The following is a 57,671-nucleotide window of genomic DNA, read 5'->3' on the forward strand; positions in this document are numbered from 1 at the left end:
ACTTTAAAGGAAGAGGCTGTAAATCTCGGACTTTTAACGGCTGAACAGTTTGATGAGTGGGTAAAACTGGAAGATATGGTAGGAAGTTTAAAATAGAAATGATTTTTTATTAATAGATTAAATGTTAGAAAGCCTCAGAAATTCTGGGGTTTTCTAATTTATTTAAATCACTGAATTACAATTTTTAATTAAAATTATTTTTCATAACTTGGTGATTAATTACAAACTAAAACAAAATATCATGAAAAATCTAAAGAAAATCAACAGAGAAAATTTAAAGCAGGTACTGGGAGGACACACGTGTCCGGCAAACACTTATCATGTTACTTATAACGGTTATCATGCCTGTTGTCTCCAAATTCCAAGCGAAAATCCGTGTACTTCCACAAAATGTCTGGTTCCTATAGAAATGTGTGATCCTGATGTTAATTAAATTCCTAAATAAATAGTTGATAAAATCACAAAAGGCCGGAAGTATTTTCCGGCCTTTTATACAATTTATATATGAAGGTTACATGTTTTTTACCACCAAAGTCCCACTCCGAAAACTAAAGCCTTGTCATTTTCAAAGTTTCCGTCTTTAAAGAAATTTCCGAAATCTTTTTTCACGAAAACGCTGAAATCATCATAGGAAACTGTGAACTGTCCGCCATAAATAAAAGGGCTTACCTGATAATTTCCTCTGTCTCTCTGGCTGATTCCGTCACCTTTTATGATATTATTCGTTGACATTTTCACACCGCCATAAACATTGGCTTCTACTTTAAATCCTTTGTTGTAATCTCTGTACTGGATATCCATTCCGACATTTTTTATTCTGGAAAAATTGTACTGCAGGCCCAAAGGAACCACGATGTATCCTGTTCTCAGCTTACTTTTACTTAAATGCTTGTCAAAATTGGCCAGATAAACGTCTGAATTTGCATCTTTTGCAACAAACATATTATTATCAATATTCAGGGTTCGCCAGGAAAAACCGATTCCGGAAATCAATCCCCATGGACTCGTTCTGCTGAATTGATAATTGAATTTAAGTCCAAATTCAAAATTTCCGGCATACCCTAAGTTTTTATCCAGGCTATTATCAGCTTTACTGTTTGTAAGATTCATGATTCCGTATGAAATATATCCGTCAAGGCTTTTAGTGGGTCTGAATTTCTTAAGAAGCTTTTCTTTTAATTCTTCGTTGGAAGTCACATCTGAACTAAGAAGCGAATATCTTACCTGTTTTTGAATCACTGTATCAAGATCAAATCCCAAGGCTTCAATTCTCTGATCAATTTTTTCAGAAAAACGGTCGGCAACGATTGATTTTTGCTTGTCAAATTCTGTTTTATCAAGGTTTTTAGCCTGAAGGGTGAGCAATTCCGCTTCCATCAGCTTTTTTTCTTCCTGAATAATCGCATCAATTTTACGTGCATATTCATCTACTTTTTCCTTTACAATAGGGCTTACCTCAGTATCTTCTTTTGACTGCAGGTTCAATCCCAGTGATTTTCTTTGTGAATAAGCTGATGTGGATAAAAGGCACACCAATCCCAGCATGATAATTTTCTTGATCATATTATTAATTTTTTATTGTTAAAAGTTTAATTATTTTTCGTTCAGATCTATCGTTGCAACGTTGCTTTCTTTCGTTTTTTCAATAACATCTTTATGCTCTACTGAAAAAAGCAGTGTGGAAGGATCTACATATTTTTTCTTCTTTACCGGAATCTTTGAAGAATCCGACTGAGCAATGATTTTTTCGGCAGGAATTTGAGGAATATCCGGAACAATCACCGATGCGGTTTCCTTTTTTGAAAGCTTCTGACCTTGTTCTGCCAGGATTTTTTCAGTGGAAACTTTATTTATAATTTTAGCCGGAGCTTCTGTATTTTCCTGAATGATCTCCTGCTTTTGATCTGCATAAACAGGTTTGGATTCTTTATCTGAACTTTCCGGAATATCTTTTTGAGGGACTTTAATATAGGTTTCCGCCACTTTAGGTTCCTGGATATTTTCTTTTTCAGAATTAAAAAACAAGGCAAACCCTAAAGAAAAGGCAAGTACAATACATGCTGCAGCCAAAACCCAGCTCATACGGAATTTTGATCGGGTATTCCCGGTATGCAGTTCAATCTCAGACCAGAGATCTCTTGAAGGAGCAATCTCTCTTTCTTCAATCTGTCTTTTTATCTGATGTTCTAAATTATCTTTGAATGTGCTCATTTCTCATTGTTTTTTGTTGTTGAAGATAAAGTACTCTTAGCTTCTCTTTTGCCCGAAACAGCTGGGTCTTACTCACCGAAGTTGAAATCTGCAGGGCTTCGGAAATTTCCTGATGAGAATAGCCTTCCAAAACATACAGGTTAAAAACCATCCTGTACGCATCCGGAAGCTGGTCCAGTAGTTCCTGGGCATTGAAATCAAAAACGGCTTCTTCTTCCTGAACCTCAATTATAAAAGCGGGATTGATATCATCTATATAAAAAACGGTTTTATGGCTTTTTATAAAATTGAGGCATTCATTAACAACAATTCTTCTTGCCCAGCCTTCAAGATTTCCTTCACCACGAAAGCTTTCAATGTGTTTAAAGATTTTGCAGAAAGCTTTGATCACACAATCTTCCGCCTGATACAAATCACTGATATAGCTTTTCCCTACGCTCAGAAATTTCTTAACGTTCTGCTCATAGAAAACCTTCTGAGCAACCGGATCTTGTTTTTTAAGACGGCTCAGTAGATCTTCTTTTTTATTTCCGAACAAAAGTTTCATTCTCAATCTGTTTCTATTGTAAAGACAACAAAAGTTTAAAAAGGTTACACAAAAAAATATTTTTTTTATTAAAAAGATAATTTTATACTAAAAAAGACAGAAATATATTCTGCCTTTATATTTATCCTGAAAATTCATCAAGCATATTGCGGGTAGGAACAAAGAAAAGCGTTCCCGTCATCGCCGTGCTGAAATCTAAAATGCGGTCATAATTTCCGGGCGGATCTCCAATAAACATATTGGTCAGCATCTTTTTTACCGTTGTAAATGTACTTGCATAGGCAATGAAATAGGTTCCGAATTCATTGGTTGAAGGATTTCCGAAAGGCATGTTATCCCTTACAATTTTTAATTCTTCTCCGTTTTCACCTTCAATATTAGCTAAAGCAATATGTGAATTGGAAGGCTTCACCTCATCAGACATTTCAATATCATTTTCTTTTGACCTTCCGATCACTTTCTCCTGCTCATCGGTTGAAAGCCCTTTCCACGCATCCATATTGTGAAGGTATTTCTGAACAAAAAGATAGCTTCCGCCTGTATATTCTTTATCTTCATCCCCGATCTTTGCAAAATAATCCCTGTCGCTTCCGTGAGGATTTTCAGTACCGTCTACAAATCCTAAAATAGAGCGGGCATCCCAGTATTTAAATCCGTGAACTTCTAAAATACTTTCGGCTACGGAACTGATCAGCTTTGAGATTTCAATTGCCATATCAAAAATCAGGCTTTTATTATCTGCTCTCAAATGAAAATGCAGATCTCCGGGTGTCGCTATGGCTGTATGTTTTATTCCTTTGATCTCTTCAAATTCAGCCAGTTCTTTTGGTAACGGCTTTGGAAGCTCCAGTTTTTTCCAGGCTTCATATCCGATTCCCATCACACAACTGACCCTGCTGTCCGGAAACCGGTTAAAAGCAGAATTATTAAGGTTCAAAACCAAGGCACAAAGTTGTTGGAAAATAAATTTCACCTGAGGATCATCTTTAAATTTCCACACCATAAAAATGGTATTGGTATTCGGATAATCTGTAACGTTTTGAGATTCTATGCTCATGAATTAGTTTTTAACCTGATTTAATCCGCTAAAGAAACCTGATCCGCAAAATACTGTTCCAGATCTTTCAATGTTTCAGGGTTGGTCTGAATATCTTTGACCATTGTTCCTTTATTCACCAACACGATTCTGTTGCATACTTCTGTTGTATGGGAAAGGTCATGGCTCGAAATAAGAAATGTCACGCCATCCTGTTTTGATAATTCCTTGATTAAATTTTTCAGTTTAATCTGGGTTGACGGGTCAAGGTTGGCAAAAGGCTCATCCAGAATAATAATATCAGGATTTCCGATCATTGCTCCTACGATTCCTACTTTCTTCTGATTTCCTTTTGACAGGTCACGAACATATTTTCCCGCATTCAGGATTTCACCGTTAAACAAATCATGGAAAGGTTTCAGAAACTCATCTACGGAAGCTTTATTCTGGCCTCTCAGCTCACCGATAAAATAGAAATATTCTTCCGGTGTGAGATAGCCGATCAGAAATGTATCGTCCACAAAAGCGGAAACTTTGCTTTTCCAGGCTTCAGATTCATTGACTTTAATCCCATCAATGCTCACATATCCCGTGGTAGCCTGAATCAGATCAAGCATCAGGCTGAAAAGAGTGGTCTTCCCGGCTCCATTATTTCCTACCAGCCCGAAGGTTTCCCCTTTCGGGATTTCAAGGCTTTCGATATTAAGAACTGTAGCTTTTCCGTATGTTTTGGATAAATTATGTATCGTAATCATTGTATTAATCTTTTGATTTGAATGCATCTAATGTGCTGTATTTTTCTCTTTTATATTGCTTCACAATAGTGTCGAAGATCTTTTCTCTGATCAAAAAGCCTATTAAGCCCAGAATGGCAATACTTACCACACCTGCCGTCATTCCGAAAAAATATTTTGTCAGCCCGAAAACTACCATAGGTAAAAACATTTTCGGAATCAGCAACAACAAAGCTTTAAAATTAAAACTGGTTTTCTGTCCTATTCTTTTTTCTTTGGAATTCAAATCGATCTGCATTTTATTAAAAGCCCCTGACCACAGCGTAAACTGAGAATTTACCCCGATATTATACAATCCTGCAGCAAAGAAAGTAATATACATTTCCCAACCGAAATAGACATAAAATAAAGCAATAATCATAGAAACCGCCGTAACGATATTCATCAGCCACCATTTTGCTTTAAGATATTCTTTATACGGAACATTCAGGGTCATCATTAAAGGGTAATAAGAGCTATCGAATGCGGGAACCCGCTGCCCAAACATAAACTGAAAACCACCCGTCACAAACAATCCCATAAACATCATCATCGTCGGTGTTTTATAAATCGGTGACGTAAACATCAGTAATCCATAGAAAAGAAACATAAAGCTTCCGAGCAAAATACCTTTTGTCACTTTGTTTCTGCGCAACAATTTTATATCATTGTTGATGAAGCTTCCAATCGCTCCGTATTTATTTAAGAAAGCAATATTTTCAGTCTTTCCAACTTCTTTTTTGGCTTCCAGACCCTGATCAAGATAGAATTCTTTACGGATATATTTGAAACAGATCCACCATAATCCTGCAAACAGAATAACCGGCAGCACCACCAGATAGGGTTTACTGTAAAAAGCATAAAAAAACGATTCCGAATAAGATAATAGCGGTATAATTTTATAATACGTCAGAGCTCCCAATACGGTAATAACACAGCCTATAGCAATAACAACCGCTTCTTTGCCATTAAAAAGTATATTGATGAAATTATTGAGATAGAACAGCAATGAAATGCCGATCAGCCATGATAAAATTCCCACAAAACCATATCCGTTAAACATACAGATAATGGAAAATGTAATCAAAAAGAAGGAATTCAGCCAACTGAAAGCCGATAAAAAGGTTTTCGACAGCATGTAGTTGATCAGCGTTTTCTTAGGAATATTCAGCGTAAGGAAGGGCTTGATATTCTGTGTAGGCATTTCCTGCCAGATATATTTGCAGATCAGGTCTACAGCCCAGGCAGCAAGAATAAATCTTGAAACAAGTTTTAACGGATCTTCTCCGGGCATTTCTTCTCTTACATAGAAAAAAGCCAGAAACGCACCGCCGACCAAACACCCTGTAAAATAAAGAATTCCCATAAAACGGAAAATCTTCATGGCAAGATTGATTCCTACAGAAGAACCACGGAAAAAACTTTTGATTTCCAGTCTCAGGAATTTTAAAAACATAATCTATTTTTTTACATTAGTAAATATAATGCAAAATATGTTACAAAATTTTAACCGATAAGCTCTTTTGCTTGTGCCAAAGCCGCTTCGGTGATTTTACTTCCGGAAAGCAACTGGGCAATTTCATTGAGCTTTTCTTCAGCGTTTAATGTGATGATTGTGGATTGGGTTTTACCTGAAACGTCTTCTTTTACCACCTTATAATTGTTATTTCCTTTTGCCGCTACCTGAGCAAGATGAGAGATCACAATAAGCTGCATATCTTCTGACATTTCACGCATCAGGTTTCCGATTTCTTCGGCGACTTTTCCTGAAACCCCGGTATCGATTTCGTCTAAAATAAGGGTAGGAAGCTCATCGCTTTCAGCAATGATTTTCTTTACAGCCAGCATTACTCTTGACCTTTCTCCTCCGGAAATGGCTGTCTGGATCGGTTTTAAAGGAAAACCTGAATTGGCCTGGAATAAAAGCTGTATATTTTCTTTCCCGAATGGGTTAAATTCCGGAGTTGTTTGTAGCTCAATATCTACTTTCGCTTTTTCAAGGCCCAGTTTTTTAAGCAATCCTTCTGCTTTTTTTATGAAAACAGGAATGCTTTTTCCCCTGTTCGTAGAAAGCTTTTCAGAGAGTGACTGAAGTGTTTTTTCTTTTTGGGAAATATTTTCTGTGATCTCGGCAATATTAGATTCAAGCTCTGAAGCGTCTTTCTGCTCTCCGGCCAGCTGATCCCTGATTTCTTTTAATTCCGTAATATCTGAAACATTATGCTTTAGCAAAAGAGCATTGATCCGGTTGTTCAGCTCAGATAATAGCTCTAAGTTTTCAGGATTAATTTCAATTTTTTCCGCTTCATTTTCAAGCTCGGAAATAATATCTTTCAGCTCAACGAAAGATTCTTCCAGTCTCTGATCAAGCTCTGAAAAGCTGCCTGAAACCTCTGAAATTTTTGAAAGCTTATTTTTAGCTTCGTTAAAGAAAGACAGAATTCCGATTTCCTCCTGATGAAACCTTGACAAAATCTGGCTCAGGTTTTCAGAGATCATTCCTGCATTTTCCTGAATAGAAAGCTGGTTCTGCAGTTCTTCATAGTCTACATCATCCAGGTGCAGTTCTTCCAGCTCACTCAATAAAAATAATTTATAATCACTTTCTTTATTGTTTTCGGAAAGCTGGATCTGAAGTTTTTTAAGCTGGGTTTTCAGGCTCTGAAATTCTGAAAACTCGTATTGGTATTCTTCTATGATCTGTTTGTTTTCAGAAAGTCCGTCAATAATTTTAAACTGGTATTCTGACGTAAAGAGATTTGAAGTTTCAAACTGGGAATGGATATCGATAAGCTGGGAAGACAGTTCTTTTAAAACATCCAGTGTTACCGGAACATCGTTTATAAAAGCTCTTGATTTTCCTGATGGCAGGATTTCTCTTCGGATAATTGTCTGATGCTCATAATCCAGGTCATTTTCAATAAAGAATTTTTTGAACCGGTTATTTAAAGCAAATTCTGTTTCTACAATACTTTTTTCTTCGGCATTTGAGATCGATTTTGCATCTGCCCTTTCGCCTAAAATAAGCCTGAGAGCTCCTAAAATAATAGACTTTCCCGCTCCGGTCTCACCGGTAATTACCTGCAGACCATTATGAAGCGATACATCAAGCGTATCAATTAAGGCGAAATTTTTAATGTAGATTCTCGAGAGCATGGATCAATAGCTGATTACTTTAGTACTGCAAATATAGAACTTTAGAAGTCAGAATTCAATAGCAGGAAAATTAAGCTTTTTCTATTTCCATTTGCTCCATTTGGACTCACTGTTTTTCGGGGACAAAACCATTAGAAGCTGTCTGAGGTCATTCATGACAAGCCCCCCGTTATTATTTGAATCGAAAATACTGAAAATTTCACTGCTTTTATTATCCATAAAAAGGTTGAAGTAATAATTCTGCTGGAATGAGTTTTCATACATTTTCAGCTGCATCAGAGCGTCAAAAATAATTTTCTTTCCGGCAGACTGATCCTGATTAAATAAATTATCCAATCCCGCTCTGTGATATGTATAAAATGTAGAACGCAATTGCGCCATATTTGGATTTAAAATCTCCCCGATTAAGATCATTCTGCTTCTCGGCTCATTGAGCGGAGCCCAACCTTCATATCCTCTGTTTTGTGAATTCTGGGCAATCTGCTGTGCTTTTGAAAACCACTGTGTTCCTCCCATAGACTGGAAGCTGTCGGCATCATATCCCAATATCAGATAAACATAGTAGCTGATTACATCAATTAAATTTTTTCCTGAAAACTGTCGCTCATTAAAGATCAGGTTTTCATTTTCAACATATTCAAATCCGAATCTCTGATCCTGAAGATTGATCAAAGGAGATTCATAAGTGGTATTATAGACAGGACGAACAGCCTGAACAACGATGGTTCCTTTGTATTTATTTCCGTCTTTTTCAGAGATCACAATTGCAAAATTCGATTTGATCTTTTCAAAATTCTGAAGTTTTTTCCCTGTCCAGCTTGTATTATTGATGAAATCTTTAAGACTTTTTTCCAAAGCTTTGTAGGCCTGCTGATTGCTTCCGCCCAGCTGTTGTGAGTTGACCTGAACCGTTGCCAACAATTCCTGTGAAAAGCTAAGGGTATATATAAAAAGCAGTAAGAATAAGCTTATCGTTTTTTTCATTATCTATTAAAAATTGAGAACGGAAATTTATTAAATTTATTTTAAAAGCTGGTGCTCAACAAAATCGAGAATATCTTTTGCCACTTCATCTTTAGATTTCAGGTTAAATTCTTTTTTCCCGGTTTTGGTGAATATCCTGATTTTATTGGTGTCATTTTTAAATCCTGCACCTTCATCGCGGAGAGAATTCAGAACGATCATATCCAGGTTTTTCTTTTCGAGCTTGGCTTTTGCATTTTCTTCTTCATTTTGTGTTTCCAGGGCAAATCCTACTAAAAACTGATGTGTTTTTTTCTCACCCATTGTTTTAAGGATATCCGGATTTTTAACAAGTTCTATTGTCAGCTGATCATCATTTTTTTTGATTTTCTCCTTCGCAATTTCTTTGGGAGCATAATCTGCAACGGCAGCACTCGCGATGCCTATATCTATTTTATCATAAAACTGAAATACTTTCGCCAACATTTCTTTTGCAGAAGTAATTCTATGTAAATCAATATTTTCACCATGAACGGTTTGGGAGCTCGGCCCGGAAATCAGGATCACTTTCGCGCCTCTTTTTGCTGCTTCTTCGGCTAATGAGAAGCCCATTTTACCGGAAGAATGATTTCCTATAAACCTCACCGGATCAAGGGCTTCATAGGTAGGACCGGCTGTAATTAAAACGGTTTTCCCTTTCAGGGTTTTCTTCTGATCCTGATTTGTGAAAAAAGTTTCAACCGATTTTAAAATGGTTTCGGGTTCTGCCATTCTTCCCTGTCCGATCAGTCCGCTTGCAAGCTCCCCGTTTTCAGCAGGAATAATAAAGTGGCCGAAATCTTCAGCCAGCTCCAGGTTTTGTTTTGTAGTCGGATGCTGATACATATCCAGATCCATCGCAGGAGCAATAAAAACAGGGCATTTTGCTGACATATAGGTTGCCAGTACAAGATTATCACACATGCCATGCGTCATTTTAGCTAATGTATTGGCCGTGCATGGAGCAACAATCATTACATCGGCCCATAATGCTAATTCTACATGACTGTTCCAGGTTCCGTTATCACCATAAAAATCTGTATAGACAGGATTTTTGGATAAGGTGGAAATGCTTAGCTTCGTTACAAAATGCTCTGCATCGGGAGTCATTATTATCTGTACTTCCGCACCTTTTTTCACAAAATCCCTGATCAGAAAATGAATTTTATAGGCAGCAATTCCTCCAGAAATCGCAATGAGAATTTTTTTCCCGGAAAGGCTCATCTAGTTTTAATTTTTTAAAATACTAAATTACTTATTTTTTCTCACAAAAGAGGAGATGAAACAACAAAGGTCATAAAGAATTGATTCCTTTATGACCCTTGTCTATATAAAAAACACAAATGATTTTTATTTTCTTTCTTCAGTTTTTCTGAAGTAAATATCTTCATTCAACCATTCTTCGATCGCAATAGAAGTTGGTTTCGGAAGTTTTTCGTAATGTTTAGAGATTTCTATCTGCTCTCTGTTTTCGAAAACTTCTTCTAAGGTAGAATTGTGAACGGCAAACTCGTCTAATTTGTTGTGCAATTCAGTACGAATTTCTGCGTTGATCTGCTCTGCTCTCTTTCCCATGATAACAATAGCTTCATAGATTGAGGCTACTTTATCTTCAATCTTATCTTTATCGTAAGTAATGGTATTTACTTCTGCTTTTGTATCTTTTACGCTCATTTTGAGAAAATTATTTATTTATAAGATGGCAAATTTACGAATTATCTTTGAATTTTGAAAGTCGCTGCCGGAGGAGGTGTCTGTAACGCAGCACTATCCCTCTGGATCTGCATTGCTTTCTTTTCTACATCTACCTGATCTTTGATCTGCTGCTCGGTTTTATTTTTTTCTGCCAGCTTATCGGCTTCTTTCTTTTGTCTTGCTGTGAAAACAGCCATTCTTGCTTCTGTCTGTTTTTTAACGACTGCAAAATCTTTCTTTTCTTTCTCCAGCTTCTCTCTTATGTCTACTGCAGTTTTAGAATATTCGGTATTAGGAAGTTCTTTTTCTACCTGTCTGGTAAATGCCAAAGCACTTTCTATACGTTCTTCTTTAAGATCATAAACGGAATTCTGTGCCAATAAATGACGAGATTTCATGATATAATCATAGATTTTCGGACGAAGCTTGGTACTTGGAAAATCATCCAATACATTTTCTAACGCCACATTAGCCGATTTATAATTACCCATTTTGAAATACTGCCTTGCATTTTCATAAGCTTTAAATTCTAGCTTATAAGACAATTCATCAATAAGCTGGCTGATGTTCTTAGATCTTTCGGAATTAGGGTAGTTATTCAGGAAATCCTGTAATTCGTTAACGGCAAGCTCTGTACTCGACTGATCCAGGTTATAATCCATAGATCCTTCGTAGTAACATAAGGCAGACATATAAGCCGCTTCTTCCGCTCTCGGATCTTTTGGAAAGCTTACTGCAAAGTTTTTAAACTGATGTCCTGCCAATTTATAGTTTTTATCATAATAGTTGGCATAGGCAGTATTGAACCCTACATTCGGGAAATCATCTGTACCTGCAACCAAATTGGCAAGCCTGTCATAAAGAGCTAACGCATTTTTCCATTTTTTCTTAGCAAAATTTTCGTTGGCTGCTTTTAGGATAAAGTTTTTATCAGCACTCTTCATTGCTTTTTCCTGCTGGCTCACACATGATGAAAGTACAGCTAGCGCAAAAAGACCTAAAATATATTTTTTCATATAAAAATTCAACAGTTCCCGGGAAATCCCCATCTATTAATTTGCAAAAATATAACTTTTTTGCCAATACATTTTTTTTTATGATTATTTAACGTAATTTTAGTCTGCAGCGTATCCCAAAATTGCAAAAACACTGAGTAAGAGATTCATTCTTACTTTTTTTTCGGCTTCTTTGGTATACGTTTCCTCATTTTTACTCGGAACATATAATTCATAAAAGTTTTTATTACGGATTACAAATAAGGTAGAGCCAATAATGGTTGTAAGGATGTCTTCAGGTTTTGGGGTAAAGGTAAAGACTCCGGAAGCCACGCCTTTTTTAATCACATCATCAAGTTTCTTCACAAACAGCTGGTAAAAATCCAGAAGCTCACCTTTTAAATTATCGGTATGTCTGAGTTCCTGAGTAACAAACCCATGAAAGTAATTGTATTTAAACAGCTGGGAAACAATATATTTAATGATTTCTTTCAACTGCATTTCAGGTTTCCCGTCTTTAATCGTATCTGCAAATTCAGAAAAGTTCTCTCTCGTTTTCAATACTCTGTACTGATAAAGATAAGACATCATTTTTTCTTTAGATCCGAAATAATAGGAGATCATGGCTACATTGATATTGGCTTTGGAACAGATGTCTCTTACCGAAGTTCCTTCGTATCCTTTTTTTGCAATCAATTCTTCCGCAATATCCAGAATATGGATCTGCTTTTCTGTAAATTTTTTTCTCATGGAGTGTCGCTTTCAGTAAAGTTAAGAAATTTTTAACACAATTATAAACGTTTGTTTAAGAATTTTACATTAATTCTAATTAATAGTATTTTTGACAATGGATTATTTTGATTTTCACCACCATAAAAAAAATATCTCCTACGGAATCTATAATGTAGATACAGAAGATATCCCGCCAAATTTCCTATACTCTGTTGGCATCCACCCAAAGGATATCCGGACAGATCATATTGATAATCAATTAAATTGGTTAAAATCCAATATCTCTGAAGATTGTTTTGCAATCGGAGAATGCGGCCTGGATTCATTAGTTTCCACTGATCAAAAAATACAGGAAGATGTTTTTTTAAGACAGATTGAAATTTCCAATGAAGTGAAAAAGCCTTTAATTATTCATTGTGTAAGAAAATTCTATGAGGTAATTTCTTTCAGGAAAAAAGCGGAACAAGCTATGATTATTCATGGTTTTAACAAGAAGCAAAATATTGCTGAAGACCTGCTGAGAAATAATTTTTATCTGAGTTTTGGGAAAGCTGTTTTGTATAATTTATCTTTGCAGAATATTTTAAAAACAGTTCCTTCAGATAAATTCTTTTTAGAGACTGATAATGATGATTTTACGATTAAAGAATTGTATCAGAAAGTCTCGGAAATAAAAGGAATTTCTTTGGAACAGCTTAATAAACAAATTTTAGAAAATTTAGAGACGATAAAAAATGGATAAATACTGGTTGGAAAGAACGGAGCTCCTGATTAAGGAAGATGGAATTGACAGATTGAATAAAGCTTCTGTTCTGGTTGTCGGTTTAGGTGGTGTAGGTTCTTTTGCGGCAGAGTTTCTGGCCAGAGCCGGAGTAGGAAATATGACGATTGTAGATGGCGACACGGTAGATATTACGAATATTAACAGACAGCTTCCTGCATTACATTCCACGGTAGGAAAACATAAGGTAGAAGTCGTAGCTGAAAGGCTTTTAGATATAAATCCCAATCTTAATTTAATCAAAATCAATGAGTTTTTAAATCCGGAGCGCATGAATAAGGTTCTGGATGAGGGGAAATTTGATTATATCCTTGACTGCATCGATAGCGTAACTCCAAAACTTAAATTATTAATTGCTGCAAAAAGGAAAAAAATAAAAGTGGTAAGCTCAATGGGCGCCGGAGGAAAATCTGACCCAAGTAAGGTGATGGTAAGGGATATCAGTAAATCTCAAAACTGCTTTTTAGCAAAACAGGTAAGAAAAAGACTTAAAAAAGAGAAGATCAATAAAGGCATCAGATGTGTATTTTCTAATGAGCTGCAAAGTGAAGACAGCCTGAAAATGACTGACGGAACCAATTACAAGAGATCATTCTACGGAACGATAAGTTATATTCCTGCTATTTTCGGTCTTTATGCTGCTGCTGAAGTGATTAATTATTTAGTGAAAAAAGATTCAAAAAGTATTTCAACTCTGTAAAAATTAGGATGATCATATTAAATGGAGTCAAAAGATTGATAAAAATATAAACTATATTTACGTTCTGTAAATGAATAATTTCAAATATTCCAAAGAAGAAAAACTCAAAAAAAACAATGAGATAACTTTACTTTTTGAAAAGGGTAAATGGCGGACCTGCGGACATTTGAGAATTATCATCCTTAAAAATAAACCGACTCTTCCTGTAGAAAGTACCAAGTTTGGAGTTTCAGTATCTAAACGGTATTTTAAAAAGGCTGTACACAGAAACAGGATCAAAAGATTATTACGGGAGTGTTTCCGGCTTAATAAGGATTTATTTAGAGAGGCTTTTGGGGATAAAACGATCGCGATGTTGTTTTGGGTTTCTCCTGAAATGCCTGCGAAATTTCAGGATGTGGAGACTGAGTTTATTAAGCTTTGCCAGGCTCAGAAGAAACCTTAGGACTTTAAAACTGAAGATCATTGACCATAAATTTCTCAGATTAACACAAATGATTTTAAGAGTATTCTCTTTCGGTGAGTTTTTTTAACTTAATTAAAATTAAATCAAAGAAAGTTAAAAACATTAGTGTTTTGATATTGCTCGCAGATTTTGCGGATTTGGCAGATGATGTGATTACTTTTTCTCTTTCTACCACAGTTTTTAATTCTATTAAAATTATTTTTGTTTGGGAATTGCTGTAACTGACACAAACTTCGGGAGAAGAAATTTCAGAAAAATCTTTGTCTATTTTTTGTAACTTTAAGGAAACAATAAATCTGAAAATTAATATGTTAGACCATGTTCCTTATCTTCCCTATATTCTGAGTGCATTTATCGGCATTGGCCTGGCTGCTGCATCGGGTTTCAGGGTATTCCTTCCGATGTTTGCCGTAAGTTTAGCTTCTTATCTTCACTGGATTCCTATGAATGAGCAGTTTGAATGGCTTGCAGGACTTCCGACTCTTATTACAACAGGTATTGCAACAATCGCTGAAATTTTAGCCTATTATATTCCTTTTATCGATCATCTTCTGGATACTCTTTGTGTGCCGATGGCTACTGTTGCCGGATCGATACTATTTGCCAGTCAGTTTGCTGATTTAGGAACTTTTCCACAGTGGGCATTGGCTTTAATTGCCGGTGGAGGTACTGCTGCAACCATAAGCTCAGGATTTGCAGGAATACGGGCCGCTTCCACAGCAACAACAGGCGGGCTTGGGAATTCTGTTGTAGGAACTACTGAAACTGCCGGAGCAGGAATCATGTCGGTTTTAGCCATGGCTCTACCTGTAGTGGCAGCAATCTGTGCGATTGTCTTAGTAATACTCGTTTGGGTTTTGGGGCGAAAAGCATGGAGAAAACTGAGACGAAGTAAAGATGTTGTCTCATAATTGAAATTTTACTCTTTAGCTTTTAAAAACTATATTATAAAAACCTGGGCGGCTGAAAATATATTTTCAGCCGCCCAGATTTTTATTTTACCTTCTTCATATAATTTCCAAAAACAATTCCCAGAGGCCCTAATATTGGAAACAGAATAAGCACAAGATAAGATAGAATGCCTGATTTATTTTTAAACAATGTCGAAATCGCTACAATATACAGCACAGCAACTGCCATGACCATAAATAAAATTTCAAACGGAGTAATTACAAGTAGGTTCATACAAAAGTCTAGTTTTTACCGCGAACATCTTTAATTTCCTGAACTTTCTTTTCAAAATAGTCTTTCTTTTCAGGATGTTTATTGATTAATATTTCGAAAGCTTTTATCGCTTTGGTATATAATTTTTGTTCAAAATACAGATTGGCAAGCGTTTCAGTCATCAGATGTGAAATATCATCTGTTTTCTCTTTTACTACAAAACTGCTTTCTTCTTTCAACTGGGAAATCTTTGGATTGTTCTCGATGAAAGAATCAATAACTTTAGTTTTGTTCTCCGTTTTTGGTTTTTCATTTTCTTCCGTACGGTCGATCTTCAGCCAGTTCTGCCATGTATTGATAAATCCTGGTACATTGCTGTCGGCAGGCTGGGTGACATTTGTTTCCGTTGGAATTTGAGGCTCTTCTATTTCTTCTTCACCAAGTTCTTCTTCTGTTTTATTCTCTTTAAGATTCCATTTTGAAATATCGGATCCAAAGAAGGAAACATTCAATATCGGAGCTTGTTCGTCACTTTTTTTATCAGTGGTATCCGGTTCACGATGATCTTCTGCAGGTTCTTTGTCAGCTGTTTCAATTACTTCTGACTGAACCTCAGTCGGTATTTTTCCTGCTTCCGGTAAAATTTCTTCTTTTGGAGTCTGTTCGGGAGTAATCTCTGTTTTCAACTGAGGAGTTTCGGCAGGTTTATTAATCAATGAATCCGGAACGTGGGACTCAAAACTCATCGGTTTCCATGAAGATTTAATTTCGGTAACAGGTTCTGGTTTGGGTTCTTCAGAAGCTTCTGTCTCAGGTAATTCCGGTTGTGTTATTTCCTCTTCTTTTATGTCGGCCTTAGAATTTTCTTCTTCTATTTTCTCATCAGCCGGTGCAGCATGGAAATGTTGGGTTTCAGCAAAATTGATGTCATGGCCTACAACTTCAGGTTCTTCTTTTGTTTTTTCAACAGACTGCTCCTTAGCAGCCTTCATTTTTTTCTCAACTTCTTCAATCAGGCGGCGCATTTCATCTTCATGCTTGTTGAAATTAGGCTGAACTTCGGGTTGAGCCTGCTCTTCAATATTTCCTGATTGAATTTTAACATCCGGCATAAATGAATCCATCCCATGAAAACTCAGCTCAGCACTGTCATCAACCAAATCTTTTTCTTCAGTCGAAGAAATCTCATTTTTATCAATGATCTCTTCAGGAGTAAATTCTGTAGCAGCCTGATCTTCATCTGCTTTAATATCTTCAGCAACCTCTTCTATTTCTTTCGTTCCTTCAACCGGATCAAGAGACTGAATATTTACTTCAGGCACAAAAGATTCCGTTTCATGAAAACTCACATTTTCCGAAGCTTTTATTTCTTCTTTTTCCTCTTTTGCTGAATTTTCTTCTTCATTTACAATAATTTCAGGGGTAAAATCAGATCCGTCATTTACTTCCTCCACATTTGAAAATATTTCCGCTTGATTGTTTTCTTCCTCTTTAACAGGTTCTTTCACCTCTGTTTTTTGAGTAACCAGGGTTCCTGATTCCAACGTAGATTCAAGGTCTATTTTCTCTGTATTTTCTTCATCAAGGAAATTTTCTTCACCTTCAAACAGAATTCTGTTTCTTTCTCCTTTTACATAAACAGGCTTGGTTTCCGGAGGAGGAGTTGGTAAAGGAAATGAAAATACTATTTTATTTTCTGTCCCGTTCTCCCGCTTATCTTCTCTTTTTAAAGGAAAGCTTTGGGTCTGATAAACGTATTTGGTTGCCCTTTCCGTGCTCTCAGCCGGTTTTTCACTACTGATTTCAGGTTTTGGCTTTTGTTGAATTTTACCGTTAATCAGCTGATAAAGAATTTTTTTATCGGTAGTATAAGCTGCCGTAATAGAAAGCTCTTTCTGATAGTTTTCTTTATCAAAAAGATGAATTCCATACAGATGCAGCGCTCTGATATTTTGAATATAGGGAAAAGAATTAATTTCCTCTTTCAAAAGACTTAAGTCTTCTGACTGAATATTTTTCGGATTTTTTAATAATTCTAAAACTCTAGTATTCATCATCTTACCAATTCGCTACAATATCGTTAAATATCTTATTAATAATTCTCTCGTTTACAATCTTCACCTGGGAAGCTTCTATATCACTTTGTGACAGGCTGCTGTTGAATACAGCCTCATCAGAATAAGTTCTGTCAAAACTAATATCAGGATGGATTTTGTTCTCATAATGCACTTTAACCGTGATGGTTAATTTATTCTGGGATTCCTGTACTACTCCACCTGTTGTGGTCGTTTGTGTATTGGAACTGATGGTAGTAGGTGTAATGGAGTAGTCTGTAATTTCACCTTCTATCAGAATATCCGGATTTTCTTTAGTTCCTTTCAAAGTTGTTCTCTGTAAGAAACGGTTCTGAATATCCGTTGAAAACTGCTGGGACAAGGTAGGATTTACCAAAGCCGCATTGTTCGGGAACTCGTTGATCTGTACTGTTTTTTCATCTTTCAGGGATGAACCTGTAAAACTGTAGCAGGAGTTGAGCATTCCTAAACAAAGGAATAATAAACCGATCAGCGCCGATTTTTTAATGGTGATATTTTTGATTTTAAAATTCATTTTTTATTCCGATTTCTTTTATTTCGTCGTATTCGATCTGCTGAATGGCATCTTCAAAAGCAAAATAATGGGTTGTATAAAAATAAGGCATTGTGATCAGAATTCCAATACCGCAAAGAAGTATTCCAAGCTGGGAAAGAAAACTTACCACAATGGCAAATAAGAAAATAGACAGCAAATTGTTTTTTGTCATTATCCTGGACATTTTCCAAAGAACTTTCAGGTCATAAATCTTTTTCAGTGAGATCAGTCCCGGAATATAAAAACCTATTAAAGCGACAATTAAAAAAGCAATCACAATAATAAATATATAAGGTACGAAAAATATCATAAAGGCCGGTGAAGGATTATCTCCACCCGCTATTGCTGCAAAAGGGATAACAAAAATCATAGGAATGTAAATCGCAAATACAGCCGCAAAAATGATTAATTGGATGACAAAATAGGGTACAAAATCATCAAAATTAAAAATATCCCCTACACTGGCAGGCTCCCCCTTATTTACTTTTCTGCAGTATTTATAAAAGTTTCCCATTGCTAAAAAGCCACAGAAAGGGATGATCGACATGATCATGCAAAAGAGGTAAGCTATTAAAAAATTACCGAAGTCTTTTTTTAATAGCTCTAATCCTTTAGTAAGATATTCATTGAGTTTAAAATCGATTGATTTTGCTTTAATATTCATAAATTTTAGTCTTCCAGGTTATATTGTTTTATTTTTCTGTATAAAGTTCTTTGTGAAATTCCCAGCTCATCGGCAGCTTTGTTCCTGCGTCCTCTATGCTTCTCCAATGCTTTGATAATCAAATCTTTTTCGTTGTTTTGAAGTGATAAAGATTCCGGTCTGTCCTCTTCTATTTCAATATCCTCGATATCTTCATAGCTTTCATCCGGGTTGGAAATGATGGTTGGCGTCTGAACCTGGTTATTATTGTCCTCAAAATACAATAAAGAGTTCGGAGCTGCATTCTGCTGTGGTTCCTGAGTATATATCCTGTTGATCAGATTTTTCTCCTGATTGCTTAATTCTGCAGTTCCACGGTTTTTTATGAGTTCTGATGTTAACGATTTTAAATCATTGATATCATTTCTCATATCGAAGAGAATTTTATACATGATTTCTCTTTCATTCCCGAAATCGCTTTGTTTCTGAGCATTCGGAGTGTTGACTACCATTGGTAAATGGGTCTCCATAGGAATGTATTCTGCAAGCTTTTCAACGGTGACGTTTCTGTTTCTTTCAACAACGGTCATCTGCTCCACCAGATTTCTCAGCTGACGCACATTTCCGGGGAATGTATAATTTTCTATGTAATGGACGGCTCCGGGCTCCAATTCCAGTTCGGGCATTCTGTATTTTTCAGCAAAATCTATGGCAAATTTCCTGAACAGTAAATGGATATCCCCTTTTCTTTCTCTCAAAGGCGGCATATCGATCTGTACGGTATTCAAACGATAATACAAATCTTCACGGAATCTGTTATCCTGAATCGCCTTCATCATATTCACATTGGTGGCAGCAACGATTCTTACATTGGTTTTCTGTACCTGTGAAGAACCTACTTTCATAAATTCACCGCTTTCCAGCACTCTTAATAAACGTACCTGTGTCTGCAAAGGAAGTTCCCCCACCTCATCTAAGAAGATTGTTCCGCCATCTGCCACTTCAAAATATCCTTTTCTGGTAGCCGTTGCTCCTGTAAAAGCCCCTTTTTCATGACCGAATAACTCAGAATCAATGGTTCCTTCAGGAATCGCTCCACAGTTAACGACAATATAGGGCTGATGTTTTCTTCTGGATTCAGAATGAATAATTTTCGGGATAAATTCTTTTCCTACCCCACTTTCTCCTATTACCAATACGGAAATATCCGTAGGTGCCACCTGAATTGATTTTTCCAGGGCACGGTTTAAGGCCGGGAAATTCCCGATGATACCAAAGCGGTTTTTTATATTTTGTAACTCGACACTCATAAGTAAAATTTAGATTATTGATTTTGACCATCTACAGTTCTTATCTGTTTTTCTGTAGATTTTGTTAATTTGAAATAATGAATATTAACTTTTGTTTGATATTCATGTGATTTAATTCTAACTTTTTAAATCTAAATAATCTTTATTTCTGATTTTTGAAACTTTACTTTTAAAATATATATCCCCGGCAAAGCTGTATTTTTTGCCTTGTCTTTCAAAATTTTTTAAAACTATATCGTATTTTTCAGTCTTAGGGTAGCTTTCCCCGGATTTGTCATTAGGAGAACCGGTTTTACGCTGTGTCTCAGAAAAAACTTTTCCTATTGCATCAGTAGCTTTTTGTTTCTGATTTAAGGTACAGTAGGGTTCGGATTTTTTGCCGGCTGAAAATACCAGCGACTGGTGACAGTGCTGAGAACCCAGAAATTTACTGTATACTTCACACAACCTTTTGCAATCGTCACTTTCTACAGTTCCGTTGTTGGCGTGTGCTGAAATATTGTTGTAAATGATTACCAATAAAATACCAAGGCAATATTTCTGAAATTTCTCCATTGTCTGTTTATAGTTTATTATTGATAATAATCGGTTCTAATATAAATATCTCTCTGAGAGAAAATTTAGTTCATTGTATGTTCTACTTTTCTCCCTAAAAGTGTGCCTTGCGTGTTATCATAAACAAAAACATCCACAATGTCACCTATTTTCTGCCCTTCCTGCTGGTCAAAGACACAAACTGCATTCTGGGAATTTCTTCCTTTCCACTGATTTTTATTCTTTTTGGAGATTCCTTCAATCAAAACCTGATGTATTCTTCCTACATAAGATTTCATACGGTTTCTGGATAGTTCCCCCTGAAGCGCAATCACCTCAGCCAGACGTCTTTGCTTAACATCTGCAGGAATATTATCTTCCATTTTTTTATGAGCAGGAGTTCCCGGTCTTTCCGAATAAGCGAACATATAACCGTAGTCATATTCCACCTCTTTCATCAGACTCAACGTATCCTGATGATCTTCTTCTGTTTCGTTACAGAAGCCCACAATCATATCCTGAGAAAAAGCAATTTCCGGAACAATCTCCTTAGCTTTTTTAATTAAATCCAGATATTCTTCGCGGGTATGCTGTCTGTTCATCGCCTGTAACATATTATTGCTCCCGCTTTGAACGGGAAGATGAACATATTTACAGATGTTATCATGTTTCGCCATCGTTCTGAATACATCCAGGCTCATATCCTGAGGATTGGATGTAGAGAATCTGATTCTCATTCCGGGAACAGCTTTAGCCACCTGATCAAGCAGCTGTGAAAAATCAACAGCAGTTGCTTTCTGCATTTCTGATGCTTTTGCAAAATCTTTTTTAGGCCCGCCACCATACCAAAGGTAAGAGTCTACGTTTTGCCCTAACAAGGTAATTTCTTTATAACCACTGTTCCAAAGATCTTTACACTCTTCAATAATGGAATGCGGATCACGGCTTCTTTCCCTTCCTCTTGTGAAAGGAACAACACAGAAGGTGCACATATTATCACATCCTCTTGTAATGGTAACGAAAGCTGTAACTCCGTTTCCACCTAAACGTACAGGATTGATGTCTGCGTAAGTCTCTTCTTTTGAAAGAATTACATTGATCGCATCTCTTCCGTCTTCTGTTTCTTTTAAAAGATTGGGTAAATCTCTGTAAGCATCCGGACCTACCACTAAATCAACCAATTGCTCTTCTTCCAGGAATTTGGTTTTCAGTCTTTCCGCCATGCACCCCAAAACACCTACCGTCATGTTCGGCCTTTCTTTTTTAAGGTTTTTAAACTGGGAAAGACGCATTCTTACAGTCTGCTCAGCTTTTTCACGGATTGAGCATGTATTTAACAGAATAAGGTCGGCTTCTTCTACTTTCAAAGTAGTATTGTAACCTTGTTCATTAAGGATAGAGGCAACGATTTCAGAATCGGAGAAATTCATCTGACAGCCATAGCTTTCTAAAAACAGCTTTTTAGAATTGCCGGCTTTCTCAGCAATAGCAAAGGCTTCTCCTTGTTTGGTTTCGTCTATATATTTTTCTTGCACGATAATCTGTTTAAGGTTCGAGGGTTAAAGTTCAAGGTTTTCGACTTTGAATTTTAAACGCTGAACTTTTGAATTAATTTGCAAAGATACAAAATCTTGTGACAGAATGGCAGGGTTATCTTTCGTAAAAATTTATTGAAAAATTCAAAGGAAATGCAATTCTCTGTTTAATGGGAATGTTTGAATATAATGCAGGTTTCCATTTTTTCTTTAATCTGGAAAGTGTTCTCATAAAATCTATATTAAAACTCTTATTATCTATTGCCGGATAGATTCTCGGACTAACGATAGCCCCTTCTTCGTTGATGTAAAATTCCAGGTTAACATCGCCATTAATATGATAGTCTGAAAATATTGCCATGAAATTGTCATGAAACTCTTTATTAAAAACTTTGTCACCTCCGGGAAATTGAGCCAGCATTATAAAATTATATGCATTATAATTTTCCCTATAATTACTCATCACATCTTTCGGGTACAATATAAATTCTGTAATGGCCCCAATTTTTCCACCCTTCACTTCCGCCGGTTTCCAATGGGTCAGGTTTTTAAGAATATTCATCGACAAATCGTAAGCACATTTATTTTTTGCAATATGTACCGTATCATTATCTTTTATTATCTTAACAACAGCGTCTCTGGTTATCATAATTCTTGGCTGATAAATTTCTTTAGAATCACATTCCTGGAATTTATTAGTAATGAGATATTCGTGAACTTCTTTATAAAAATTAACAATCCCACCTTCATAAAAATCCTGTTTTTTAGGATATTCATCCAAAACCTGAGATTTAAAAAGGGAGACAAAAACAAAACACAACAGAATAATATTTTTTTTAATCATGAGCAAAATGGTATTGAGATAAATTATAAGTCGGCGGCGATAGATGAAAAACTCATTTTCAGTTTCATTTCAGATGGTATGGGTTTTCCATTGCATGTTGCGGGAGTCCAGTTTTTTTTAATTCTTCTCACCACATATTGCATGTCATCAAAGAATACCTCGCTGTTTAACACCTTTGGGAATCCCTCCGTATCAATCACTTTTCCGGTTGCATCAATCGTTAAAGTAAATGTAAAATCCCCGGTCAATGTATAAAAATCCGAATTAAGAAAAGTATACATATATTTTTTAAGAGTTTCTTTATAAGCTGCGGCTCCGCCTTCAAAACTGGCTGCCGTGAAATTATTACAGTTTTTGGCGGCAACCTGTAAAAACGGTTCTTTGATGTCTATCTTAAGGAGGTTTTTATTATTTTCTATAATAAATGAATCGTCCCTATCTTCAAGGTCCTGTGCAAACGAAAAATTAGCTGCAAAAAAACCTATAAAAAGCAATATTGTTTTCATGAGTGTATGCTTTATGTAATTATGAAACAAAATTACATCAAAAAGAAAAAAACTTCGCACAAAAAATGCAAAGTTTAATGATTATCTGATTGAGAAATCCGTAAGAATCTCTTTAATTTTTGTTACAGCAATCCTTTAATATGCTTATAATTAGTTTTGACAGTTTCCAGCACTTCATCCATTTTACCGCCTAACATCAGGTGAGCCATAGACTTTGTCATTCCCAACACCTGATCAAAATCAATTTTAGGAGGCAGGGCAAGGGCATTCGGATTGGTGAAAATATTCAACAGATAAGGGCCATTATGATTAAGACATTCTGTAATTGCATCAGCAACTTCTTCCGGCTTATGCACATTCTTTCCGGGATATCCCATCGCCTGGGCTACCATGGCAAAATCCGGATTAATCATATCTGTTTCATTGTCGGGCATTCCGCCTACTTCCATTTCCAGTTTTACCATTCCCAGTGTTCTGTTATTAAAGACAATCAGCTTTACAGGAAGTTGATATTGAAAAATGGTTGCCATATCTCCCAACAGCATGGAAAGTCCACCATCCCCACACATTGCGATGACCTGACGCCCCGGATATGCTAATGACGCACCAATAGCCATCGGCATTGCGTTCGCCATAGAACCGTGATTAAATGAACCTAACATTTTACGTTCCCCGGTTCCGGTGATAAATCTTGCTCCCCAGACACAACACATCCCGGTATCTACCGTGAAAATAGCATCCTTCTTTGCAATTTTATCCAATGTATGTGCAACATACTCCGGCTGGATTGCATTTTCTTTTCCGAAATCTTTTACATAAGCTAATTGCTGTTCCTTTACTTTTTCGTAAAACTCCAATTGCTGATTCAAAAAATGTACATCGGTCTTTTCTTTAAGAAGTGGTAGCAGAGCTTTGATTGTTTCTTTCACATCTCCGGTAAGCCCCAGTTCTAATTTTGCCCTCCGTCCTAGTCTTTCAGGGCTTTCATCAATCTGAACGATCTTATTTTTTACCGGGATAAATTTCTCGTAGGGAAAATCTGTTCCCAGAAGAATGACCAGATCTGCTTCGTGCATGGAATGATAGGCTGAAGGAAACCCTAAAAGCCCCGTTAATCCTACTTCATTCGTATTATTTGGCTGAAGAGCCATTTTCCCACGGAATGAATATCCTACAGGAGCTTTTAGATATTTTGACAGCTGAACGACTTCTGCATTGGCTTCACTTGCTCCGATTCCTCCATAAATGGTTACTTTTTCACTTTCGTTGATAAGATCTGCCAGTTGTTTTAATTCATCATCTGAAGGACGGATAACCGGATTGGTTTTAAATATCCGGGCAGAGGTGCTCGCTACTTCAGCATCCAGCTCGGAAACATCTCCCGGAAGACCGATTACAGCAACTCCTTTTTTAGATATTGCATGCTGAATGGCAGTTTGAAGAATTCTCTGCACCTGTTCAGGCCTTGTGATCATTTGATTATAATAGCTGCAGTCATCAAATAATTTAATGGTATTTGTTTCCTGAAAATAGTCCATTCCCATTTCATTACTCGGGATGGTGGAAGCAATTACCAGCATGGGAACATGGGAACGATGAGCTTCATATACTCCATTGATCAGGTGCACATGGCCGGGACCGCAACTTCCGGCACATACAGCAAAACCATCCAGCTCGGCTTCTGCGGCGGCGGCGTATGCCCCTACTTCTTCATGCCTTACATGAATCCATTCTATACTGCTTTTTTTAACGGCAATATTCAGATGGTTAAGACTATCACCGGTAAGTGCATATATTCTTTTTACATTTGCTTTTTCGAGCATTTCAACAATCTGCTCTGCTATATTTTTAGCCATAATTAATATTTTTTTGGTCGTTATCTGATATCTGAATTAGAGAAAGAGTTTGTAAAATCAGGTGGTACTTGTATAAAAATATTCATACTTCTATCAAATTTAATTAATAATTCAAGATTTTTGGCCCGCCACAAGATTAAAATTTTATTATATCTGGATTCTCAACATAAAAAAAGACCCTGCATCGCTGCAGGGTCTCCTGTTTATTTTAGGGTTAAATAACCTATCTTGTATTAGTATATGATTGGGAACTGGTAAGAAAAGCCCTGCCATCATGATCCGGTATATCTCTTGAAAAACTTAGCCCCACAGAAACATTCTGTTTTTGATTACCCACAAAATGTTTTTTCATTCTTCCAAGATCTCTTTTGACTTCTCTTTCGAACGATTTGTCAAAAAGTTCCGGTGAAAGCTTTACATCTGAAATTTTTCCGTTTTCATCTATATTAAAATTCAACTTAAAATCTCCGTTTACCTGGAATGTATTTCCCGTATACTGTAAGTTATCGGATAAATCAGTATTGAATTTTTGTTGTCCTCCAGCATAAACCGTTTCCAATTGATTTTTATCAGAAGTAACTTTTACATATGTCTGTGAAAAAGATAATGCAAAAACCGAAATAGCTATGATTGAAAATATTTTTTTCATAAAATTAATATTTGGTTTTATAAAGTTACTGTTTTTAATAAATCTTACAATATCTCAATCTGATTTCTCAATAAATCTTCAAACTCATCTCTTTTACGGATTAAGTGAGCTTTTCCGTCTAAAAATAAAACCTCTGCAGGCTTCAATCTTGAATTGAAGTTTGAGCTCATCTCAAAACCGTAAGCTCCTGCATTATGGAAAGCCAGAATATCACCTTCTCTTACTTCATTCAATTTTCTATCCCAGGCAAAAGTATCAGTTTCACAGATATTTCCTACGACCGTATAAATTCTTTCTGCTCCTTTCGGGTTGGATAAGTTTTCGATAACATGGTAAGAATCATAAAACATCGGACGGATCAGGTGATTAAATCCTGAATTTACTCCAACAAAAACAGTTGCTGTCGTCTGCTTGATTACATTGGCTTTCACTAATAAATAGCCGCTTTTTCCTACCAAAAATTTTCCGGGCTCAAACCATAATTCAAATTTTTTGCCTGTTGATTTAGAAAACTCGGAAATAACCTTCTCTACTTTCTTTCCTAATGTTTTTACATCCGTTTCTTCTTCATTATCCTGGTAAGGAATCTTGAAACCGCTTCCCATATCCAGATATTTCAGATTAGGGAAGTGCTCTGAAAGCTCAAGCATAATATCCAAAGCCTGTAGGAAAACTTCAGGATCTTTGATCTCACTTCCGGTATGCATATGAAGCCCTTCAACATTCAGGTTGGTGCTTTTCATTACTCTTTCGATATGACGAACCTGATGAATTGAAATACCAAACTTGCTATCGATATGACCTGTGGAAATTTTATAGTTTCCGCCTGCGAAAATATGCGGATTGATTCTTACAAGAATCGGATATGTATTTCCGTATTTGTTCCCAAACTGCTCCAGGATAGAAATATTATCAATATTAATATGAACTCCATGCTGCATTGCTTCTTCAATTTCAGCCAGATCCACACAATTCGGAGTGAATAATATTTTCTCTTTTGGAAATCCTGCCTTTAACCCAAGTTTTACTTCATTAATTGATACACAATCCAAAGAAGCTCCCAGATTCTTGACGTATTTTAAGATATTTATGTTGGTTAATGCTTTAGCAGCATAAAAGAACTTCGTGTGTTTTAAAAAAGAAGATGTAAGTTTCTCGTATTGAGTTTTAATAGATTCAGCGTCGTAAACATACACCGGCGTGCCATATTCATTGGCAATTTGTAGCAATTCTTTTGAATTCATAATTTCATTTTAACATAAAAAATGGCAGATTCTTCCAAAAAGAGTCTGCCACTATAATTATTTTTATGCAAGACAACTCTTTTAAATATTCCAAACCTTAGAGAACTTAACAGCTCCCTTTTTACCAGTTTTAATTTGTTTAAAATTTTGCATTGCTTCTTTTTATTTTTTGCAAAAATACTATTTATTTTTCATTTTTATATGAATTTCATAAGTACTTTTAATCCAGCTTTGTTATTTTAAGGTCTGTAAAATGGCCCAATGTACCTGGCCCGATCCACAATCCTATGCTTCCCCGCTGATTTCCGCCCTGTTTTAAATCGTTAACGATCAGGGTTGGCTGTGAGACTCCGTTGACATAAAGTTTAGCCGTGTCATCTTTAACCTCTATTTTCACTTTGGTCCATTCGCCAGGCACCAGATCTGCATAAGACTCATACTTTTCCGGGGTTTCTTTTCTTAATTTTTCCCATGGATATCCTGGCCAAGAAATATATTGGGTGGAATGATTCCTGCGTACCTGGTCATTGGCCCGGCCGTTGGTAGGACGCAGATAAAACACTTCCATTTTTGAAATATCTTCAGCGACACGAAAAGCGATCCCTACAAATCCACGGGCCGTTTCTCCAGCGGTAGAACTGGGCTGTCCGGAAATCGTTGCTTCAATAATCCCGTTATGAAAATTAATGTTTTTCAGCAGTGCCAATGTTTTTTCATTGGTTACTTCTCCCTGGATTTCCAGAATCAGTGCACTTTTATTCTTATATATCCCTTCTTTAATCGTTACCTGAGACGGAACAACATCTGTGGGTTTTAATGAAATTTTCTGTGCTTTAGATAAAAAGCTTATCGCGAGGCTCAGTAGAACCGTTATAAATAATTTTTTGCTGACCATAAATCTGTTTTTCGATTATCTGAAAACCAAGGCTTGCCTGATCATGAATTTCTCATTTTGGCAATGGCAGTGTCTCAAAATCACCACGAAGCAGAGCCAATTGTAATTCATTGTTGAGATCTGTTGACGATAACGGCAGATCGATTTTCAGTTTTGAAAGCTTGCTTAGTGTCTGAATCTGGGTAAACAATTCATAAAAACCATATGAAATCACTTTTCCGTTTTCAATAATAAGGAATAATTTTTCACCTAATTTTCTACCCGCACCCAGCCAAAGCTCATTTCTTTTTCTGAAATCAATTTTCTTCTGGAAAGCCTGTACGTCGTTAAATTCAGGTTGTGCTCCAATAAACTGCACTGCTTTTGAACCCTGTGTAAAGGATTTGAATTTTAAGATCGGTTTTTCCGTTTTATTCAGCTTATTTTTTTCAACGATGTATTTATTATTTCTGAAATAAAGCCCGAACGGAAATACCTCTCTTTTTTTTATATTCTTGGAATTCAATATCAGTTTGGCAATGACGTCTGTTCCTGTAAGTTCAAAATTAATCTGTTCAACCTCATTTTGAATGATCTCCCATTTTTTGGATTTTGAATTAAAAACTTTTTTGGAAAATTTATTGATATCCTGTACATGATCTGAAAAAATAATCTTACCTGCTTCATTCTGGAAATAGACAAAACCTCTTTCGTTGGGTAGATCCTGAGTTAACTGTTTGATTTTATTGATGTAAGACTTAGAATTGGTTTCTTCATGCTGTTTCTGGATAATTTCATTCTCAGTATCCTTGGATATTAAAAGCCTGAAAAGTTCTAAAGTAGCTCTTGCATCTCCTTCTGCCCTGTGATGATTGGTTAAAGGAATCCCTAAAGATTTGACCAGCTTTCCCAAAGAATAACTTACCTCATCCGGAATCAGCTTTTTAGCCAGGGGAATTGTATCTAAAGTATTGATTTTAAAATCATAGCCAAGCCTGTTAAATGACTGACGGAGCATCCGATAATCAAAATCAATATTATGTCCTACTAAAGTGGTATTTTGGGTAATCTCAATAATTCTGCGGGCAATTTCGTGAAATTTCGGAGCTGTTTTTACCATTTTCGGAGTAATGCTCGTCAGTTTCTGCACAAAAGGAGTGATATCACTTTCAGGATTGACAAGGGAAATAAACTGATCAACAATTTTCTGCCCATCATACCTGTAAATAGCAACATCTATAATGCATTCTTTTCTATAACCTGCACCATTACTTTCTATATCTATAATTGAATACATTTAAACTTTTCTGTTATACAACACGTTTTTACGATTATTAATAATACCCGTCATAAGCAGGCCAAAACATAATGTTAATAAGCTGAATACATAACCTATGCCATAAGTCCAGATTGCCTGTAACTGATTTTGCTGTATGTCTTTTACATTGGAAATAAAAACCGCAAAAATAATATACAGACTCATCAGTGAAACCAGGCCTCCGAAAAACTGGTACATCCATTTTTTGTTGACCAGCAAGGGTAGTGCTGCTAAAATAACAAAAATTATATCAAAAAAACTAAAACGGCGGTTGACACTGTCCATTATTAAATTCAGAACAGCTAATCCTATAAAATAGAAAGACGATAGCTTTTTCATTGTATTATGTTTTGAGGTTATTTTAAGTCTTATCTTCTTCTTCCTCCCAATCCGAACATTCCCAGAATAGCTTTTGCTCCTTCACGCATTAAGGTACTGGTAAAAGTTCTTCCTGCTTTACTTTGCAAAACCTGTTCAAACATTCCCGGTTCTTCTTTTACCGGTCTTGTTTTTTGTGTGGGAGCTGCTGTCTGTGCTGCCTGCTCCATTCTGTTGGTCAGCATTTCATATGCAGATTCCTTATTTACATCTTCCTGATATTTAGCCACTAAGGCTGATTTACTAACTAAATCTGAAACTTCAGCATCATTTAAAACATCCATTCTTGATTCAGGAGAAATCAGATAAGTGTGAACCAATGGCGTAGGAATACCTTTTTCATCCAGAGCCGTCACAAAAGCCTCACCGATCCCTAAATTCTGAATTAAAGTTGAAGCATCATAAAATTCTGTAGTCGGATAATTTTCAACCGCTTTGCTGATTTCTTTTTTATCTTTTGCCGTAAAGCCTCTTAAGGCATGTTGAATTTTCAGACCTAATTGTGAAAGTACGCTTTCAGGAACATCTCCCGGAATCTGTGTAATGAAATAAATCCCGACTCCTTTTGAACGGATCAGCTTCACCATCGTTTCAATCTGCGAAACCAAGGCTTTGGAAGATTCATCAAAAATCAAATGGGCTTCATCAATAAATAATACCAGCTTAGGTCTTCCGCTGTCTCCTTCTTCAGGAAAAGTCATATAAATTTCCGCAAAAAGAGAAAGCATAAATGTAGAAAACAGTTGTGGCTTATTCTGGATATCGGCAACTCTTAAGATATTCACCACTCCTTTCCCGTCTCTTGTTTCAAGCAGATCGTGAACATCAAAGCTCAACTCACCAAAGAAACCGGCGGCACCCTGCTGCTCCAAAGCAACAATTGATCTTAGAATAGCTCCTAAAGAAGCAGAAGCAATGGAACCATAATTGGCAGCAAGCTCCGTTTTTCCCTGCGGATTATCTGTCACGTACTGAAGTACTTTTTTCAGGTCATTCAGATCAATTAAAGGTAATCCCTTATCATCACAATATTTAAAAACAATAGACATGATACTTTGTTGTGTATCATTCAGTTCTAAAATTTTACTTAATAAAATAGGTCCGAATTCAGTAACCGTCGCTCTTAATTTTACACCTTTACCTCCGGAAATACTCATTAGCTCTACCGGAAAAGGCTGTGGGTTATAAGGAAGTTGTGTTTTTGCATACCTTTCTTCAATGATAGGATTCATTTCTCCTGCTTCTGCAATTCCGGAAAAATCTCCTTTAATATCCAAAACTAAAGACGGAATCCCTGCATGCGAAAGCTGCTCTGCAAAAACCTGCAGTGTTTTGGTTTTTCCTGTTCCCGTTGCACCTGCAATAAGGCCATGCCGGTTAATCGTTTTTAAAGGAATCGTCACATTCACTTCCGGCACTACTTCACCATCCAGCATTCCTTTTCCCAATATAATATGTTCTCCTTTTGGAGTGTATCTTGCATTTAATTCTTCTGTAAATTGTGTTTTGTTTGCCATTTAACTTTTTTAACTTATAAATATAAAAGTTTTTGTAAAATATTTCTTCATTAAAATCATATTCTTCATCAAGTTTGTGTTATTAATTTAACCGCAATATCATAGACAAAATAAAAAACTATAGGATAGCCCACAAAAAAAGATATTAAATAGAAAATAACAGCTATACAATTATTTAAATATGATATAAAACAGTCTACTAATTCAGTATTCTTTACAAATTCATTACCTTCTGTAAATTAACCATTTGCAACAATTTAAAATCGTAAAATTTCTAAAATCGACAGAAACTATCAGTCATATTTAACATTTCATTTACAATTCATCTAATACTTTGTATCTTTATCTGAAATTTTTAAAACAGAGCTAATGAAAGTTGAACAAATATATACGGGCTGTCTGGCTCAGGGTGCCTATTATATTGTATCAGAAAATGAAGCTGCAATTATAGATCCGCTTAGAGAAGTAAAACCTTATCTGGATCGCCTGGAAAAGGATAATGTAAGTTTAAAATATATTTTTGAAACTCATTTCCATGCAGATTTTGTTTCAGGACACTTAGATTTAAGTAAAAAAACAGGAGCTCCTATTGTTTACGGGCCTACTGCCAATCCTGAATTTGACGCCATTATTGCTGAAGATAACCAGATTTTCGAAGTCGGAAAGATAAAAATAAAAGTGCTGCACACTCCCGGTCACACCATGGAAAGCAGCACCTTTCTTTTAATTGATGAGAATGGCATTGAAACGGCTATTTTCACTGGTGACACCTTATTTTTAGGTGATGTCGGAAGGCCGGATCTTGCTCAGAAAGCGACCAATCTCACCCAGGAAGACTTAGCCGGGATTTTATACGAGAGCCTTCACTCCAAAATAATACCTCTGGATGACAGCATCACTGTTTATCCTGCTCACGGGGCCGGTTCCGCATGTGGAAAAAATATGCAGAAAGAAACTGTGGATACACTGGGAAATCAGAAAAGAAGCAATTATGCATTAAATCAACCTGATAAAGAATCTTTTATAAGAGAAGTTCTTGATGGCCTAACTGCACCACCGAAATATTTCGGGATGAATGTTGCTCTTAATAAAGGTGGTTATGAAAGTCTTGATCTTGTCATGAATAAAGGGCTAAATCCGGTTTCCGTTGAAGATTTCGAAGCTTTTGCCGAAGAAACGGGAGCCTTGATTTTAGATACAAGAAGCGCAGGTGAATTCCATAAAGGGTTTATTCCCAATTCTATCAACATAGGATTAAAAGGTGATTTTGCACCTTGGGTAGGTACACTAATCATCGATGTGAAACATCCTATCTTATTAGTTTCAGATGAAGGAACGGAAGAGGAAACCATTACAAGGCTAAGCAGAGTGGGATTTGACAATGTTTTAGGTTATCTAAAAGGAGGTTTTGAAGCATGGAAAAATTCGGGTAAAGAAACCGATGAAGTAAAGAGAATATCTCCAGCTGAATTTGCAGAACAGTTTGATGGAAATTCTAAAGTGATAGACGTCAGAAAACTGACAGAATATTCTGCTGAGCATATTGATAATGCTTACAACAAACCTTTGGACGGAATCAGTGACTGGGTAGGATCTATGGACGATTCAGAACATTTTTTCCTACACTGTGCGGGAGGTTACAGAAGCATGATCGCAGCAAGTATCCTTAATTCACACGGAATCAGGAATTTCACAGAAATAGAAGGCGGATTTAACGGAATTAAAAAAACTGAAAAATTCCCGATCTCTGACTTTGTCTGCCAATCAAAAACGCTATAGATGAAAAACCATGTTTTCGGATTCATTATTGCCATCTCTTTTGTATTAGGCGCATGTAAAACAGCAAACGTAACCCAGGCTCCCCAAACAAACATCCGGGAAGTTGTAAATAATTCTGATGTTACTTTGATAGATGTCAGAATCCCGGAACAATATGCCGAGGGTACCGCAAAGAACGCCATCAATATACCTTTAGCAGAAATTCCGAATCATATTGATGCTCTTAAAGGTAAAAAAGTAGTGGTCTTTTGCAATAAAGGAATACAGGCTGACCAGGCATTGGAAATCTTAAAGAAAAATGGCGTGGAAGCTTATGACGGTACATCCTGGAAAAATGTAAAAGCCATTCAGGACGAGCCATCAACTACAAAGTAATAATGTTTAATTGAATAAAATTAAAATTATGTCACAAAAATTTCAGGAAATCATTGATTCCGAAAGACCGGTTCTGATTGACTTTTTTGCAACATGGTGCCAACCCTGCAAAGTACAGTCTTCGGTTTTAACAACAGTAAAGGAAAATGTGGGCGAAAGCGCCCGGATTATAAAAGTAGACGTTGACCAGTATCCCACTATTGCATCACAATACGGAGTACGCGGTGTTCCTACTTTAGCAATCTTCAAAAAGGGAGAATTACTCTGGAAAGAAAGCGGTGTACATGACGTAAACACACTGACCCAACTTTTAAAACAATATGAATAAAAACTGTGACTTTTCACAGTTTTTTTTATTTTCTAACTATTGTTACAGCTCGTTACGGCTAATTTTAAACTATTAATAATCAGTAAGGATTTAAGTTTAATTAAGAATTAAGATGATGAATGATAAATTCTACATTAAGATTATCAATGCATTTAAGCTTAATATTCTTAACAACTTAATCCATTTCATGGTTCAAATTTCAATTGAAAACCGATCCCTGTCGGTTAAAAACTGAAAATGGTTTCTGAAATCTTTTAATTCATTCAGATCCAGCTCAGCAGAAATGATATTTCCGGTTTTCTGAGTGATTTCTTTTCCGTCTGCAAAAAAGCAATGTGAGCTTTCCTGATAAAATAAGTTATTTCCATCGGTTCCGATCCTGTTTAAGCCAAAAACAAAAGATAAATTTTCAATTGCTCTCGCTTTCAGAAGATGTTCCCAGGCTCCTACTCTTTTTTCAGGCCAGTTGGCAACATATAAAACAGCATCGTAATCGTCATTATTTCTTGCAAAAACCGGAAAACGAAGGTCATAACATACCTGCAATAAAAAACGGATTCCTTTGTATTCAACAATCACCCTTTCTTTTCCGGGTGTGTAGACTTTATCTTCTCCTGAAAAAGAAAACAAATGACGTTTATCGTAAAAGTCGATTTTTGAATCCGGCTGTACAAAATACATTCTGTTATAAAACCTGCCGTTTCCCTCTACAGGAGCACTTCCGCAAAATGCGGCATTTTTTTCTTTTGAAAGTTTTTTTAAAAACTCCAGAGACTCTTCATTCCGGTCCGAAACTTCAGAAGCATCCATGCAAAAACCTGTTGAAAACATTTCCGGCAGAAGGAAAAGGTCCGCTTTCTGATTTTTCAGCTGCTCTTCGATCAATTGAAAGTTCCCGGTTTTATTTTTCCAAATAATATCTAAATTCAGTCCTGTAATTTTCATAAATCTCATTTCAAAAACTCTATAAAAATACGGTTTTTAATTCATTTCGGTTCTATTTTTGATGTTGATAATTTTTTCAAATAACGAATTAAAAATTAAAAAATTTATGAAGAAATTGGTTTTTATGTTCATGGTTATCTTTTTGGGAGCGACTGCAAATGCTCAGGCATGGACAGGAAAGGGAGATCAGAAAATACAGTTTGGTCTTAGTGCGTGGGGATATGGAACCGGTGTGACGGGAACTTATGATTATGGTTTAAATAAACTCATATCAGTTGGAGGCGGATTAAATGCTTATTTTGATGATTACAAAGACAATGATAAAGACAACAGGGTTTTTATTTTCGGGAGACTGAATTTCCATTTACAGGAAGCTTTACAATTACCAGAGAAATGGGATATTTATCCTGGTGTTGACGTAGGTGTTCTTGGAAAGGATTTCGGAATTGGTGCCCACATCGGAGCGCGTTACTTTTTCACAGAGAAATTCGGGGTATTTGCTGAAGTAGGAAACAATGGCAGTCTCGGGGTTTCTTTCAATTTGTAAAAATCAGTCTAATATATGACAAAGCTTCTCATTTCGAGGAGCTTTTTTATTTGGCATAGTTTTGATAATTGTTACCTTTGCAAATTAAAATCTAAAATTTATTAATGGAATTAGCAATCAAACTCTTTCAATTTATATTAAGCATTTCTATCTTAGTAATTCTTCACGAGCTTGGCCACTTTTTACCTGCAAAATGGTTTAAAACCAAAGTAGAAAAGTTTTATCTGTTCTTCGATCCATGGTTTTCTGTGGTAAAGAAAAAAATAGGTGAAACGGAATACGGAATCGGCTGGCTTCCTTTCGGTGGTTATGTAAAAATCGCCGGAATGGTAGATGAAAGCATGGATACCGAGCAACTGAAACAGCCTGCTCAACCTTGGGAATTCAGAGCGAAACCGGCTTGGCAGAGACTCATTATTATGCTTGGAGGGGTTACGGTTAACTTTTTCCTGGCATGGTTGATCTACAGCTGCCTTTCGTTATTCAATGGAGAAACTTATACTGACCTTACCAAATTCGAAAATGGAATCGGGCTGAGTGATGCCGGTAAAAAAATGGGTTTCCAGAATGGGGATAAGATCGTTAGCATTGACGGAAAACCTGCTGAAAGATTAGAAAACTCTTCCATCAACATTCTTTTCAGTAATAATGTTACTGTTTTAAGAAACGGAAAAGAAGTTACTTTTAAAGTTAATGAAGACGGTATTGCTGATGTTATCAAACAAAGAGAAGCTAAATTATACATCACCCCAAGAATTCCTATGGTGATCGACTCTCTTGCCACTCCGACTTCCAAGGCTTCAGGTCTGGCTGTAGGAGACAAGGTGATTGGGATCAACGGAAAAAAAATTCAGTTCTTCGATGAAGTAAGTACGGAACTTAATCAGAATAAAAACAAAACAGTTGCTTTAGAGGTTGTAAGAAACGGAGCTAACCAGACATTATCAGTTCCTGTAGATAAAAACGGGAAATTAGGTGTTCAGGTTGATACCAAGAATCTTACGAATCTTGTTACAGATAAAAAATATTCTTTCGGGGAAGCCATTCCAAGAGGTTTTGTGAGAACTATTGAAGCGTTGACCATGCAGGTGAAGCAGTTTAAAATTATGTTTAACTCTAAGATCCAGGGATACAAAAACGTAGGCGGGCCAATCGCAATCGTAAAATCTATGCCTGTGGATAAGAGTGCTGACGGAAGCTTTGCCATCAACTGGCCTGCATTCTGGAGCTTTACCGCTATGTTTTCGGTATGGCTGGCATTTCTGAATTTAATTCCTATTCCGGGGCTTGACGGTGGACACGTTATTTTTACATTATATGAAATGATCGTAGGAAAACCTGTACCACAGAAAATCTTAGAGAATGCCCAAATGGTTGGAGTTATCTTCCTGTTAGGCTTGATGTTACTGATTTTCGGAAGTGATATTTTCAAAATTATTACTGACAAGCTGTAATTTTTTGAAAAATTTCGATAAAATATTTGTCCGGTATAAATATTCGTCCTATATTTGCACCACTTAAAAACAAAGGACATTCCTCCTTAGCTCAGTTGGTTAGAGCATCTGACTGTTAATCAGAGGGTCGCTGGTTCGAGCCCAGCAGGAGGAGCCAAAAAGACTTACAGAAATGTAGGTCTTTTTTTTGGCATAATTTTGCTTGATGAAAATTGATCATATTAATTCATAATGCCATGCCTTACTTATCCCGGATTCATTTAAAGAGCGATCATCCACAGGATTATCCTTTCAACCTTCCTTTTTTGAGCAATGGCTTGGATTTAAAACTTAAAAGTAATGTCACATTTTTTGTTGGTGAAAACGGAATGGGTAAATCAACTCTATTGGAAGCTATTGCTGAGAAATGTGAGTTTAATGTAGCCGGAGGAAACCGAAATCACCATTACAGTTTTCATAAAACAGAATCAGAACTCTCGGAATACCTTACACTTTCCTGGGATACTAAAACAGCTCAGGGATTTTTCATGCGGGCTGAAAGTTTTTTTAACTTCGCTACATACATTGATGAAATCGCCGAAGAAGACAGAAGCATCCTAAACGCTTACGGCGGGAAATCTTTACATCATCAATCTCATGGTGAGGCTTTCTTATCACTATTTCATAATCATTTTCAAAATGGCATTTATATCCTTGATGAGCCCGAATCTGCACTTTCACCCCAGAGACAACTCTCTTTATTATCCGTAATTCATAAATTAGAAAAAGCAGGGAAAGCTCAGTTTATTATTTCAAGCCATTCACCAATTTTGATGAGTTATCCAACCGCTGAAATTTATTTATTAGATGACAAAATTCACCCTGTTCATTACAAAGAAACAGAGCATTATCAGTTAACAAAGAATTTTTTGGAATCTCCGGAGATCTATTTCCGGCATTTATTTGAAGATATTTAAGTTTAAACAAAAAATTGTTAAAATATTTCTTATTGAATTTCAATATATTTAGTCTAAAATCATCGGGAATCGGGGATAAAACTTGTTTGTTATGGATATTCATATTATATTTGCACCACATAAAAACAAAGAGATTCCTCCTTAGCTCAGTTGGTTAGAGCATCTGACTGTTAATCAGAGGGTCGCTGGTTCGAGCCCAGCAGGAGGAGCAAAAAGACTTACAGAAATGTAGGTCTTTTTTTATGGTATTTTTATGATGTAATATTTCTCTCAAAACTCCGGAATTTTTTACAACTAAAAAACACATAAATAGCTTCAAATAATTTTCAAATTTTGTATTATTTTAACAAATCTATAACTATAACTCTATCATTTTGATGGAGTTATTTTATTACATTTGCACTTTTGTAGATGGCCATGAAATTTTTTTAAATTTTATCCGTTTTAAAAAAATAAACAGCATACTTTTTGTTTATGCTAAATGCTTGAAGAAAACAACAAATGTTAACAAATAATTCCAGATACTGCCCTCTCCTTTTTCTTATATTCTTTTCCAATTTTATCTGCGCTCAAAATACAGCCAACGGAAAAATAATTGATACCAAAACCAATAAAGAAATAACAGGTGTAGATATTTTTATCAATGATAGTAATAAGCCTGTTTTAACGACCTCTACAGGAAGCTTCAGCGTTCAGTCTGACAGCATTATTTATAAATTAAAATTTTTACGGAAAAGCTATGCTTTACAAAGCGTAACCGTCACTCCGGAAAATGCCGGTAATTTAATCATCAAGCTTTCTCAGGAAAAAGTAAGCAATATTGAAGAAGTTGTTATCCACAACGAAAAGCCCAAGTATAAAAATAAAAAAGAAAATCCGGCTTATGCTATTATGCAGGAAGTCTGGAAAAGAAAAAGAAATAACGGGCTGGACAAGTTTGATACGTATACCTACAAAGAATACGAAAAAATCCAGTTTGATGCCAATAATCTGGATAGTGCATTCATGAAGAAAAAAATCTTCAACAAGCTTGATTTCATCTTTGATTATGCCGACTCTACAGCAAGCGGAAAAATGGGACTCCCAATTTTCCTGAATGAGGCGATCTATGAAAACTACGGAGAAAATAAGCCTCAAAAAAAGACAAAAAAGCTTTTGGTGGCCCAGAAAACTTCGGGCTTCCAGGACAACCAGATTGTTACTCTTACCGCGAAAAACCTATATCGTGACATCAATATTTATGATAACACTTTAAATTATTTTGATATCGGTTTCCCGAGCCCAGTAGGAACCGACGGTTTCAGCACTTATGATTATAATCTGATTGATACCATATCAATGCGGGGAGAAAATGCGTATAAAATAAGATATCAGCCTAAAAGAACTGAGGTTTTAGCTTTTCAGGGATACCTTTACATAGATACCGATACGTATGCCGTTTTGGGAGCAACCCTGAAGTCAACCCAAAAGATCAATGTAAATTTTATCAATGCAATCTCTACAGAGCTGGAGTATGATAATCCCGATGAAAATACTTTTTTACCTAAAAAGTTTGTCACAGAAATCGAGATGACTCCTTTTTCCAAGAAGAAAACATCGAAGAGTATTATTGCCAAAAGATCCGTTGATTATTCACAATATGTCTTCAACAAACCTTTGGACGCAAAAGTTTTCACCCGAAAGGAAGAGGAATACGATGATAAGTTTGTTGATAAGGATGATGCCTATTGGGTAAAAGCAAGACCGGATTCTCTGTCAAGAACTGAGCAGGGTGTTTATGACATGCTTGACAAGCTGCAGCAAACTCCAAAATTCAACAGGATTGTGAAGTTATATGAAACCCTTGGTTCAGGATATTACAATATTACAAAAGGAATCGACCTCGGTCCCATCTTCTCTATTTACGGAACCAATGAAGTGGAAGGAGACAGGATCAGGTTGGGAGCAAGAACATATTTCACAAGAAATGACCCCTGGAGAGTACAGTTTTATACTGCTTACGGTTTCAAAGACCAACAGCTAAAATATGGTGTTGAAGCAAAATATATGTTCAACAGGGTCAACAGATTTATGATTGGTGCAGGAACCCGGAGAGATGTCATGCAGCTGGGAGTACAATTAACCAATGATGACGGAATCATGTCACGTTCATTTGCATCGTCCACTGTTTTTGCAAGAGGAGAAAACGCTTCGCTAAGTTCGGTTAATCAAACCAATATATTCACTTCTATCGAGCCCTGGAAAAATTTCCAGATAAGAGTTGACGGTACCCTGCAGAGCATTAAATCTGCCAATCCTGACGGATTTAACCTGATGTACTACCGAAATGGTGATTTAAGAAAAACACTTAATGATTCTCATGTTACTGTAAGTTTGATAGCAAGGCCGGGAGCCAAGTTTTCCCAAACAGGGGTAGACCGTTACGAACACGGAACTTTAGCACCTACAATTGTTTTGAAATATACACGCGGTATTGAAGGCTTATTCAATGGTGATTTCAACTATAATAAGCTTCAGTTTATGTTTTATAAACCTGTTTTAATCGGAAGCTGGGGAAAGACTTTAATTAATTTTGAAGCGGGGAAAAACTTTGATACGGTACCTTTGGCTTTACAAAACGTAATTCCGGGGAACCAGTCTTACAGTTTGGCAACCAATACTTTTGCTCAGCTCAATTATTATGAATTTGTTGCCGATACTTATACAACATTGCATTTGGAGCATCATTTTAACGGAAAAATTCTTTCTTATATCCCATTGATTAAAAAATTAAAACTCAGAGAAGTTGCTTTTATCAGAGGTGCTTACGGAACATTAAGCGATGCGTCTAAAAATATCAATGTGGAAGGGTTCAAATATTCTGCACCAAACGAGCATATTTATTATGAGTACGGATTCGGAATTGAAAATATAGGATTTGGAAATTTAAGGATTTTCAGAGTAGACTTTAACTGGCGCGGAAATTATTTAGACCGTCCGGATATTTCTACATTCGGAATAAAAGCCGGCTTCCAGGTTGGTTTTTAAAAAAATAAATCTCCTTTTCATAAAGGAGATTTTTTATTTATTTATCGTTATTCTTATCTGTCATTACATCCGCCACAGATCGGAACTAATGTCTGCGGAGAAAGGCAAACCGGGCGATTTTCTGCCGGCAACCCGCAATACCAGTCACAGGATATTCCTTCACACTTAAAACCTCCGTTTACTGTTCTAAGCTCATTTCTCGTAAGTTTTTTTAATTGTTTCATATTATTTTAATTTTAGTTTGGTTTATTAATAACGTTAAAAGATTCAGAATCGTATCCTTTACATATAAAACATAAAAACCTCAACAAACGTTGAGGCTGTATTTCATCGGATAATTATCCTAGCAAGGACATGGGTCCGGATCTATAATCATGTTTCTGCAACGCAATCTGTCCCAGGCAGACCAGGTACACCATTCCGCGCATGTTGTTGCAGGCGGAGGACAAGCTGCAGCACCTCCTTCAATTACTTTTAATTGTTTCTTTGTTAGTTTTCTTAGATTTTTCATAATATCTTATTTTAGTTTTAATTCAGAATTTCAGTTAACAATCACAAGGCATAACATCAATCACTGCATTTATACAATGATCTTTCTGCCAGGCTGACCATGTGCACCATTCTGAACACCATGTTGCAGGAATCGGGCATCTTTCTGATCCGCCTGCGATTGTTTTCAATTCTTTCTTCGTGAGTTTTTTCAAGTTTTTCATAAAATAGTTTTGTTTTTAATTTGTCGCCTACTCTGTATGCTTTTCGGCTACCGCAATTTGTATTTGATGATACACAAATATAAAAATATTTCACCATGAAATGAATACAAATGAATAATTTACATATTAAAACAAAAAAAGCCTCAACTTTCGTTGAGGCTTTTAATTTTTATAAAACGCTGATTATGCGTTTGGCTCTACAGATACAAAAGATCTGTTATTTGCTTTTTTTCTGAAAACTACTTTACCGTCTACCAGAGCAAACAAAGTGTGGTCTTTACCCATTCCCACGTTTTCACCCGGGTGGTGTTGCGTACCTCTCTGTCTGATAATAATGTTTCCGGCAATAGCTTCTTGTCCTCCGAAAATCTTCACACCTAATCTTTTAGAGTGAGATTCTCTACCGTTCTTGGAACTACCGACTCCTTTCTTGTGTGCCATTTTATATGTGGATTATTATTTATTAAGTGCTTTAAATTGATCGATATTCTTAATGATAGCAGCATCTACTTCTTCATGAGTAAGAATTTTCTTTTCTAATTCAACTTTAACTGCTTTACCTAAAGTAATTAAAGTTTCTCTGTTCTCTTTAGACTGAGACAAACCGTTTTTCTTTAAGTGATAGTTCAGTTCGTGATCTTCACCGAAGTTAACAGTTGCGTTGTCAGAAAGAACTTCAGCTTTTACAGCTTCTTTCTTAGTCGCTTTTTTAGCTCCACCTTCAAAACCTGTAATTCCAGTGATTTGAATTTGAGTTAAAGATTGTCTGTGACCGTTTTTCACTTTGTAACCTTTTCTTCTTTTCTTTTTGAAAACGATTACTTTATCAGCTTTTACGTGGTCTAGGATCTCTGCATCCACAGTGATACCGTTTACAGCTGGGGCGCCTACAGTGATTGTTCCGTTTACAGTAAGAAGAACTTTATCGAAAGATACTTTTTCTCCTTTTTCTCCTTTCAAACGGTTTACAAACAACTTCTGGTCTTGCTCAACTTTATATTGAAGCCCTGCTATTTCTACAATTGCAAACATTGTTTATAGATTTTTAGTTATTTCGAGGTGCAAATATAAGAATAATTTTCTAATTAACTTACAATCAGTCAATGTTTTTTTATCTGACAACATTTCACTATGCGATGAATAATTTTAACATTTAAAATGCTGTTACATATCATATTATTTTATACCTTCGTTTTCACCAAAAAAATATTTTATATGAAAAGAAACTTTAAGTTCTGCTTTTTAGCAGGAGCAGTTGCTGTATTCTCATTAACAGCATGTAATGATGACAAACTGGAAGACTCAGTATTACCGGAACAACAATCTGAAAACTTAAAAATCGAACAACCCGGAGAAAAGGAAAAGATCTGTTATTATGTAGATCAAAACTGGAGCTCAACGGCGGTTTTAACTACAAGTCTTCAGAATTCCACAGACACCAATTTTATGAATTCTCAAATGACTAAAATTGCAAGTATGTGGGGAAGAAGCAATCCTACATTACGATTCGTTAATGACCCGTCAAATTATAATTCAACTTATAATGCGATTTCTTATTCTTCCGGGAAAATCTATTACGGGTATGCCATTTATTATGATGCGAAAAGCAAAGGCGGGGATATTGTAAATGCAATGATTCTTGCTCATGAGTACGGGCACCAGTTACAATACATCTTCGGACTTCCTTCTGTTAATGAATCTACAGCAAGACCAAACGAATTGGAAGCTGACGGTTTTGCAGGATATTATTTAAGAAGACCAAACGGGTATAATAAAACGCAGTTCTCAGAAATTGCAGCGGCTTACGAATTTGCCCAGGCTATCGGAGATTACCAGACATCCAGCCCAAATCACCACGGAACACCGCCTCAGAGAAGATCTGCTGTTCGTCTGGGATTCCTTTTAGGCCAATACAGTCTTTCTGCAGCTGATTTCGATTATAACTTCTTCTATTATTATCAGGGAGTTTTAAACGGAACATACAAAATGGGGAAAAACAGCAGAAATCCTGAGATTGATGCTTACATGAGCCAATATATGGACGAGTTAAGAAAAATTCAAACCGGAGAAATTTCTGCCGAAGAATTTAAAAATCTTTAAAACATTCATTTCTTGATATATTATAAAGGAGGTAAGCCATGGTTTACCTCTTTTCATTTATTTGTAATATTCCCCAAAGTTTAATTACTTTTGATGCATACCTTTATATTATAATGAATAGAGACCTCTACATTGATTTTGCAAAAGGCCTGGCAACCCTTTCCATTATATTTATCCATACGGCTTTCTGGTCCGGGCAGTTTTATATTCCGGCCGAAGTACGGGTATTTTCATTGGTTTTTGATGTGGCTCTGTTCTATGCCTTAAGCGGGATCACTTCCGGCGCTAATATTGAAAAGACATTTTACAGATTATTAAAACTGCAGATCACCTATATGATCTTTGTAACATTCCTGTTTTTCTTTGATTATTTTTTCAAAGTTTTCGGGCTTACTTTCTTTTCATTGGAATCGTTGCAAAGCTTTTATGCAACATTCGGTTCAAAATATGCTGCCACAGGAATCTCCACAGAACCCCAATGGCAGAATCTCGGAAACTGGTATCTTCATCAATACACCAATGCAGACACATTCCCCGTAGTTATGGGAAGTTTCTGGTATCTGAAGGTTTATTTTATTTTAACCGTTTTCGGAGTTTTAATTCTGAAATTTTTTCCAAAACACATCAACTGGTTTATCGGGCTCTGTATTGCTCTCACATTGATCTTTAATATTTTTCCATGGTTTTACCCAACAGGCCAGGTAGGATATGTCGCATTTTATCTTTCCGTTTTCCTGATCGCTAACCGGATGCGGGGCAGAAAAATTCCGGCAGGAATAATTCCTGTACTTTACGGAATAGTTGCCATAGCATTAATCTGCATGTTTTGGTACTATGGGGGTGAAATATTCTATAAAATCAACAGAAACAAATTCCCGCCAAAAATTCCTTACATCATATGGACATTATTTTCTCTGGTAACCTTATTTGTCTTTTATAACAGATTGAAAATTACAAAAGAAAATTTCATTACCCATGTTGGAAAAAATGCAATTTTCTTCTATTTCGCCCAAGGAATAAGCTCTTCCATCGTCTATTTCATTGTCGTTCAACTGAAAGAAAATATGCCCTGGTGGCTACTAATGATCCTTATTTACATCATTAATATTATTCTGGCCTCAATCATTGCTGAAGGCGTGAAGAAAATTGACAATTCCGGATGGAAGATCCTTGAGTTTATGCGAAGAAAAACGGCTGCTTAAAAATAAAATCTAATCTTTACGTCTTCCCCGCATAGCCAAGAGCGCAACAATAATAATTAAAACTACCGCTCCGATAATTAAATAGGTAGGATCTGCATACCATTCTGTAGTAGTGGTGGTCTTTGTAGAATTAACTACTTCTGTCGATTCCTGAGCAAGGATTACAGTACCGGTACCCAACATGAATGCAAACACTAAAAGTCTGCTTAACTGTTTTTTTAAAAGTGCAATTGTTTTCATTGTTAAAAATTTAAGTGATTTATATAATAAATATCAAAACAAATACCATTAATCTGCTTATGATTAATTAACAATACAATAACTTAATCATTATAATAGCAATAAAGCTTCTGATTTATCGCAATTTATTTTAATTTTACAGAAAATTTATAACATGTTTAAGTTGAAACTTCCTACTGATTCAAGGTGGGCAAATATTGCAGAAGGAAACATTGAAGAAATTTTGACCGATCATGCGTGGTGTGAGCAGAAAGCAGCAACCAATGCAATCGGATTGATTACCATGCTTCCTGAATATACGGAAATCGTCACTGAGCTTCTCGCCATTGCGCAGGAAGAGCTTGATCATTTCAACCAGGTACATGAGATCATTAAAAAAAGAGGTTTTAAGTTCGGAAGGGCAAGAAAAGATGATTACGTCAATCAGCTGGCCAAATTTATTGTTCAGGGAAGCAGGGAAGATTTAATTGTTGATAAAATGCTTTTCGCGGCAATGATTGAGGCAAGAAGCTGTGAAAGGTTTAAAGTACTTACAGAAAATATCAAAGATGAAGAGCTGAAAGTATTTTACAAAGAGCTCATGATATCAGAAGCCAATCACTACACCACTTTCATCGGGTTTGCCAGACAATTGGGCAATCCTGAAAAGGTAAATGCCCGTTGGGAAGAATGGCTGGAATATGAAGCTGGCATCATCCAGTCTTTCGGAAATAAAGAAACCATACACGGCTAAAATAATAAACAGTAAAATACAAATTGAAAAAACTGACTTTCGAAAATATCGCTAATTTTTTCCTGAAAAATTTCTTTCAGGGATTGGTGATTATTGGTCCGATCGGGCTTACTATTTTTGTGATCTGGTATATTGTCACTTCTATTGACAACATTATTCCATCGATCGCAAAAGAGATTCCGGGGTTGGTTTTTGTTTCAACAATATTGATCACTGCACTTCTTGGGTATTTGGGAAATAAGTTTGTTGTCGGAAGATTTTTCTTCGATACGATGGACAGCTTATTGGAAAAAACTCCCGGAGTGAAACATATTTATACTCCCACAAAAGACGTAATGTCTTCATTCGTGGGCGACAAAAAAAAATTCAATGATCCCGTTTGGGTAAAAACCAATGAAAATCCGGAAATCTGGAGAATCGGGTTTTTAACTCAGAAAGAAATGGCCGATGTAGATAAGCACAATTATGTGGCGGTTTATCTTCCGCATTCTTATGCCATTTCAGGTTGGGTAATTGTTACTGAAGAAAAAAACATCAAACCGGTAGTGGGAATGACAGCAGCTTCTGCAATGAAATTTGCAGTAAGTGGCGGTGTCGCAGGCTTCCACTCTGATGATAATATATTTAAAGCTCCAGAGTAGATTTCCTCTACCTTTTAAATATACTTGATGAATTTGAATTTATTTCAAATCAATTTTCTTTAAAAACAATTAAATATTTTAACTCATGAATTTACCGTACGCGGAACCTTTCCGTATTAAAATGGTGGAAGAAATCCGTCAATCAACAAGAGAAGAGAGAGAGCAATGGCTTAAAGATGCCAATTACAATTTATTCAACTTAAAATCTTCACAGGTTTTTATTGATTTGTTGACAGATTCCGGAACCGGAGCCATGTCTGACAGACAATGGGGAGCATTGATGACCGGAGATGAAAGCTATGCTGGATCCCGCTCATTCGAACAGCTACACCAAACCGTACAAAATATTACAGGCTTCAAATATCTTTTGCCAACTCACCAGGGAAGAGCCGCTGAAAACGTTTTATTCTCCGTATTGGTAAAAGACGGTGATGTTGTTCCGGGAAATTCTCATTTTGACACCACAAAAGGACATATTGAGTTCAGAAAAGCTCATGCTATTGACTGTACCATTGATGAGGCTTTTGATATTAATGACTTACACCCTTTCAAAGGAAATATCAACCTTCAAAAGCTTGAAGAAGTTTATAAAAGCCATCCTAAAGAAAAAATCCCTTTCTGCTTAATTACCATTACCTGTAATTCTTCAGGAGGACAGCCTGTATCTTTAGAAAATATGAAAGCAGTAAAAGAACTTTCTGATCAGTATGGAATTCCTGTTTATTTTGATTCGGCAAGATTTGCTGAAAATGCATATTTCATCAAAAAAAGAGAAAAAGGACAGGAAAACAGAAGCATCAAAGAAATCTGTAAAGAAATTTTCTCTTACGGAGAAGGGATGACGATGAGCTCAAAAAAAGACGGCCTGGTAAACATCGGTGGTTTTATTGCTCTGAATAATGAAGAAATCTTCAGAAAAGCATCCAATTTCACTATTATTTATGAAGGTTTTATTACTTATGGCGGAATGGCCGGAAGAGATATGGCTGCTTTAGCGGTTGGCCTTGATGAAGCAACAGAGTTTGCTTATCTGGAAAGCAGAATTTCTCAGGTTGAATATCTTGGAAATAAACTGATCGAATATGGAATTCCTGTTCAGAAGCCAATTGGAGGTCATGCTGTTTTCATTGATTCATTAAACTTTTTACCGAAAGTTTCCCGTGCAGAATACCCGGCACAGACTTTAGGCCTTGAAATCTATAAAGAAGCAGGAATCAGAACAGTAGAAATCGGAACTTTACTGGCAGACAGGGATCCTGAGACCAGAGAAAACCGCTATCCTAAGCTTGAATTAGTTCGTTTGGCAATTCCAAGAAGAACTTATACCAACAACCACATGGATTATATTGCTGCTGCAATCAAAAACGTTTATGAAAGACGTGATGAGATTGCAAAAGGCTACAAAATCACGTGGGAACCGGATCTTCTGAGACACTTTACGGTTAAACTGGAAGAAGCATAAAAAAAAAACCGAGTACTGCTCGGTTTTTTCATTTTTAAATAAAAGCATACTATTAAGTAAAGCTTTTTATAAATTCCCCAACCGGAGAGTATTATTTTTTAGAAAAATTCTTGATTTTTTACTTTAAATTTGTAATATTCCAAATAAAACCCAGGAAAAACAATATAAACACTAACTTGAAAAATCCCATTATTCCGAAATGAAAACAATTGCTATCGTTGGCGCCGGAATTTCCGGCTTAAGCATGGCGAATTACTTAGAAAAACACAATATTGATTACCATATTTACGAAAGGAGAAAGAAAAACGACTTAGCCGGCCACGGATTTTTACTGCCACAAGAAGGCATTGAATTCCTGTCCCATATCGTTGATAAAAACATCCTTTTTAAACAGGGTAATTTTTTGAAAAAGTACATTCAGTATTCGCATACAGGAAAAATAATTGCAGAAAAAGACCTTGATAACGTTTTTGTTATCTCAAGAGGTTCTTTAATCGAAATTCTCGCCCAAAATATCCCATCCTCTAAAATTACTTATGAAAAAACTATATCTTTTTGTGACCGAAAAAAAAACAGATTAAAAAATCCGGACGGCAGCTATATTGTGTCCGATATGATCATTGTGTCCGACGGCTCCAGAAGCAGGATCAGGAAAGAAATTTTTAAAGATGAAATCATCAGGTCCGTTCGTGAAAATGAGGTCGTCAATATTATTAACAACAAAGATATTGCAGCCAGGATCGAAAATAATTTCATGAAATTCCACCATCTGGACGGCGGATTAACCTTTGGAATTCTTAAGCTTTCAGATAACCAGATTTTATGGTATTCGCAGTTTGATAACGAGAGGTATAAAATTGACAGAGAATGTTCCGTAGAAAACCTTAAAGATTATATGTTTGAAGTTTTTGAAGAATGGGATCCTCTGGTTTCTACCATTGTAAAAGAATCAAGCTATGAAAACATTCATCTATGGCCGGTTTACGAATTAGAAACCCTTAATCCGTTTTACAAAGATAATATTGTGTTTATTGGAGATGCCGCACATCCTTTGATTCCGTTTACAAGCCAGGGGGTTACTTCTGCCCTTAAAGATTCATTTACTTTAACCCGCCACTTAACTGCAGAAAAAAATATGACTGAAGCATTCAAGAAGTATGAAGAAGAAAGAAAACCGGAGATTGAAGTACACATACAAAACGGAAGAATTTTATTGAATCAATTCTTGCTGCCTCTCGATCAGCAAAAGAAAAACACTTTACCCATATCCTATAAATAAAATATGTTTACCAATAACGATATCAATTTTGAAGCTTTAAAAAGAAAAGCATATAACGGAAGGTGGGCTGTACAGGAAGAAGGCATCATACCGTTTACTGCAGCAGATCCCGATTTCAGAATGGCCCAGGAAATCGAACAGGGAATTATTGAATATATAAAAGACGGATACCTGAGCTATGGCCCGTTTTCAGGGCTTCCTGAGTTTAAGAAAAATGTCGCGCAACATTTCAATTCAGTAAAAAATGGAAGCTTCAATTCTGAAGATGTTCTCGCAGTGAATAGTGCAGCACAGGGAATGTATTTGGTTGCAAAATATGTTTTAAGCCCCGGAGATGAGGCGATCATTCTGGATCCCGTAGATTTTCTCTTTAAAAAATCAGTGGAAACTGCAGGTGGAGTTATAAAGTTATGTCCTGTAGATCATAAAACCGGAGATATTGATTTTGAAAAACTGATTTCGCTTATTAACCCGAAAACAAAATTAATCAGCATCTGTAATCCCCATAATCCATTGGGAAAAGTGTATTCCAAAGAGGTTTTAATTAAAATTTCAGAGATTGCTGCGGCCCATGATGTATGGGTGATGAGTGATGAAATATGGAGCGATATTATTTATGACAACAAAGAGTTCCACACTTATTCTTCCATTTCAGATAAAGCTAAAAATAAAAGTTTTACCGTATATGGCTTTTCAAAATCATTTGGAATTGCAGGGTTAAGAATCGGCGCTGTTTTATGCAATGATCCTGAAATCCTTGAGGACTTTACCGAAAAATCGAATTTCAATTCTACCATTGAAGGAATTTCCACATTATCCCAAATTGCAGGAAGCGTAGCCATAGAAAAAGCAAAACCATGGCTGGGAAAATTTTTAGCTCATTTACAAAGCAACCGTGATCTAGCTTATAAAATTCTTAGCCGGTCACAGATTTTAACGCCCAATTTACCGGAAGCCACTTTTGTAATATTTCCAAAAATAGATAACGGTTTATCCAGTGAAGAATTTACAGAACATGTTTTGCATCACGGAAAAGTAGCAGTGGTACCCGGCTCGGAGAGATGGTTTGGAAAAGGAGCCGAAGGACATATCAGAATATGTTTTTCTACTTCACAGGAAATCCTTGAAGAAGGACTGAACAGGATTATTAAATGTTTTTAATATTTTTTGCAATAAACAAGATTTAAATTAATTAAAATTAATAAAACGAATAAAAATATAAATCATTTTGAGTAAATAACAGAGACAGACATAGCAAACTATTATTTTTATATCAAACTGTTGTGAAAATTTAATATTTTTGATAGAATCATCAATAAAATCACCATTAATATGAAAATAAAATATGCAAGTGTGCTTTTTCTTGCTTCCACTACATTTCTATATGCGCAGGAAATAAAAGATACCTTATCTAAAGAATCAAAAATAGAGGAAGTTGCCATTACAGGAAGTAGAAATAAAAAAAGAACGGTAACCAATACTCCCGTTCCTATTGATGTAATAGACATTAAGCAGGTCAGTCAATCGACGGGACAGGTAGAGGTCAATCAACTTTTACAGTTTGCCGCACCTTCTTTTAACTCGAATAAGCAATCCGGATCAGATGGAGCCGATGCAGTAGATCCAGCTACTTTAAGAGGACTTGGGCCTGATCAGACACTGTTACTCCTTAACGGAAAAAGGTACCATCAATCTTCACTGATCAACCTTTTCGGGACAAAAGGACGCGGTAATACCGGTTATGACATGAATACCATCCCGATCGGTGCCATCAAAAGAGTAGAGGTATTGAGAGACGGAGCTGCTGCACAATACGGGTCAGACGCTATTGCCGGCGTAATCAATGTTATCCTGAATGATCGTGATAAAGGGTTTGAAGGAAATGCTTTTTACGGAATGAATCTTTTTAAAAGCCCCGGAAATAACGATGTTGTTTCAGATCGTAAAATCGATGGAAATACTTTTGATTTTAACGGGAATTATGGTGTTAAAATAGGACCGAAAGGCGGATTCGGAAATTTCACGGCAGAATTTGTCGATAAAGAATATGCCATCAGAAATGCAAATCCTGCTATATATGATGCTCCGAGGCAAAGATTTGGTGATGCAAAATCCCAGAATTTTTATTTCTTCGGAAATGTTGAAGTTCCGTTATCAGATAATCTGAAATTTTATTCCCGGCAGGGGTTTTCGCAAAGAAACACTGATGCTTATGCATGGACAAGAAGTGCTGATGCCGACGGAAATATCCCTGAGGTTTATCCAAACGGATTCAACCCGATACAGGATACCAGCATAACAGATTTCACTTTTGATAATGGCTTGAAATTTAAAGTAGCCAACTGGGATGTAGATATTTATAATGCTTTCGGAAACAACAGATTTACGTACAAGATTGACAATACAATCAATGCCACTTTAGGAACAAAATCCCCGACAAGTTTTAATGCCGGCGGACATTCTTTATTACAGAATACAACAGGATTTAATACTTCAAAACAATTTGGGGTCTTGGAGGGATTAAACATTGCGTTCGGCTCTGAATTCAGGTATGAAAAATTCAATGTGATTAAAGGAGAAGAAGCTTCATATGCCATGTATGACGTTAACGGAAATATTGTAACAGCCGGTACAGACCCGGGATTATTGGTGACAAACCCTTTGAGCGGAAATGTAAGGCCGGGCGGATCACAGGGTTTTCCGGGATATTCTCAGGAAGTTAATAAAAACAGGAATAATTTTGCAGCTTATGTAGATACCGAGCTTGATATTACCCGACAATGGATGGTAAGTGTTGCAGGAAGATTTGAAAATTATAATGATTTCGGCAGTACCCTGAATGGAAAATTTGCTACACGGTATGCCATCACATCACGGCTTGCAGTCCGTGGATCTGTTTCTACAGGATTCAGGGCTCCGTCACTGGCTCAGAAATATTACAGCTTACAGTTTACCAATTTTCAGGGTGGAGATCTGGTAACTATTCAACTTGCATCAAATGACAGCGACCTGGCAAAAGCAGTAGGGATTCCACAGCTTAAACAGGAAACTTCATTAAACGGAAGCTTAGGATTCACCTTCAATGCCGGAAAATTCACGGCAACTGTTGACGGTTATTATATCAATGTGAAGAACAGGATTGTACTTACTGGTAATTTCTCAAGAGAGGATTTACCGGAAGATGTTCAGGAAACTTATCCGTATATTGACCAGGCACAATTTTTCACTAATGCTATTGATACGAGAACGAAGGGGATTGATGTTATTTTGAGTTATTCTGAAAATATCGGCTCCGGAAAATTATCGGCCACCTTAGCCGGAAATTATAATGAAATGGAGATCACTTCAGTCAATACTTCCGAAAAACTAAAGGGAAAAGAAGAGATCTATTTAAGTCCGAGAGAAAGGGCTTTTATCCTGGCTTCTGCACCCAAAACAAAGATCAACTTAAATTTAAACTATAAAATCAATAAATTCAATGCCAATTTACAGCTCGTAAGATTTGATAAAGTGCAGTTGATCGGTTATGGAGGTGCTGATGACCTTCAGATTTACAACCCAAAGGTAACGACGGATTTATCTTTCGGGTATGATTTCAGCAAAAGCATCAGTTTAACGATTGGAAGCAAGAATTTGTTTAACCGTTACCCTACTCTGCAAAAATCTCATGTGTCAGACGGGAATACAGAATCCGGCGGAATTTTCGATCCCGTACAGATGGGGTTCTCCGGAAGACAGGCTTTTGCAAGATTTAATTTCAGATTTTAATTCAATATAAAAGCCTCCCGGAATTTCCAGGAGGCTTTTTGTTTATTTTTTTGAAATCTTATAAAGTTTTCCACTGTCTGTCACAGCATATAAATTCCCGTCCGATCCATCCAGAACATCCCGGAATCTTTCTTTCTGATCTGCTAACAGACGTTCTTCCCCGACGACTTTATTGTCTTTCATCACGATTCTGTTGATATGCTCACCACTTAAACATCCGATAAATAAATTTCCTTTCCATTCATCAATATTTCCGGTGTAGAAGGTGACCCCACTCGGGGAAATTACCGGATCCCAATAATAAACCGGCTGTTCTGTCCCCTCTTTTTGGGTAATCCCATCACCAACCTTCTGTCCTGAATATTCGATACCGTAAGTAACATCACCCCAGCCATAATTTTTTCCGGGTTGGATAAAGTTAATTTCATCACCTCCTCTCGGTCCCATTTCTACGTCCCAAAGGTTACCATTAGGATCAATAGCCATTCCCTGAGGATTTCTTACTCCATATGCATAAATTTCAGGCTTATACCCTGCTTTTCCAATAAAAGGATTTCCGGGCGCCGGTTTTCCATCTTTCGTTATTTTAAGGATCTTTCCTAAATAATTATCCGTTTTCTGCGCATAAACCCGGGTTTGTTTATCTGACCTTTCCCCTGTGCTTACAAACAGGTTTCCTTCTTTGTCAAATGCCAGTCTGCTGCCGTAATGCTTATCACCGCCATAAGAAGGCTCAGCCCGGAATATAACTTTCACATCACTTATATTCTTAAGATCTGCAGAAAGCCTTCCTTTGGCTACAGAAGTAAGGTTTCCTTCTCCGAAAGGTTCTGAGAAACTGAAATAAATCAAATTATTTGTCTTAAAATCCGGATCCAATGCCACATCAAGCATTCCTCCCTGACCTTTTGAATCTACTTTAGGAAATCCGGATATTTTAGAAACCGTTTTTCCATCGGCAGACACTACATTCATAAAGCCTGTTTTTTCGGTAATTAAAAATCGGCCGTCCGGCAAATTGATAATTCCCCAGGGTTTTCCAAGGTCTTTGTTAAGTATTTCTACCTGATAAGCTGTAGAAGATTTCACAGCTTTAATTCTCGTCTGACCTTCAAAAGCAGGTTTATAATTCGAATTAGGTTTTGCTGTTTCCACACTCCCATCTTTCCCAATTTGCTGGGCATGGGCATTATTCTTTTTGCACGACGATAAAACTAAGAAAAGACTTAAAGCCGGAATATAAAAATTATTGAATCTCATAGTCTTGTGATTAAGTGGTTTACATAACGAATGGAAAAATAATGCCATAAAAATTTGACAGTTAAATATTTTATTCTACATTTGTAGAATAAAGTTTGAAAATGTAGAATATGAAAGAAATAAAATTAACTGATTCTGAAAAAGATCTCATGGAAATTATCTGGCACAAGAAGAATGTTTTCATGAAAGATATTCTGGAATCTTATCCTGAACCCAAACCGGCAACCACAACTGTTGCAACATTGCTGAAAAGGATGCAAAATAAAGACCTGGTAGGCTATAAACTGTATGGAAATTCCCGTGAATACTATCCAAAAGTAGAGAAAGGGGAATATTTTAAGGAAGAAATGACTTCCATGATTGACCGTTTTTTCAACAGCTCAGTAACCCAATTTGCATCATTTTTTACTTCAAACACCAAATTGAGCCAGAAGCAGCTGAAAGAACTTCGCGAAATAATTGATCAACAGATAAATGAATAAAAATGGTTTTCATTCTTCTAAAAATAGTTTTGTGCTCTTCATTATTGATCACTTTATATTATCTTTTTCTGGAAAAGGAAAAAATGTACAGGTTTAACAGGTTGTTTTTAATTTTTTCATTAATATTTTCCTATGTCGTTCCTTTTATTTCTGTTACAATGGAACTTCCGGAACCAAAAACTCAATCAAAATTAATATTTGAAGAAACCGCACAGCAGATTACAATATTTTCCCCACAGCAGGAAAGCTTCAGCCGGATGGATCTTGTCTGGATGATATATGGAGCAGTAACTTTATTTTTTCTGATAAAAGCAATTATCTCCGTTGTAAGGATTAAAAAATTAAATGGAAAAAGAGTTAATTATCTGAATTACAAAACAATTATAACAGAAGACAGCCTCTCCCCATTCAGTTTCTGGAATACCATTTATATTGGAAAAAACTACTTTAAAAATAATGAGATAGACTCAAGGATATTTCTGCACGAAAAAAGCCATTTAGACCAGAAACACAGTTTAGACCTTCTTTTTATTGAAATTTTAAAAATTTTCACGTGGTTTAATCCTGCTATTTATTTCTATAAAAAGGCCATGGTTACCAATCATGAATTCCTGGCGGATGAATCTGTTTTGAAAATAAATTCAAATATTAAGGATTATCAGAGACTCATACTTCAGGAGGTTATTTCAAATCAAAATTATAATCTTTCACATACTTTTAATTTTAACAACACCAAAAAACGATTTATTATGATGAACACTAAAAAATCAAATCTTACCGGAATAAAAAAAGCGGTGAGTATACCGGTTTTGGTTATTGTTTTTGGACTATTCGTTCAAAAAACATATGCCTCCAATCCGGGATTGAGTCTGAATGATTCTGAAAAAAGCTTAAATGAGTTAAAAGAAAGCATTTCAGCTTTGAAGGTTATCCCAACTAATGGTAATCAAATAGTCTCAGATACTATTCCTGCGAAGAAAAATAAAAAAGCATCAACAAAAACTGAGATAAAAAATAAAAACAAGGAAAAATCTCCACCTCCGCCACCCCCATCATCAGGGACAAGAAAGGTGAATACTAAAAGTGACACCAATGTTCCACCTCCACCTCCGCCATCTGTTTCCCGTACTGCAGATCTTAAACCGGCTGAATATCCGGGTGGAGTAAATCAGTTACGAAGTAATGTTGCAAGTAATTTTGACAGTTCCGTCTTTACCGGAAAAGAAAAAGGAATGCTAAAATCGGAAGCTCTTATTTCGATCGACAAAAACGGGAAGGTAACCGACATTAAAACTACAGGGTCGTCGGAAAAATTTAACGCCGAAACCTACAGGGTATTAAAGCAGGCCACTGATAACGTCGTATGGGCTCCTGCACAAAAAGATGGAGAGCCTGTTGCCTATCAATATAGATTACCATTAGCCATGAGCTTTAAATAATCAAAATAAATATTTTTCATAAGAGTCCGCTTCAGGACTCTTTTTTATTTCATAAATTTGATATATGAATTTCAAACTTCAATCAGAATATCAACCGACCGGAGACCAGCCGTTAGCTATTGAAAAACTTACCGAAGGAATAGAAATCGGTGAGAAATATCAGACTTTATTAGGGGTCACAGGATCCGGAAAAACATTTACGGTTGCCAATGTGGTACAGAATGTTCAGAGGCCTACTCTGGTTTTGGCGCATAACAAAACATTGGCAGCGCAGCTCTTCATGGAGTTTAAAGAGTTCTTCCCCGAAAATGCTGTAGAATATTTTGTAAGTTACTACGACTACTACCAGCCGGAAGCTTATATTGCAACGACCGGAACCTACATTGAAAAGGATTTAAGCATCAATGAAGAGGTAGAGAAGCTGCGTCTTTCTGCAACGGCAAGTTTACTTTCGGGAAGAAGAGATGTACTGATCGTAGCTTCCGTATCATGCATCTATGGTATCGGGAATCCTACTGAGTTTCATAAATCATTGATTTCAATTGAGATCGGTGAAAAACTAACGAGAACGTCTCTTCTACATTCTTTAGTTAGCGCATTGTATTCCAGAACATTAAATGAATTCCAAAGAGGTACGTTCCGTGTAAAAGGAGACGTCATTGATATTTTCCCGGCTTATGCTGATAATGCCATCAGAATTCAGTTTTTTGGAGATGAAATTGAGAAGATCCAGAGTTTTGATCCTGTAACTGGAAATGTAATATCCAATTTTGAGCAGATTCAGATTTATCCTGCCAATCTTTTTGTAACGTCAAAAGAAACCCTGAACGGAGCTATTAGAGAAATTCAGGATGATATGGTAAAACAGGTTGATTTTTTTAATTCTGTTGAAAAACCTTTAGAAGCTAAACGATTGCAGGAAAGAACCGAACTCGACCTTGAAATGATTAAAGAACTGGGCTATTGTTCCGGTATCGAGAACTATTCGAGATATCTTGACGGCAGGCTTCCCGGCTCAAGACCTTTCTGTCTGATAGATTATTTTCCTAAAGATTTCTTAATGGTCATCGATGAAAGCCACGTTACCGTTCCTCAGGTTCACGCTATGTACGGCGGTGACCGAAGCAGAAAGGAAGCTTTAGTAGAATATGGCTTCAGACTTCCTGCAGCAATGGATAACAGACCTTTAAAATTTGATGAATTTGAAGCCATGCAGAACCAGGTGATCTATGTTTCTGCAACTCCGGCTGATTATGAATTAGAAAAAACCGGTGGAACCTATATTGAGCAGATCATTCGTCCGACCGGACTTTTAGATCCTGTTATTGAAGTAAGACCGACCCTTAACCAGATTGATGATTTAATGGAGGAAATTCATAAGAGATCTGATGCAGATGAAAGAGTTTTAGTGACCACTCTAACGAAAAAAATGGCTGAAGAGCTGACCAAATACTTTACAAAGTTCGGCATCAGGACAAGATACATCCACTCTGATGTAGAAACCCTGGAACGTATTCAGATTATGCAGGATCTGCGTCTCGGAATTTTTGATGTTTTAATCGGAGTTAACCTTTTAAGAGAAGGTCTCGATTTACCGGAAGTTTCTCTCGTAGCCATCCTGGATGCAGACAAGGAAGGAATGCTAAGAAGCAGAAGATCAATGATTCAGACGGTCGGCCGTGCTGCAAGAAACATCAATGGAAAAGCCATTATGTACGCTGATAAAATCACAAAATCTATGCAGGCTACTTTGGATGAAACAGCTTACCGCCGTGAGAAGCAGATGCAATACAACAAAGAACACGGTAAGGTTCCTCAGGCTTTAAATAAAAAGATTTCAGAAA

60 protein-coding genes and 2 tRNA genes (2 of these 62 cut by a window edge) are annotated in these 57,671 nt (G+C 36.3%); 26 read left to right on the forward strand and 36 right to left on the reverse strand.

Going from position 1 to position 57,671, the window contains the following annotated elements; genetic code table 11:
* Positions 1–96: the 3' portion of a class II fumarate hydratase gene (gene fumC, locus AB8P06_RS00260; protein ID WP_369836323.1), read on the forward strand. 1,299 nt of this gene lie to the left of the window's left edge; the window shows 96 of its 1,395 coding nt (coding positions 1,300–1,395); its start codon lies beyond the left edge, outside the window; it ends in the stop codon at positions 94–96.
* Between the two features lie 145 nt (positions 97–241).
* Entirely contained in the window at positions 242–433 is a 192-nt protein-coding gene (locus tag AB8P06_RS00265; RefSeq protein ID WP_369836325.1) for a bacteriocin-like protein, read from the forward strand.
* Between the two features lie 89 nt (positions 434–522).
* Here AB8P06_RS00265 and AB8P06_RS00270 read toward each other — a convergent pair whose 3' ends face one another.
* The 12 genes from AB8P06_RS00270 to AB8P06_RS00325 form a co-directional block, all read right to left on the reverse strand.
* Entirely contained in the window at positions 523–1,563 is a 1,041-nt protein-coding gene (locus AB8P06_RS00270; RefSeq protein WP_369836328.1) for an outer membrane beta-barrel protein, read from the reverse strand.
* Positions 1,564–1,593: 30 nt separating this feature from the next.
* Complete coding sequence (locus AB8P06_RS00275; RefSeq protein WP_369836330.1) at positions 1,594–2,211, reverse strand: hypothetical protein; 618 nt, start codon at positions 2,209–2,211, stop codon at positions 1,594–1,596.
* A complete protein-coding gene (locus AB8P06_RS00280; protein WP_369836333.1) occupies positions 2,192–2,758 on the reverse strand; it encodes an RNA polymerase sigma factor in 567 nt (188 codons plus the stop codon). The genes AB8P06_RS00275 and AB8P06_RS00280 overlap by 20 nt, the downstream gene beginning before the upstream one ends.
* Positions 2,759–2,879: 121 nt before the next feature.
* Positions 2,880–3,815 carry a Dyp-type peroxidase gene (locus AB8P06_RS00285; RefSeq protein WP_369836336.1) on the reverse strand — a complete coding sequence of 312 codons (936 nt, stop codon included), beginning with the start codon at positions 3,813–3,815 and terminating at the stop codon, positions 2,880–2,882.
* Positions 3,816–3,835: 20 nt separating this feature from the next.
* On the reverse strand, positions 3,836–4,549 hold the full coding sequence (locus AB8P06_RS00290; protein WP_369836339.1) for an ABC transporter ATP-binding protein: 714 nt from the start codon (positions 4,547–4,549) through the stop codon (positions 3,836–3,838).
* Between the two features lie 4 nt (positions 4,550–4,553).
* Positions 4,554–6,023, reverse strand: coding sequence for a DUF5687 family protein (locus tag AB8P06_RS00295; RefSeq protein ID WP_369836341.1), 1,470 nt, complete (start codon positions 6,021–6,023; stop codon positions 4,554–4,556).
* Between the two features lie 50 nt (positions 6,024–6,073).
* On the reverse strand, positions 6,074–7,723 hold the full coding sequence (locus AB8P06_RS00300; RefSeq protein ID WP_369836344.1) for a DNA repair protein RecN: 1,650 nt from the start codon (positions 7,721–7,723) through the stop codon (positions 6,074–6,076).
* A gap of 81 nt (positions 7,724–7,804) precedes the next feature.
* Complete coding sequence (gene porD, locus AB8P06_RS00305; protein ID WP_369836347.1) at positions 7,805–8,707, reverse strand: type IX secretion system protein PorD; 903 nt, start codon at positions 8,705–8,707, stop codon at positions 7,805–7,807.
* A 36-nt stretch (positions 8,708–8,743) separates the two neighbouring features.
* Positions 8,744–9,949, reverse strand: coding sequence for a bifunctional phosphopantothenoylcysteine decarboxylase/phosphopantothenate--cysteine ligase CoaBC (gene coaBC, locus AB8P06_RS00310; RefSeq protein WP_369836349.1), 1,206 nt, complete (start codon positions 9,947–9,949; stop codon positions 8,744–8,746).
* A gap of 126 nt (positions 9,950–10,075) precedes the next feature.
* Positions 10,076–10,399 carry a DNA-directed RNA polymerase subunit omega gene (locus tag AB8P06_RS00315; protein WP_007842152.1) on the reverse strand — a complete coding sequence of 108 codons (324 nt, stop codon included), beginning with the start codon at positions 10,397–10,399 and terminating at the stop codon, positions 10,076–10,078.
* A gap of 41 nt (positions 10,400–10,440) precedes the next feature.
* Positions 10,441–11,436, reverse strand: coding sequence for an outer membrane protein assembly factor BamD (locus AB8P06_RS00320; RefSeq protein ID WP_369836352.1), 996 nt, complete (start codon positions 11,434–11,436; stop codon positions 10,441–10,443).
* Between the two features lie 99 nt (positions 11,437–11,535).
* Positions 11,536–12,165, reverse strand: coding sequence for a TetR/AcrR family transcriptional regulator (locus AB8P06_RS00325; RefSeq protein WP_369836355.1), 630 nt, complete (start codon positions 12,163–12,165; stop codon positions 11,536–11,538).
* Between the two features lie 97 nt (positions 12,166–12,262).
* Here AB8P06_RS00325 and AB8P06_RS00330 point away from each other — a divergent pair, with 97 nt between their 5' ends.
* The 4 genes from AB8P06_RS00330 (at position 12,263) to AB8P06_RS00345 (ending at position 15,005) form a co-directional block, all read left to right on the forward strand.
* A complete protein-coding gene (locus AB8P06_RS00330) occupies positions 12,263–12,889 on the forward strand; it encodes a TatD family hydrolase (RefSeq protein WP_369836358.1) in 627 nt (208 codons plus the stop codon).
* Positions 12,882–13,628 carry a tRNA threonylcarbamoyladenosine dehydratase gene (locus AB8P06_RS00335; RefSeq protein WP_369836361.1) on the forward strand — a complete coding sequence of 249 codons (747 nt, stop codon included), beginning with the start codon at positions 12,882–12,884 and terminating at the stop codon, positions 13,626–13,628. The genes AB8P06_RS00330 and AB8P06_RS00335 overlap by 8 nt, the downstream gene beginning before the upstream one ends.
* Before the next feature lie 70 nt (positions 13,629–13,698).
* Positions 13,699–14,073, forward strand: a complete 375-nt coding sequence (gene rnpA, locus AB8P06_RS00340; protein ID WP_369836364.1) for a ribonuclease P protein component — start codon at positions 13,699–13,701, stop codon at positions 14,071–14,073.
* Between the two features lie 329 nt (positions 14,074–14,402).
* On the forward strand, positions 14,403–15,005 hold the full coding sequence (locus AB8P06_RS00345) for a DUF4126 domain-containing protein (protein ID WP_369836366.1): 603 nt from the start codon (positions 14,403–14,405) through the stop codon (positions 15,003–15,005).
* An 82-nt stretch (positions 15,006–15,087) separates the two neighbouring features.
* On the opposite strand, the gene AB8P06_RS00350 is transcribed toward AB8P06_RS00345, so the two are convergent.
* From AB8P06_RS00350 to AB8P06_RS00425, 16 genes are all read right to left on the reverse strand, one after another.
* Positions 15,088–15,279, reverse strand: coding sequence for a hypothetical protein (locus tag AB8P06_RS00350; protein ID WP_369836369.1), 192 nt, complete (start codon positions 15,277–15,279; stop codon positions 15,088–15,090).
* Positions 15,280–15,287: 8 nt separating this feature from the next.
* The gene (locus tag AB8P06_RS00355; protein ID WP_369836372.1) at positions 15,288–17,315 is read right to left on the reverse strand and encodes a DUF8458 domain-containing protein; all 2,028 of its coding nucleotides are present in this window, start codon (positions 17,313–17,315) and stop codon (positions 15,288–15,290) included.
* A gap of 1 nt (position 17,316) precedes the next feature.
* The gene (locus AB8P06_RS00360) at positions 17,317–17,868 is read right to left on the reverse strand and encodes an LptE family protein (RefSeq protein WP_369836374.1); all 552 of its coding nucleotides are present in this window, start codon (positions 17,866–17,868) and stop codon (positions 17,317–17,319) included.
* Positions 17,858–18,553, reverse strand: coding sequence for a hypothetical protein (locus AB8P06_RS00365; protein WP_369836377.1), 696 nt, complete (start codon positions 18,551–18,553; stop codon positions 17,858–17,860). Before AB8P06_RS00365 ends, AB8P06_RS00360 begins: the two co-directional genes overlap by 11 nt.
* Positions 18,554–18,558: 5 nt before the next feature.
* Complete coding sequence (locus AB8P06_RS00370; protein ID WP_369836379.1) at positions 18,559–19,842, reverse strand: sigma-54 interaction domain-containing protein; 1,284 nt, start codon at positions 19,840–19,842, stop codon at positions 18,559–18,561.
* 117 nt (positions 19,843–19,959) lie between these two features.
* The gene (locus AB8P06_RS00375) at positions 19,960–20,397 is read right to left on the reverse strand and encodes a hypothetical protein (RefSeq protein WP_369836381.1); all 438 of its coding nucleotides are present in this window, start codon (positions 20,395–20,397) and stop codon (positions 19,960–19,962) included.
* A gap of 65 nt (positions 20,398–20,462) precedes the next feature.
* Positions 20,463–21,911 (reverse strand): tRNA (N6-isopentenyl adenosine(37)-C2)-methylthiotransferase MiaB, encoded by a 1,449-nt coding sequence (gene miaB / locus AB8P06_RS00380; RefSeq protein WP_369836383.1) that lies wholly within the window; start codon positions 21,909–21,911, stop codon positions 20,463–20,465.
* A 115-nt stretch (positions 21,912–22,026) separates the two neighbouring features.
* Positions 22,027–22,755: an energy transducer TonB gene (locus AB8P06_RS00385; RefSeq protein WP_369836385.1), complete on the reverse strand. Its 729-nt coding sequence runs from the start codon at positions 22,753–22,755 to the stop codon at positions 22,027–22,029.
* A 23-nt stretch (positions 22,756–22,778) separates the two neighbouring features.
* Complete coding sequence (locus AB8P06_RS00390; RefSeq protein WP_369836386.1) at positions 22,779–23,261, reverse strand: hypothetical protein; 483 nt, start codon at positions 23,259–23,261, stop codon at positions 22,779–22,781.
* A 122-nt stretch (positions 23,262–23,383) separates the two neighbouring features.
* A complete protein-coding gene (locus tag AB8P06_RS00395) occupies positions 23,384–25,117 on the reverse strand; it encodes a thiamine pyrophosphate-dependent enzyme (RefSeq protein ID WP_369836388.1) in 1,734 nt (577 codons plus the stop codon).
* Between the two features lie 223 nt (positions 25,118–25,340).
* Positions 25,341–25,766: a hypothetical protein gene (locus AB8P06_RS00400; protein WP_369836390.1), complete on the reverse strand. Its 426-nt coding sequence runs from the start codon at positions 25,764–25,766 to the stop codon at positions 25,341–25,343.
* 44 nt (positions 25,767–25,810) lie between these two features.
* Entirely contained in the window at positions 25,811–27,010 is a 1,200-nt protein-coding gene (gene lysA / locus AB8P06_RS00405) for a diaminopimelate decarboxylase (RefSeq protein ID WP_369836392.1), read from the reverse strand.
* A gap of 220 nt (positions 27,011–27,230) precedes the next feature.
* Entirely contained in the window at positions 27,231–27,905 is a 675-nt protein-coding gene (locus tag AB8P06_RS00410; RefSeq protein WP_369836395.1) for a 3-keto-alpha-glucoside-1,2-lyase-like domain-containing protein, read from the reverse strand.
* A 52-nt stretch (positions 27,906–27,957) separates the two neighbouring features.
* Positions 27,958–29,181: a 3'-5' exonuclease gene (locus AB8P06_RS00415; RefSeq protein ID WP_369836398.1), complete on the reverse strand. Its 1,224-nt coding sequence runs from the start codon at positions 29,179–29,181 to the stop codon at positions 27,958–27,960.
* Entirely contained in the window at positions 29,182–29,541 is a 360-nt protein-coding gene (locus AB8P06_RS00420; RefSeq protein ID WP_369836400.1) for a hypothetical protein, read from the reverse strand.
* Between the two features lie 29 nt (positions 29,542–29,570).
* Positions 29,571–31,097: a helicase HerA-like domain-containing protein gene (locus tag AB8P06_RS00425; protein ID WP_369836403.1), complete on the reverse strand. Its 1,527-nt coding sequence runs from the start codon at positions 31,095–31,097 to the stop codon at positions 29,571–29,573.
* Positions 31,098–31,466: 369 nt separating this feature from the next.
* Here AB8P06_RS00425 and AB8P06_RS00430 point away from each other — a divergent pair, with 369 nt between their 5' ends.
* From AB8P06_RS00430 to AB8P06_RS00440, 3 genes are read left to right on the forward strand one after another with little or no spacing between them, the layout of a single operon-like run.
* Positions 31,467–32,876 carry an MBL fold metallo-hydrolase gene (locus tag AB8P06_RS00430; RefSeq protein WP_369836406.1) on the forward strand — a complete coding sequence of 470 codons (1,410 nt, stop codon included), beginning with the start codon at positions 31,467–31,469 and terminating at the stop codon, positions 32,874–32,876.
* Positions 32,877–33,251, forward strand: a complete 375-nt coding sequence (locus AB8P06_RS00435; protein ID WP_369836409.1) for a rhodanese-like domain-containing protein — start codon at positions 32,877–32,879, stop codon at positions 33,249–33,251.
* Between the two features lie 28 nt (positions 33,252–33,279).
* Positions 33,280–33,579: a thioredoxin family protein gene (locus AB8P06_RS00440; RefSeq protein WP_369836412.1), complete on the forward strand. Its 300-nt coding sequence runs from the start codon at positions 33,280–33,282 to the stop codon at positions 33,577–33,579.
* Positions 33,580–33,771: 192 nt separating this feature from the next.
* On the opposite strand, the gene AB8P06_RS00445 is transcribed toward AB8P06_RS00440, so the two are convergent.
* A complete protein-coding gene (locus AB8P06_RS00445) occupies positions 33,772–34,524 on the reverse strand; it encodes a nitrilase-related carbon-nitrogen hydrolase (RefSeq protein WP_369836414.1) in 753 nt (250 codons plus the stop codon).
* Positions 34,525–34,630: 106 nt separating this feature from the next.
* On the opposite strand from AB8P06_RS00445, the gene AB8P06_RS00450 reads away from it, so the two are divergent.
* From AB8P06_RS00450 to AB8P06_RS00475, 6 genes are all read left to right on the forward strand, one after another.
* Entirely contained in the window at positions 34,631–35,071 is a 441-nt protein-coding gene (locus tag AB8P06_RS00450) for a DUF6646 family protein (protein WP_369836417.1), read from the forward strand.
* A gap of 104 nt (positions 35,072–35,175) precedes the next feature.
* On the forward strand, positions 35,176–36,525 hold the full coding sequence (gene rseP, locus AB8P06_RS00455) for an RIP metalloprotease RseP (RefSeq protein ID WP_369836419.1): 1,350 nt from the start codon (positions 35,176–35,178) through the stop codon (positions 36,523–36,525).
* An 80-nt stretch (positions 36,526–36,605) separates the two neighbouring features.
* Positions 36,606–36,682 (forward strand) — tRNA-Asn (locus AB8P06_RS00460).
* A gap of 79 nt (positions 36,683–36,761) precedes the next feature.
* The gene (locus AB8P06_RS00465) at positions 36,762–37,481 is read left to right on the forward strand and encodes an AAA family ATPase (protein WP_369836421.1); all 720 of its coding nucleotides are present in this window, start codon (positions 36,762–36,764) and stop codon (positions 37,479–37,481) included.
* A 135-nt stretch (positions 37,482–37,616) separates the two neighbouring features.
* Positions 37,617–37,690: transfer RNA gene (locus tag AB8P06_RS00470), tRNA-Asn, on the forward strand.
* A gap of 292 nt (positions 37,691–37,982) precedes the next feature.
* On the forward strand, positions 37,983–40,508 hold the full coding sequence (locus tag AB8P06_RS00475) for a DUF5686 family protein (protein ID WP_369836424.1): 2,526 nt from the start codon (positions 37,983–37,985) through the stop codon (positions 40,506–40,508).
* Between the two features lie 53 nt (positions 40,509–40,561).
* Here the strand turns inward: AB8P06_RS00475 and AB8P06_RS00480 are convergent, their stop codons facing one another.
* The 5 genes from AB8P06_RS00480 to rplU all read right to left on the reverse strand — a co-directional run bounded on the left by AB8P06_RS00480 (position 40,562) and on the right by rplU (position 42,253).
* Positions 40,562–40,732, reverse strand: a complete 171-nt coding sequence (locus AB8P06_RS00480) for a bacteriocin-like protein (protein WP_369836426.1) — start codon at positions 40,730–40,732, stop codon at positions 40,562–40,564.
* A 119-nt stretch (positions 40,733–40,851) separates the two neighbouring features.
* Complete coding sequence (locus tag AB8P06_RS00485) at positions 40,852–41,019, reverse strand: bacteriocin-like protein (RefSeq protein ID WP_369836429.1); 168 nt, start codon at positions 41,017–41,019, stop codon at positions 40,852–40,854.
* A 34-nt stretch (positions 41,020–41,053) separates the two neighbouring features.
* A complete protein-coding gene (locus tag AB8P06_RS00490) occupies positions 41,054–41,221 on the reverse strand; it encodes a bacteriocin-like protein (RefSeq protein WP_369836432.1) in 168 nt (55 codons plus the stop codon).
* 183 nt (positions 41,222–41,404) lie between these two features.
* Positions 41,405–41,662, reverse strand: a complete 258-nt coding sequence (gene rpmA / locus AB8P06_RS00495) for a 50S ribosomal protein L27 (protein WP_007842221.1) — start codon at positions 41,660–41,662, stop codon at positions 41,405–41,407.
* 15 nt (positions 41,663–41,677) lie between these two features.
* Positions 41,678–42,253 (reverse strand): 50S ribosomal protein L21, encoded by a 576-nt coding sequence (gene rplU, locus AB8P06_RS00500; RefSeq protein ID WP_369836437.1) that lies wholly within the window; start codon positions 42,251–42,253, stop codon positions 41,678–41,680.
* A 183-nt stretch (positions 42,254–42,436) separates the two neighbouring features.
* Here rplU and AB8P06_RS00505 point away from each other — a divergent pair, with 183 nt between their 5' ends.
* Positions 42,437–43,321, forward strand: a complete 885-nt coding sequence (locus AB8P06_RS00505) for a neutral zinc metallopeptidase (protein WP_369836440.1) — start codon at positions 42,437–42,439, stop codon at positions 43,319–43,321.
* Between the two features lie 113 nt (positions 43,322–43,434).
* Positions 43,435–44,523 carry an acyltransferase family protein gene (locus AB8P06_RS00510; protein ID WP_369836443.1) on the forward strand — a complete coding sequence of 363 codons (1,089 nt, stop codon included), beginning with the start codon at positions 43,435–43,437 and terminating at the stop codon, positions 44,521–44,523.
* Positions 44,524–44,532: 9 nt separating this feature from the next.
* Here AB8P06_RS00510 and AB8P06_RS00515 read toward each other — a convergent pair whose 3' ends face one another.
* Entirely contained in the window at positions 44,533–44,763 is a 231-nt protein-coding gene (locus AB8P06_RS00515) for a hypothetical protein (protein WP_369836445.1), read from the reverse strand.
* 154 nt (positions 44,764–44,917) lie between these two features.
* Between AB8P06_RS00515 and AB8P06_RS00520 the strand changes: the two genes are divergently transcribed.
* The 6 genes from AB8P06_RS00520 to AB8P06_RS00545 all read left to right on the forward strand — a co-directional run bounded on the left by AB8P06_RS00520 (position 44,918) and on the right by AB8P06_RS00545 (position 52,646).
* Positions 44,918–45,496, forward strand: a complete 579-nt coding sequence (locus AB8P06_RS00520; protein ID WP_369836448.1) for a MiaE family protein — start codon at positions 44,918–44,920, stop codon at positions 45,494–45,496.
* Between the two features lie 23 nt (positions 45,497–45,519).
* A complete protein-coding gene (locus AB8P06_RS00525) occupies positions 45,520–46,137 on the forward strand; it encodes a DUF502 domain-containing protein (RefSeq protein ID WP_369836451.1) in 618 nt (205 codons plus the stop codon).
* A gap of 85 nt (positions 46,138–46,222) precedes the next feature.
* Positions 46,223–47,599, forward strand: coding sequence for a tryptophanase TnaA (tnaA, locus tag AB8P06_RS00530; protein ID WP_369836454.1), 1,377 nt, complete (start codon positions 46,223–46,225; stop codon positions 47,597–47,599).
* A 199-nt stretch (positions 47,600–47,798) separates the two neighbouring features.
* Complete coding sequence (locus AB8P06_RS00535) at positions 47,799–48,878, forward strand: FAD-dependent monooxygenase (RefSeq protein ID WP_369836457.1); 1,080 nt, start codon at positions 47,799–47,801, stop codon at positions 48,876–48,878.
* A 3-nt stretch (positions 48,879–48,881) separates the two neighbouring features.
* Positions 48,882–50,039, forward strand: coding sequence for a pyridoxal phosphate-dependent aminotransferase (locus tag AB8P06_RS00540; RefSeq protein ID WP_369836460.1), 1,158 nt, complete (start codon positions 48,882–48,884; stop codon positions 50,037–50,039).
* A gap of 171 nt (positions 50,040–50,210) precedes the next feature.
* The gene (locus AB8P06_RS00545; protein WP_369836463.1) at positions 50,211–52,646 is read left to right on the forward strand and encodes a TonB-dependent receptor plug domain-containing protein; all 2,436 of its coding nucleotides are present in this window, start codon (positions 50,211–50,213) and stop codon (positions 52,644–52,646) included.
* 42 nt (positions 52,647–52,688) lie between these two features.
* Here the strand turns inward: AB8P06_RS00545 and AB8P06_RS00550 are convergent, their stop codons facing one another.
* Entirely contained in the window at positions 52,689–53,906 is a 1,218-nt protein-coding gene (locus tag AB8P06_RS00550; protein WP_369836466.1) for a PQQ-dependent sugar dehydrogenase, read from the reverse strand.
* A gap of 110 nt (positions 53,907–54,016) precedes the next feature.
* Here AB8P06_RS00550 and AB8P06_RS00555 point away from each other — a divergent pair, with 110 nt between their 5' ends.
* The 3 genes from AB8P06_RS00555 to uvrB all read left to right on the forward strand — a co-directional run.
* Positions 54,017–54,388: a BlaI/MecI/CopY family transcriptional regulator gene (locus tag AB8P06_RS00555; protein WP_369836469.1), complete on the forward strand. Its 372-nt coding sequence runs from the start codon at positions 54,017–54,019 to the stop codon at positions 54,386–54,388.
* A gap of 2 nt (positions 54,389–54,390) precedes the next feature.
* A complete protein-coding gene (locus tag AB8P06_RS00560) occupies positions 54,391–55,827 on the forward strand; it encodes a M56 family metallopeptidase (RefSeq protein WP_369836472.1) in 1,437 nt (478 codons plus the stop codon).
* A gap of 64 nt (positions 55,828–55,891) precedes the next feature.
* Positions 55,892–57,671, forward strand: partial view of an excinuclease ABC subunit UvrB gene (uvrB, locus tag AB8P06_RS00565; protein WP_369836475.1) — the 5' portion only. Its footprint extends 212 nt past the window's final position; the window shows 1,780 of its 1,992 coding nt (coding positions 1–1,780); the start codon lies at positions 55,892–55,894; the stop codon falls past the right edge of the window.

It is taken from the genome of Chryseobacterium tongliaonense (genome assembly GCF_041224435.1).
Classification (GTDB): domain Bacteria; phylum Bacteroidota; class Bacteroidia; order Flavobacteriales; family Weeksellaceae; genus Chryseobacterium; species Chryseobacterium tongliaoense.

Excerpts from the sequence above, each read along its gene's own strand:
- rseP (WP_369836419.1), top strand. The coding sequence starts at position 35,176 with ATGGAATTAGCAATCAAACTCTTTCAATTTATATTAAGCATTTCTATC.
- AB8P06_RS00420 (WP_369836400.1), bottom strand. The coding sequence starts at position 29,541 with ATGAAAAAGCTATCGTCTTTCTATTTTATAGGATTAGCTGTTCTGAAT.
- rpmA (WP_007842221.1), bottom strand. The coding sequence starts at position 41,662 with ATGGCACACAAGAAAGGAGTCGGTAGTTCCAAGAACGGTAGAGAATCT.
- AB8P06_RS00410 (WP_369836395.1), bottom strand. The coding sequence starts at position 27,905 with ATGGTCAGCAAAAAATTATTTATAACGGTTCTACTGAGCCTCGCGATA.
- AB8P06_RS00550 (WP_369836466.1), bottom strand. The coding sequence starts at position 53,906 with ATGAGATTCAATAATTTTTATATTCCGGCTTTAAGTCTTTTCTTAGTT.
- AB8P06_RS00520 (WP_369836448.1), top strand. The coding sequence starts at position 44,918 with ATGTTTAAGTTGAAACTTCCTACTGATTCAAGGTGGGCAAATATTGCA.
- AB8P06_RS00505 (WP_369836440.1), top strand. The coding sequence starts at position 42,437 with ATGAAAAGAAACTTTAAGTTCTGCTTTTTAGCAGGAGCAGTTGCTGTA.
- AB8P06_RS00320 (WP_369836352.1), bottom strand. The coding sequence starts at position 11,436 with ATGAAAAAATATATTTTAGGTCTTTTTGCGCTAGCTGTACTTTCATCA.
- AB8P06_RS00330 (WP_369836358.1), top strand. The coding sequence starts at position 12,263 with ATGGATTATTTTGATTTTCACCACCATAAAAAAAATATCTCCTACGGA.
- AB8P06_RS00480 (WP_369836426.1), bottom strand. The coding sequence starts at position 40,732 with ATGAAACAATTAAAAAAACTTACGAGAAATGAGCTTAGAACAGTAAAC.
- AB8P06_RS00450 (WP_369836417.1), top strand. The coding sequence starts at position 34,631 with ATGAAGAAATTGGTTTTTATGTTCATGGTTATCTTTTTGGGAGCGACT.
- AB8P06_RS00290 (WP_369836339.1), bottom strand. The coding sequence starts at position 4,549 with ATGATTACGATACATAATTTATCCAAAACATACGGAAAAGCTACAGTT.
- AB8P06_RS00345 (WP_369836366.1), top strand. The coding sequence starts at position 14,403 with ATGTTAGACCATGTTCCTTATCTTCCCTATATTCTGAGTGCATTTATC.
- AB8P06_RS00300 (WP_369836344.1), bottom strand. The coding sequence starts at position 7,723 with ATGCTCTCGAGAATCTACATTAAAAATTTCGCCTTAATTGATACGCTT.
- AB8P06_RS00475 (WP_369836424.1), top strand. The coding sequence starts at position 37,983 with ATGTTAACAAATAATTCCAGATACTGCCCTCTCCTTTTTCTTATATTC.
- rplU (WP_369836437.1), bottom strand. The coding sequence starts at position 42,253 with ATGTTTGCAATTGTAGAAATAGCAGGGCTTCAATATAAAGTTGAGCAA.
- AB8P06_RS00385 (WP_369836385.1), bottom strand. The coding sequence starts at position 22,755 with ATGATTAAAAAAAATATTATTCTGTTGTGTTTTGTTTTTGTCTCCCTT.
- AB8P06_RS00510 (WP_369836443.1), top strand. The coding sequence starts at position 43,435 with ATGAATAGAGACCTCTACATTGATTTTGCAAAAGGCCTGGCAACCCTT.
- lysA (WP_369836392.1), bottom strand. The coding sequence starts at position 27,010 with ATGAATTCAAAAGAATTGCTACAAATTGCCAATGAATATGGCACGCCG.
- AB8P06_RS00375 (WP_369836381.1), bottom strand. The coding sequence starts at position 20,397 with ATGGAGAAATTTCAGAAATATTGCCTTGGTATTTTATTGGTAATCATT.
- porD (WP_369836347.1), bottom strand. The coding sequence starts at position 8,707 with ATGAAAAAAACGATAAGCTTATTCTTACTGCTTTTTATATATACCCTT.
- AB8P06_RS00430 (WP_369836406.1), top strand. The coding sequence starts at position 31,467 with ATGAAAGTTGAACAAATATATACGGGCTGTCTGGCTCAGGGTGCCTAT.
- AB8P06_RS00390 (WP_369836386.1), bottom strand. The coding sequence starts at position 23,261 with ATGAAAACAATATTGCTTTTTATAGGTTTTTTTGCAGCTAATTTTTCG.
- AB8P06_RS00545 (WP_369836463.1), top strand. The coding sequence starts at position 50,211 with ATGAAAATAAAATATGCAAGTGTGCTTTTTCTTGCTTCCACTACATTT.
- coaBC (WP_369836349.1), bottom strand. The coding sequence starts at position 9,949 with ATGAGCCTTTCCGGGAAAAAAATTCTCATTGCGATTTCTGGAGGAATT.
- AB8P06_RS00440 (WP_369836412.1), top strand. The coding sequence starts at position 33,280 with ATGTCACAAAAATTTCAGGAAATCATTGATTCCGAAAGACCGGTTCTG.
- AB8P06_RS00285 (WP_369836336.1), bottom strand. The coding sequence starts at position 3,815 with ATGAGCATAGAATCTCAAAACGTTACAGATTATCCGAATACCAATACC.
- AB8P06_RS00365 (WP_369836377.1), bottom strand. The coding sequence starts at position 18,553 with ATGAATATTAAAGCAAAATCAATCGATTTTAAACTCAATGAATATCTT.
- AB8P06_RS00425 (WP_369836403.1), bottom strand. The coding sequence starts at position 31,097 with ATGGCAAACAAAACACAATTTACAGAAGAATTAAATGCAAGATACACT.
- rnpA (WP_369836364.1), top strand. The coding sequence starts at position 13,699 with ATGAATAATTTCAAATATTCCAAAGAAGAAAAACTCAAAAAAAACAAT.
- AB8P06_RS00265 (WP_369836325.1), top strand. The coding sequence starts at position 242 with ATGAAAAATCTAAAGAAAATCAACAGAGAAAATTTAAAGCAGGTACTG.
- AB8P06_RS00490 (WP_369836432.1), bottom strand. The coding sequence starts at position 41,221 with ATGAAAAACTTGAAAAAACTCACGAAGAAAGAATTGAAAACAATCGCA.
- AB8P06_RS00435 (WP_369836409.1), top strand. The coding sequence starts at position 32,877 with ATGAAAAACCATGTTTTCGGATTCATTATTGCCATCTCTTTTGTATTA.
- AB8P06_RS00540 (WP_369836460.1), top strand. The coding sequence starts at position 48,882 with ATGTTTACCAATAACGATATCAATTTTGAAGCTTTAAAAAGAAAAGCA.
- AB8P06_RS00515 (WP_369836445.1), bottom strand. The coding sequence starts at position 44,763 with ATGAAAACAATTGCACTTTTAAAAAAACAGTTAAGCAGACTTTTAGTG.
- AB8P06_RS00395 (WP_369836388.1), bottom strand. The coding sequence starts at position 25,117 with ATGGCTAAAAATATAGCAGAGCAGATTGTTGAAATGCTCGAAAAAGCA.
- AB8P06_RS00555 (WP_369836469.1), top strand. The coding sequence starts at position 54,017 with ATGAAAGAAATAAAATTAACTGATTCTGAAAAAGATCTCATGGAAATT.
- AB8P06_RS00465 (WP_369836421.1), top strand. The coding sequence starts at position 36,762 with ATGCCTTACTTATCCCGGATTCATTTAAAGAGCGATCATCCACAGGAT.
- AB8P06_RS00400 (WP_369836390.1), bottom strand. The coding sequence starts at position 25,766 with ATGAAAAAAATATTTTCAATCATAGCTATTTCGGTTTTTGCATTATCT.
- AB8P06_RS00295 (WP_369836341.1), bottom strand. The coding sequence starts at position 6,023 with ATGTTTTTAAAATTCCTGAGACTGGAAATCAAAAGTTTTTTCCGTGGT.
- AB8P06_RS00275 (WP_369836330.1), bottom strand. The coding sequence starts at position 2,211 with ATGAGCACATTCAAAGATAATTTAGAACATCAGATAAAAAGACAGATT.
- AB8P06_RS00415 (WP_369836398.1), bottom strand. The coding sequence starts at position 29,181 with ATGTATTCAATTATAGATATAGAAAGTAATGGTGCAGGTTATAGAAAA.
- AB8P06_RS00485 (WP_369836429.1), bottom strand. The coding sequence starts at position 41,019 with ATGAAAAATCTAAGAAAACTAACAAAGAAACAATTAAAAGTAATTGAA.
- AB8P06_RS00360 (WP_369836374.1), bottom strand. The coding sequence starts at position 17,868 with ATGAATTTTAAAATCAAAAATATCACCATTAAAAAATCGGCGCTGATC.
- AB8P06_RS00535 (WP_369836457.1), top strand. The coding sequence starts at position 47,799 with ATGAAAACAATTGCTATCGTTGGCGCCGGAATTTCCGGCTTAAGCATG.
- tnaA (WP_369836454.1), top strand. The coding sequence starts at position 46,223 with ATGAATTTACCGTACGCGGAACCTTTCCGTATTAAAATGGTGGAAGAA.
- AB8P06_RS00560 (WP_369836472.1), top strand. The coding sequence starts at position 54,391 with ATGGTTTTCATTCTTCTAAAAATAGTTTTGTGCTCTTCATTATTGATC.
- AB8P06_RS00355 (WP_369836372.1), bottom strand. The coding sequence starts at position 17,315 with ATGATGAATACTAGAGTTTTAGAATTATTAAAAAATCCGAAAAATATT.
- AB8P06_RS00325 (WP_369836355.1), bottom strand. The coding sequence starts at position 12,165 with ATGAGAAAAAAATTTACAGAAAAGCAGATCCATATTCTGGATATTGCG.
- AB8P06_RS00270 (WP_369836328.1), bottom strand. The coding sequence starts at position 1,563 with ATGATCAAGAAAATTATCATGCTGGGATTGGTGTGCCTTTTATCCACA.
- AB8P06_RS00315 (WP_007842152.1), bottom strand. The coding sequence starts at position 10,399 with ATGAGCGTAAAAGATACAAAAGCAGAAGTAAATACCATTACTTACGAT.
- AB8P06_RS00370 (WP_369836379.1), bottom strand. The coding sequence starts at position 19,842 with ATGAGTGTCGAGTTACAAAATATAAAAAACCGCTTTGGTATCATCGGG.
- AB8P06_RS00350 (WP_369836369.1), bottom strand. The coding sequence starts at position 15,279 with ATGAACCTACTTGTAATTACTCCGTTTGAAATTTTATTTATGGTCATG.
- AB8P06_RS00335 (WP_369836361.1), top strand. The coding sequence starts at position 12,882 with ATGGATAAATACTGGTTGGAAAGAACGGAGCTCCTGATTAAGGAAGAT.
- AB8P06_RS00445 (WP_369836414.1), bottom strand. The coding sequence starts at position 34,524 with ATGAAAATTACAGGACTGAATTTAGATATTATTTGGAAAAATAAAACC.
- AB8P06_RS00280 (WP_369836333.1), bottom strand. The coding sequence starts at position 2,758 with ATGAAACTTTTGTTCGGAAATAAAAAAGAAGATCTACTGAGCCGTCTT.